Genomic DNA, 57,671 nt, shown 5'->3' on the forward strand with positions numbered 1-57,671 from the left:
CACATCGGTGCCTGCGGCCAGCGAATCGTTGATGGTGGCGGTCATGCTCAAGTCAAGCAGCACCCCACGCAGCATTTCGTCCTTGTCGTCCAGGCTAAGATCGCCACCTACCCCACCGATCAGGTCAGAGTTGTTTTCACTTTTTGCAAGCCAGCGCGCGGATTCCGACGTGGCACCGTGCTGAGACAGCGCAAACACAGAACTGCCCCGCGCCGAACTCGACCGCGCGGCGTCAGCGTGCAGTGACACGAAGAAATCGGCGTGCCGATCCCGTGCGATGCGGGTGCGGCCCCGCAATGGGATGAATATGTCACGGTCACGGGTCAGGTACGCCTTGAAGCCGGGGGCGGCATTGAATGTCGCCGCCAGCCGTTTGGCCATCTGAAGCACCACCGTCTTTTCATACACGCCATGCGGGCCGACCGCGCCGGGGTCCTTGCCGCCGTGACCGGCATCCACCACCACCACGATATCGCGGCGAGGATGAGCAACGGCGGGCTTCCTTGATGCGGGCTCTGCGCGAGTGGCCGTGGTCGACGACCGTTTGGCCAGCGCCTCGGTTGCGGCGTTTTCACGGCTTCGAATGATCGCCTCGATCGGGTCGCCTTCATCACTGTCGCCGCCCTCGAGCACGACCTCCAGTCGGTAACCGTCGCTTCCAATCTTGCGAATCGGCGCCACCTCGAACGTCACGGCATGCGATAGATCGATTACGACCCGGAGATCGTTTTGATTGCGCGGCCCCGAGCGCACGGCCTTGATCAGCGCGCTCTTCGAGGCCGCCGCCTCGATCGAGCCGACCTTGCGCGTGTCCGAGAAGTCGGCCACCAACCGGGCGGGGTTATCCAGCGCAAACACATTGGTATCGGGCTTGCCGGCAAGATCGAACTCGAGCGCCGTCGTGCCGCCGGCATGCTTCACATCAAGCGATGTGAGCGTGGCGGCGAAGGCGGACTGCGCCAGCGCGATACCAACAATGACACACAGGGCTCGAATCGAACGTAACGCACCTACTCGCATAAAAATCCTAACGTGGCTTGGAAAGCGCCTCGAGCACATCACGCCCGTAGTCGGACGACGCAGAAAGCGTAGCGCGTCGTCCCTCGGCCATGACATCAAGGGTTACGGTAATATCGGGCGAAGCAAGCCAGCCTTCACCCCGACTTGGCCATTCGACAAGTTTCAGGCACTCGCCGTCGCCGAGCACGTCCCGCGCACCGAGAAACTCGAGCTCTTCTGGATCACCCAACCGGTAAAGATCGAAATGATAGATACGCGCCGTATCGAGCTCGTAGGGCTCCATCAGCGTATAAGTAGGGCTCTTGACCGCACCGTCGTGGCCATAGGCCGACAGAATGCCGCGGGTCAGCGTCGTCTTGCCGGCGCCAAGCTCACCCTCCAGATAGACAAGGCCACGACCGGCCAATGTCTGCCCCAGCCAGCGGCCAAATGCGACCTGCGCGGCTTCATCGTTAAGTAAAATAGTCATGATCAGGCGTCTTATTGCGGATTGGCCAATCGACGAGCGTAGGATGCCAGATCGGTCGCCAGCACACCACGCTCCCCGTCGTCGCGTGCGGCCTCATCGGCGGCCAGCGCGTGCAGAAGCGAGCCGTTGAGCGCCGCCTCCAGCGGCGACAGCCCCTGCGCCAGAAGCGCGGTGATGAAGCCGGTCAGGGTGTCTCCCATGCCGCCGGTCGCCATGCCAGGGTTGCCAAAGGCATTGAGATAGACCACCTCGTCGCCGGTCATCGGGCAAGTGCCTGCAATGAGCGTACCTGCCCCTTTCAGCAGCACCGTGCCGCCAAAGCGCGCCTTGAGCGCTCGCACCGCCGCCAGCCGGTCGGCCTGAATATCGGCAATAGACCACCCAAGCAGCGCCGCTGCCTCGCCAGGGTGCGGTGTCAGTACGTGCGGCGCGGTCGGCATCAGGTTCAGCGCCTGCATGACATGAAGGCCATCGGCATCGATCACGGCCGGCCGATTCGAGGCGAGCGCCGCCGCCATCAGACCCTCGCCCCAGGCGCCTCGCCCAAGACCCGGGCCGATCGCGATGACATCACAGGCCTCGAGCAGATCATGGATGTCATGGGCATTGCGGGTTGGACGCACCATTAGTTCCGGGCGACGGGTCAACGCCGGCGCCACATGCACCTCATCGGTGGCAAGACTTACAAGCCCTGCCCCGAGACGAGCGGCCGCTTCGGCCACCATGATCGATGCGCCGCCGTAGCCCGGCTGACCGCCGATCACGAGCGCGTGACCACATTGCCCCTTGTGGGTGCTGGGCTTGCGCGCCGGCAGGCGCTGACTCAAGCGATCCCGGCTTAAAAGCGTTGCCTGATAGTCGACGCCGTTCAGGTACTGGCCGACCTCGAGGCCTGCAAATACGCACTCACCGACGTGATCGACCGCGTCGCCCGTATAAAGGCCGAGCTTTCGCCCGATGAACGTCACGGTCAGCGACGCCACGATCGCGACATCGACCACCTGCCCGGTATCGGCATTGACGCCGGAAGGCACATCAAGTGACAACACCGGCACACCGGCGCCGTTGATGCGCTCGATAGCCGCATCGAACGGCGTACGCAGGGTGCCTGCAATACCGGTGCCCAATAGCGCATCGACAATCAGGGCGCCATCGAGCGCCACATCCGGTGACCACGGCGTCATGACGACACCCGCGGCACTCGCCAGCTGCCAGGCCTCGAGCGCCTCCCCCGAAAGCGCTGACTCGGGCTTAAGTGCAACGCACTGCACTCGGAGCCCGGACTGCCGCGCAAGCGCCGCCACCACAAAGCCATCGCCGCCGTTGTTGCCGCCCCCGCACAGAATCGACAGCGACCCGGCCTCGGGCCAGCGCTTTCGGATCAGGTTGAACGCCGCGTGCCCGGCGCGCTGCATCAGATCGAACCCGCTCGGGCCATGCTCCATGGCCTTTTGGTCCAGCGCGCGTGACTGTTCCGCGCTGTAAAGACGAATCGCACGTTCCATGAACTGCCTTTGCTCCTTGCCTTGCTCGTCCCGGTCGAAGGCCGACCAGCAACGCGTTACACTGTGTGGTTGCATACACCTACCGATCGCACCCCATCCTCATGGCAGACACGTCGTCGCTCGACCCCACCGCCCTTTCAAGGCACATCAAAGAGCTTGCACGCGAGCTGGGCTTCAGTGCCTGCGGCATTACCGGTGTCGATCTGGGCCAGCACGAGGCCTACCTCGAGGCGTGGCTCAAGGCCGGCCATCATGGCGAGATGGACTACATGCAAAAGCATGGCACAAAACGCACTCGGCCGGCAGAGTTGGTGCCGGAGACCCTGCGCGTGATCAGTGTCCGCATGGATTACCTGCCGCCGGAGGTCGAAAGCGCCAAACTGCTCGGTCAGCCCGAAAAAGCCTATGTGTCACGCTACGCTCTCGGGCGCGACTATCACAAACTGATTCGAAAGCGCCTGGACCAACTGGCGAAGCGCATTCAACGCGCGATCGGTCCCTTCGGGTATCGTGCGTTCGTGGATTCTGCACCGGTTATGGAGCGCGCACTTGCCCAGCGCGCCGGTCACGGCTGGTTCGGCAAGAACGCCATGATCATCAACCCAAAGTCCGGCTCGCTGTTCTTTCTTGGCGAGCTGTATACCGACCTGCCGCTACCGGTGGATGAGCCGTTCGAGCGCGAGCACTGCGGCTCCTGCAACCAGTGCAAGATCGCCTGCCCGACCGGCGCCATCGTCGATGACAAGATCATCGACGCCAGACGCTGTATTTCGTATCTGACCATCGAGCTGCACGGCGCCATTCCGCACGAATTTCGAAAACCGATGGGCAACCGTGTGTTTGGCTGCGATGACTGCCAGCTGGTCTGCCCGTTCACACGCTTTACCAAGCGAAGCGCGGAAACGGATTTTTCCCCGCGCCACGCTCTCGACCGCGCCGATCTGGTGACGCTTTTCAACTGGAGCGAGGCAGAGTTTCTTGAAAATACTGCCGGAAGCCCGATTCGACGCATCGGCTATGCGCGCTGGCTGCGCAATCTGGCGGTGGGGCTTGGCAATGCACCGACGTCCAGCGCCGTACTCAGCGCACTGAATGCCCGCCGCGCCTACCCATCTGCCCTGGTGCGAGAGCACGTCGCGTGGGCGCTCGAGCAACACCAGGCGCCCGAGCCACACACCATCGCACGCCTGCCGATGGCCACGGCCCAGGCAACGATCGATTAGAAAGGCCGTGCCTCAACCTACACACTGACCCTCATACATCGAGAAAGTGCGTTCGGTAATACGCCATTTCCTCGATTGACTCGCGAATGTCGTCCAGCGCCTGATGGGTGCCCTTTTTCTGAAATCCGTCGACGATGCCCGGTTTCCAGCGCCGCGCCAGCTCCTTGAGTGTGGAGACATCAATGTTGCGGTAGTGGAAGAAACGCTCGAGCGTTGGCATCTCGTACTGCATGAAGCGCCGGTCCTGATGCACGCTATTGCCACACATTGGCGAGGCGCCCTCCTTGACGTGTTCGGCCAGAAACTCGAGAGTCAGGCGTTCGGCGTCCGCGGTCGAGATATCGCTTTGTCGAACGCGCTCGATCAGACCGCTGTCGCCATGGGTTTTCTGGTTCCAGTCGTCCATCTTGTCAAGCTGTGCATCGCTTTGATGTACGGCCAGTACCGGGCCTTCGGCCACTACATTGAGGTCACTGTCGGTCACGATGGTGGCGATCTCGATAATGCGGTCCTCGGCCGGGTCCAGCCCGGTCATTTCCAGATCGATCCAGATCAGGCGGTCTTTAGCGGGGGTGCTCATGGGTACTCCGGGCAACGGTTACGCGCTCAAGGCAACCATTTGGCCTTGAGCGCTTCATGAATTGCGATGTCATCTCGGTGGCGTAAAGCGTACAATCAAGCACGTAATCAGACCAGCGAAGGACGCATGAGTCGACGAAAACTGAGCCGCCAGCAACAGTGGCGCATCGATAAGATTCAGGCCGAAAAGGCCAAACGAGCCGCCCGCAAGGACGAAAAGGCAAGCGCGGAAGACGACGCCGGCCGACTCGGCCCCGAGCGCGAGGGCCGCATCATCGCCCACTTCGGCCGCACGCTCGAAGTCGCCGACAACGATCACGGCCTGCATCAGTGCCATCAGCGTGCCAACATCGCTCAGCTTGTGACCGGCGACCGGGTCATTTTTCGACCCGGCATCGAGGACAACGGCGTGATCGAGACGCGGCTCGAGCGTACATCCACTCTCGAGCGCCCCGATGCCCGCGGCCAGCTCAAGCCGGTGGCGGCCAACGTCGACCGTATCCTGATCGTCTTTGCCGCCGAACCCGAACCGTACCCCAATCTAATCGACCGTTACCTGGTCGCCTGCGAGGCCACCGGCATTCAACCTGTACTGGTGCTCAACAAGACCGACCTGCTGCCCGACGATGGCGGCGAACTGATGCGCTGGCTCACCCGCTATGAAGCGCTTGGCTACGAGATTCTGCCTGCCTCGGTCAAGCGCGAACACGGGCTCGACGCCCTGACCGAGACCCTTGATGGGCTGACCACCGTGTTCGTTGGCCAATCAGGCGTTGGCAAATCCTCACTGATCGACGCGCTGCTGCCCGATGAGCTTTTAAGAATCGGGGCGCTGTCGGAAGACACCCGCAAGGGCAAGCACACGACGACCACCGCTCGGCTCTACCGCTTTCAAGACGGCGGCGAACTGATCGACTCCCCCGGCATTCGCGAGTTCGGGCTGACGCACTTGAGCGCGCAGGACATCACCGACGGCTTCGTCGAGTTTCGCCCCTTCGCAAGCCAGTGCAAGTTTCGCGACTGCCATCACGAGGAAGAGCCCGGCTGCGCCCTAAAAGCCGCCGTCGAACGTGGCGATATTCATCCCGAGCGGTTCACAAGCTACCAACAGATCAAGGCAAGTCTCGACGGCCCCGCGTACTGAGGGCTCTGAAGACTGAGCGTTCGGTCAGACAGACGTAAAAAACGCGGCGCCAGGGCGCCGCGTTTTTTCGGGGTCTTGCAAGCACCTCTCGGTGCTCACCGGCACCCTAGCCCTCCATCAACATCAGAATCGACAGCGCGAACAGCACCCACATGGTGGGCTTCACCTCACGCGCCTTGCCAACCCCGACCTTGACGATCACAAAGCTCAAGAACCCGAACACGACCCCGTGGGTGATCGAGTACGTCAGCGGAATCAGAATCATCGCGATGAATGCCGGAATGGCATCGTCCATCTCATACCAGTTGATCATGCGGATCGGGTCGAGCATGAACACGCCGACCATGATCAGCGCCGGCGCCGTTGCGATTGCCGGAACCAACGACAACAGCGGTGACAGAAACAGAAACGGCAGGAAAAGCATGGCTGCCACTACGGCCACCAGCCCCGTACGGCCACCCTGACTGATGCCGGCAGCGGATTCGACGTAGGCGTTGGCCGGGCTGGTGCCAAGCGGCGCCGAAATCAGCGCGGAGATGGCATCGATCACCATCGATTGGCGAATGTTGCGCGGCTCGCCGTTTTTATCCAGGAGTTTCCCGGCCTGACACACCCCCATGAACGTCGACAGCGCATCGAAGAAGATCGTGAACAAGATCACGAAGGTGAACGGCAAATAGGCCACATCGAGCGCCCCAAGGATATCGACCTTGAGCAGGCCGCTGAAATCGGGCCAGGCAAAGATGCCGTTGTAGTTCACAAGGGTCGAGGCACCGAGATACGCGCTCCCATCGCCCCACCAGCGCCCGATCGGCCAGGCAATCAGCGTAGTGAAGATGATGCCGATGATCAGCGCGCCCTGCACGCCGCGCGCGACCAGAAGCGCGGTCGCCGCCATGCCGATCAGAAAGGTCACGATCGGTGCGCTCATCGGCGCCATGGACACAACGGTTGCCGGGCTTGTGACCAGAAACTGCGCGTTGACCAAACCGATGGTGGTAATGAACAGGCCAATACCGCAGGCAATGGCGTACCTGAGCTGGGCGGGAATGGCGTCGATCACGTAACGGCGCACATTGAATACCGCAAGCACCGCAAAGATCACCCCTGCCCAGAAAACGCACCCAAGGGCGGTCTGCCAGGGGATGCCGGCGCCGAGCACCATGGTGTAGGTAAAAAGCGCATTGATGCCCATGCCCGGGGCCACCAGGATAGGGTTTCGCGCATAAAGGCCCATCATCAGACTTCCAAAGAAACTGATGATCACGGTCGCGGTCAGTGCACTGCTGAAGGGGATGCCTGCGTCACTCAGGATCGAGGGGTTGACCACAATGATGTACATGGCGGCGAGGAAGGTCGCAACGCCTGCCAGGATTTCCTGTTTCGGTGAGCTGCCCTGCGCTCTTATTGTAAATAGTCGGTCTAGCACGTGGTTCTCCAACGATGGAAAAAAGCAGCCGGCAGTATACCGACCCAGCGCCTTATCGGCACGGGCAGTTGTCCCTGTGCCCGCTTATTGGCTAGCCTTGGGCCATGACTTCCACCGAAAGGGATCGCCCATGAGCACCGAAGACAACCTGCTGCCACTGATCGTTGAGCCGGACACTCTCAACGACGTCTTGAGCGCCCCCTCGCTTTTGATCATCGATGTGCCTGCCAAGGCAGAAAGCTACGCGCAAGGCCATGTGCCGGGCGCCATCTTTCTGGACCACACCCGGTTGTTTGCCGGTGTCGATTCAGGCAAGACGCCGAACGATGTCCCGGAGCCCGAGGCGCTTACGAACCTGTTTTCCTCGCTGGGCCTGACCCGCGACACGCACGTCATCGCCTACGACGACGAAGGCGGCGGCTGGGCCGGACGCCTGCTGTGGACGCTCGAGCTGATGGGCCACACCCGCTATTCCTATTTGAACGGCGGCATTCATGCCTGGCGCGCGGCAGGCCTTGCCATGGATACCGCCCCGCACACGCCAAAGCCAAGCGACTACACGGCCGAGTTCAAGCATCCCGAGGTCATGATGGACGTCGATGCCATCAAGGCCGAGCTCGATAACGGCTCGCTTGCGGTCTGGGACGCACGCTCACCGGATGAATACGACGGCCTCAAGGGCAAGAACCGCCACCTCGGCCACATTCCGGGAGCGATCAATCTGGAGTGGACCGACGCCATGGACCCTGAGCGCCACTACCGCCTTCGCGACTACGCCGAACTCATCACCCTGCTCGGCGCCAAGGGCCTTGATCCAGAGATCCCGGTGGTCACTCACTGCCAGAGCCACCACCGAAGCGGGTTTACCTGGCTGGTCGGTCGGGCGCTCGGGTTCACGCACATCAGCGCCTACCCAGGCTCCTGGGCCGAGTGGGGCAACCGCGACGACACGCCCATCGAAAAAACGCACGACGCGTGACACCGATGCACTCCGGGATGCGATAATGCATCCCCTTTTCTTGTGGGACCTTTTATTGTGAATCGCGATCAGCTCTTTGCCTGGCTGCAGTATCCGCTGCCTCACCACCTCATTTCCCGGCTGGCCGGCCACCTGGCCGATTGCCCGACCCCGTGGCTCAAGAACGCCATGATCACTCAGTTCATCAAGACGTTCGACGTCGACATGAACGACGCTGTCCACAAGACACCGGGTGACTACCGTACCTTCAACGAGTTTTTCACCCGGCCGCTGGTCGAGGGCGCCCGCCCGATTGGCGCAGGCGTCGTCTCCCCGGCCGATGGCCTGCTGTCCCAGTGTGGCACGATCGAGGATGGGCATCTGATTCAGGCCAAGGGACACACCTACAGCGTGCGTTCTCTGCTCGGGGGCAACAAGAACGAGGCCGCCGCCTATCAGGACGGTCAGTTCGCAACGATCTACCTCTCACCGCGCGACTATCACCGCGTCCATATGCCGGTATCAGGTCGATTGGTCAGCACCCGCTATGTGCCGGGGCGCATCTTCTCGGTCAACCAGGCGACTGCACGGGAAGTACCTGGGCTTTTCGCCCGTAACGAACGTCTGGTCTGCCACTTCGAAACCGAGTTCGGCCCGATGGCCGTGGTGTTGATCGGTGCGATGATCGTGGCCGGCATCGAGACCGTCTGGTCCGGCCAGGTCACGCCCGGCGCCAAGACCCCGCAGGACTGCCGCTTCGACCAGGAAATAACGCTTGAAACCGGCGAGGAACTGGGCCGCTTCAAACTGGGCTCGTCCGTGGTGATGTGTCTGCCAGAGGGCGTGCGCTTTCACCCGGACGTCGATGCCGGCGACACCGTACGCATGGGCCAGTCGCTCGCGACGGTCGACCCGGCCTGACGCTCAAAGCCTGCGTCACTGCCTACAAAAAAGCCCCGCAGTGCGGGGCTTTTTCGACGTCGAAAGGCTCAAGACTCACTCACCGCTGTCGCGAATGTCCTTGACCTCATCGGCCGTGATTTCGGCGTCAGGGTTGCCAAAGGTGTCGGTCACGAAGTTGACCAGGGTAGCCACTTCCTCATCCGACAGCTGCGTCTTGAACGCCGGCATCAACAGCTCGCCGTGATTGTTCTCACGGTGCACGCCGTTCAGGATGACCTGAGTCAGGTTATCGAGCCTGGTCGTCCCAACCACGCTGTTGTGATAGAGCGACGGGTAGTAGCCATCCGGCGAGCCTGACCCGTCAGCCCCGTGGCAGGTCGCGCAGTTGCCCATGTAAAGCGAGGCGCCCGGCGCCTGCTTCTTCGCGGTGTCGAGGTCCAGCCCGCGAACCTGCACGTCGACCGGCGTCGGCTCCCCTTGGGTAAAGCGAGAGGTCTCTTCGGAAACACCCTCGTTGACCGCGGGCACGCTTCGAAGGTACGTCGCAATCGCCTGAAGGTCGCTGTCGCTCATGAAACGGAAGCTGTGCTCCACGGCTTCACCCATCGGCCCGGCGGCCTGCGCCTTGCCCTGAACCGCCCCGGTTTTCAGGTACTGAACGATCTCGGCATCGCTCCAGTTGCCGAGTCCGTCGATCGGGTCATTGGTGATGTTGAACGCGTGCCAGCCGCCAAGATCAGCGCCGGCAAGGAAGCCTTCTTCCTGCTCACTCGAGGCCTTTTCCTGCATCGCAAGGCCACGCGGGGTGTGACAGGTACTGCAGTGGGTCGCGCCCTGAACCAGATAGGCGCCGCGGTTCCAGGCGTCGCTCTTGTCGGCCTGCGGCTCGTAGACACCCTTGTCCATGAACATCCAGTTCCAGGCCGCCAGCGGCCAGCGCATGCTGAGCGGCCAGGGAATATCGCTTTCCTTGTTGGCCCGCTCGACCGGCGCCACCTCGTTCATGAAGTAGTCATAGAGCGCCTTGATGTCGGCGTCCGTCATCTTGGTATAGGCGGTGTAGGGCATCGCCGGATACAGATGATCGCCCTGCTTGTTGACGCCTTCGCGCAGCACCCGCGTGAAATCCTCGAGCGAGTAGTTGCCGATGCCGGTCTTGGTGTCCGGAGTGATGTTGGTCGAGTAGATGTCGCCCATCGGGGTCGGCATCGCAAGCCCGCCGGCAAACGGCGTGTTGTCATTGGTGGTATGACAGGCCGTGCAGTCTGCGGTGCGGGCGATATAGGCGCCCCGGCTCATCGGCTCGGACGCCTTGTGGCCTGATGTATCAGCGGCAAAGGCGGCCGGGCTTGAAAGCGTGCCGAGCGCAAGCGCAGCGCCGAGTGCGTGAGAAATGCGCATCAGACTTCCCCCTTCAGCGTATCGGCGATGCGAAGCGACAGCGCCGCGATCGTCAGCGTACAGTTGACCGTACCGACGGTCGGCATGGTGCCGGAGCTTGCGATGAACAGGTTGTCGTGATCATGTGTTCGACACTGACCGTCCACCACGCTGTCCTTGGGATCATCGCCCATCAGTACCGTGCCGCAGATGTGCTGGTTGTTGGCGAAGTCGTTGTGGAACTCGACCTGAGTGCCGCCCATGAGCCTCGCGATTTCAGCGTATTTTTCCTGAGTATGCACCGCGCTTCGGCGCACGTAGTCGTCGATGGCGTAGTGAAATTCCGGCTTCGGAATGCCGAGCGCGTCGGTTTCGGTGGCGCTTGGCTTGATGAAGTTTTCCGGATGCGGCAACAGTTCATGGAAGCTGTCGAACTGCACATAGCGCGAGGCGCGATCCCGAATCTCGGCGTCGAGCGCCTTGCCAAAGATCAGGCGGTCTTCGCTCAGAATCTTCTGGGCCATTACGTCGGTGCGCGACAGGTTCGACAAATGCAGCTTCTTGCCAGCGTACTCGGAGCGAAACTCGCCGTCGCGCCATCCGATGATCGAGGTCATCTCCTGCGCGCCGCGGCCCGGCCACAGCGGTTGATCGGCAAAGAAGCTGACCCCGGTACCGGGGTGGTCCATCAGGTTGCGCCCGACCTGACTCGAACTGTTGCCGATGTCCGACATCAGCATCAGCTTCGGCGTCTCGATCCCATTGGCCGCCAGCACGAACGCCTTGCCCTCGACCCGCACCGACTCGCCGGTGGGTGTCTTGTAATGTACTGCCGCGATCCTGTCGTTTTCGCCGCGTTCGATCTTGTAGACCACGGCCTTGTCGATCACCCGGGCGCCGGCCTCTTCGGCCTTTTCGACGTGAAAGATGCCGTTGTACATCGCGCCAATCGGGCAGATCGGCATGCAGTTGTTATTGCCACAGCAGGTCGGGCGGCCATCGTAGGGGCGGCTGTTACGCGCGACCGGCTCGGTCACCATGTAAAACCCGTTGGCATTGAGCCGGGTCTTGATGGTGCGCTCGTTGTAGGAGATCGGCAGCGGCGACATGGGATAGGGCTGGCTTCTGGGCGAGCCGAGCTCTTCATCGCCCGGCCCCCACACGCCCAGCTCTTCCTCGGCGCGCTGGTAGTAGTGCTCCAGGTCGTCATAGCCGATCGGCCAGTCACGGCCGACACCGTACTGGGATTTCAGCCGGAAATCGCTTGGCAGAAATCGCCAGGACGACGCCGCCCAGTGCCAGGTCGTACCGCCGACGGCGCGGATGTACTGCGCGTCATAGGCGTGTTCGCCCTTTTGAATCAGATAACCGTTATCGGGCGAGAATTCAGGATGTGGCGCGTACTCGGTCGATGGATACGGCTTCATGAAATCCATCTTGTCAGTCTGGTTCCGAAAGCGCTCGACGATGTCACCCCGGGGATAGCGCGGGCCCGCCTCCAATACCAGAACCGATTTCCCGGCAAGAGCCAGCTGATGCGCGACCAGACCGCCGGCGACGCCGGAGCCGACGATAACGACGTCGGCGCTATGCGTTGTTGCCATGATTACACATTCTCCGTGTCTGGTTGTTCGGCCCAAAAGCCCGGCTCGTTGGGGCAGTACGTGCGGATGACCAATACGTCATCGACGGCCTGGAACTGAAGTGCATGGCGGTAGGTCACGACACGGGCGTGCTCCCCTTCACCGACGATGCCGGTATACCACGCGCTCAGGATGCGCTTGGCCGTCTGTGCGACGGGAGAATCCGCATTACCGGCCAGCGCATTGAGACCGTTTTGCTCGAGCGCCTTGGAAAGTGCGTTCAGGTGCTCGGCGAAGCCGTCATCGGTTCGGGAAAGCGCGGTCATCAAAGCCCGCCCGACGGCGGGGTTCAATGCGCTCTTTTCGCATACCGCCTGCGACACGGTCATGAAGGTGCCGAGTTGGGCGGGAGTATTGGGCGCAGCCAGGGCGCCAAGCGGTGACACAAGCGCAGCCGCACCGGCTGCGCCCGCCAGGCTGTACCCCAGAAGCTGACGTCGGGTCATCTGACCCGACGACGTTCCGGCATGTTTGGAAGTCATGAACGTATATCTCTTGAGTGATCCATCACCGAGCATGGCTCGATGATCGAAAGAAAGACGGCCCGTTTCGGGCTCATTTTTGCTGTCTGTCTACGGTCGGGCGACCCTTGAACTATCGACACGCCTCCTGGGGCATCGAGAGCCTGGCCACCTCTTATATTGAACTAAAGTTTAATTACTTTGGTGTCGTTTCGAAACAACACCTTTCTAATACACTCAAAAACAGAGTAGACCACCTTCAGCAACGCGGGGTATCGAACGCCATCACGTCACTGACACACGCTCGGCCCTCGGCCAGCATGATCAGTCGATCCAGCCCGAGCGCCACACCGCAGGCCGGGGGCAGACCATATTCGAGGGCAGCCACAAGGTGGTGATCGGCCTCGACCGATGGCGCGCCAAGCGCGCGCCGCTCACGCTGATCGGCCTCGAACCGCTGACGCTGCTCACACGCATCGATCAGCTCGTCGTAGCCGTTGGCAAGTTCGATGCCCCGGACATACACCTCGAAGCGGGAAGCGACCTGACAGCCATCGGGGTCACTATGGCATTTCGCAAGCGCGGCCTGGCTTGCCGGGTACTCGGTCACGATATCAATCACGCCCTGACCCAGGTGCGGCTCCACCTCGAAGCTCATCAAAAGATCCAGGCAACTGTCGCGCGACCAGTCGGGGCAGGATTCGCCGAGATGCGGGGCCACCCGATCTTGAAGCGCGTCAAGCGACGCCGTCATCGGATCGAGCCCGACATGGCGCTGAAACAATGCGCGATAGGCATGTCGGCACCGGGGCAGATCCGCCTGAAGCACGTGCTCGATCAGATCACAGGTTTCCCCGATCAGCGCATCGAACGCCATGCCCGGGCGGTACCATTCGAGCATGGTAAACTCGAGGTTGTGCCTGCGCCCGACTTCGCCGTCTCGAAATACGCGCGCCAGTTGAAAGATCGGCCCGCTTCCTGCCGCCAAAAGCCGCTTCATATGTCCTTCAGGCGAGGTCTGGAGCCAGAGCTGCTCTTGGCCTGCGGGCGTGGTGGCCTCAAGCGACAAGGACGCCAAGTGCGGATCGGTACTGCCGCCATGGCCCAGTACCGGTGTTTCGACTTCAAGCACGCCTCGCGCCTTAAAAAACGCCCGCACCGATGCCAAGTGTCGCGCGCGCGCGCGCAGGGTTTCGATGTCGGCGCTCGGGCGCCAGGTGGAATCCGGGTGATCCACGGCCTTGAATCTCCTTGATCGTGAAGGCGAGAGAGCCGCCTACGAAAACGCCGGGCACAAGGCCCGGCGTCGGTATGACATGCGGTACGCGTGCTCAGGCGCGACCGACGTACTCCGCAGAGCGGGTGTCGATCTTGAGCACTTCACCTTCATTGATGAACAGCGGCACACGAACGACCGCGCCGGTCGAAAGCGTGGCAGGCTTCGAGCCGCCGTTGGCGGTATCGCCCTTGAGGCCCGGATCGGTTTCGGTCACTGTAAGCTCGATGAAGTTCGGCGGCGCGACCGAGATCGGGTTGTCGTTCCAGAGCGTGATGGTGTAGCTCACCTGCTCCTTCAACCACTTCTCGCTCTCGCCCACGGCTTTCTTGTCCGCCGCGTACTGCTCGAACGAACCGTCGGTCTTCATGAAGTGCCACATTTCGCCGTCGTTATAGAGATACTCCATGTCCAGGTCGAGCACGTCCGCCCCTTCGATGGATTCGCCGGACTTGAACGTGCGCTCCCAGACACGACCGGTCATCAGGTTACGCAGTTTGACCCGGTTGAACGCCTGGCCCTTGCCGGGTTTGACGAATTCGTTGTCGACGATGCTGCAGGGATCGCCATCCAGCATGACTTTCAGACCGGACTTGAATTCGTTGGTAGAATAGTTCGCCATAATGCCTCGCTCGGGCCGATCATGGGATCGGCCATGACTCAGTGACTCGACGTCGATGCGTCGTTGAATGAATTCATGATGCTCAAAGTGTGCCGATGATAACCCGAACTGTCCCTCTCGTGCAGGTCCCTGCCGTCGATGACTGGCGAATTCAGCTCAAGCAGGCCTACCGCACTCCGGCTGCGCTGCTGGACGCGCTCGGCCTTCCGGCGACGTTAATGGCAGATGCAGGTCAAGGGCATGCCCTGTTCTCGACCCGCGTCCCGGAGGCTTACGCGCGCCGCATGCGACCGGGCGACCCGAACGACCCGCTGCTTAGACAGGTGCTGCCGACTGGCCGTGAAACGGAACAGGTCGCAGGCTTCACCCAGGACCCGCTAGAGGAGGCCGAGCATACGCCGGCGCCCGGCATCATCCACAAATACCACGGGCGAGTGCTTTTCATCGTGTCAGGCGCCTGCGCGGTCAACTGCAGATACTGTTTCCGGAGGCATTTCCCCTATGGGGAACACACCCTTTCCCAAGCGCAATGGGATGAATCACTCGAGTATTTAAGACGCGACGCCAGCCTCAGAGAGGTCATCCTTTCCGGCGGTGACCCTCTCATCGCGCCGGACAACTACCTCGACGCGCTGATCGATAAGCTCGAGCGCATTCCACACCTCACCCGCCTTCGCGTGCACACACGGCTGCCCGTGGTCATCCCCGACCGGGTCACCGAGCAGTTACTGAAGGTATTGACCTCAAGCCGACTCAAGCCGGTGATGGTGCTGCACATCAATCACGCCAACGAGATCGACGACGCCATGGCGCACGCGTGCCAGCGACTGCGTGCAGCGGGTGTGACACTCTTGAACCAGAGCGTTCTGCTCGAGGGCGTCAACGACACCGTAGATGCTCTCGAGGCGCTGTCCGAACGGCTATTCGAAGTGGATGTTCGCCCCTACTATCTGCATGTGCTCGACAAGGTCGACGGCGCAGCCCACTTTCACGTTTCAGACGCCAGGGCCCATGAGCTCATGGATGCCCTTCAGGCGAGACTGCCCGGTTTCCTAGTGCCGACACTCGCTCGTGAGGAACCCAACAGACCCAACAAGACCCGGCTATAGCGGCTCGATGCGCCCCTCTTCCCAAAGGGCTTTTACGCCCGCAGGGGCCGCGTCCTCGGGGACATTCAGCTCTTCATCCGGCGACGCCTCGCCGTCTCGGTCCTTATAGAGACAGATTCGAAAATAGCGCTGATCGCCCCGCCCAGGGGATGCCTGCCGGCCGATGCGCTCGCCTTCATTGAGCCAGTGGCACAGCGCGTTCTGCTCATCCAAGCTGCATTCGACCACATCAAAAGTACGTGGACGCATTAACCCGGGCGCGGCAACCAGCCCGCCCTCTCGAGTAATGCAAACGCGTGTAAAACGGGATAAATCTTCAAAGCGAGTCATGAGTCCTCCTCAAGGCCCGATACCGACCTGTCTCCAACCGTTCATGACCGCTTCCGCCACCCGCTGTCCAAAGCGCTGCGTCGCGTGGGCCATCGTAAGCCCGGCGAAATCGATGAACTGGGCATCGCTTGCCAGCCGCTCGTCGGTCAATGTGTCGTACCAGATCTGGCCGGCGGTCTCCCAGCTGTTGCCACCCAGCTCCATCGCAATCAGATAGAACGCGTGGTTGGGGATGCCTGAATTGATGTGTACGCCGCCGTTGTCACTGCGCGTATTCACGAACTGATCCATGTGCGCAGGCTGCGGGTCCTTGCCAAGCATCGGGTCGTCGTAGGCCGTCCCCGGTGCTGCCATCGAGCGCAGCGCCTTACCGTTGACGCCCTCTGCCAGAAGATCCGCCCCGATCAGCCAGTCGGCCTGGGTCACGTCCTCACCGCGAGCGTACTGATTGACCATGACGCCGAACACATCGGAAATCGACTCGTTCAGCGCCCCGGGCTGATCACGGTATTCAAGGCCCGCCGTCAGCTCCGTCACCCCGTGAGTCAGTTCGTGCGCCACGACATCGAGCGCGCGGGTAAAGGGCAGGAACACCTCACCATCGCCATCACCGAACACCATCTGTTCGCCGTTCCAGAACGCGTTCTGATACGCCTGGCCGTAATGAACGGTTCCCAACAGCGCCATGCCCTCGCCATCGATCGAGTGGCGCCCCATCACATCATGAAAAAAGCGGTAGGTAGCACCGAGGTCTTCATAGGCCTGCACCACCTGAGCATCCTCGGGCGGCTCGCCCCCTTCCTCGAGCACCAGCTCACCGGGCAGACGCGTCTGCTGGTTGGCATCGAAGATATAGCGCGCCGGTGCGCCGGGGGCGCTGTCGGGGTAATTCTGATGAATGATGCTGGCCTTGGCCCGCGCCGACATCGGCTGGCGAAACTGCTGGTCGATCGACAGCGTGTTTTGAGCGCGTGATTTGAGATGGCCTGCGCCGTGGCGCGCCAGCGCATCAAGCATATGGGGTGGAATAACCGGTGCGTGCCGTGACGTCATGGAGGCGCCCCCTGAGCGTTGAGTGATCGGTCGTCGCCAAAGCGTCGATGGCGATCAGTCTAGTCAACCCAGGGGGATAACGCCCGCCCTTGCCTAGGCGGCGTTCAGCGGGGAGTTAATGCGAAGGAATTAGGATCGGCCGCCCCGCTCAAATCACCCAGCTGGGGGAAATCGGCCTTCTTGATGATGTCATCCATACGCATCTTGCGGCGCACGTTATACGCCACCTTGACCTGGCAGGGCTGCCCCTCATCGTCGTGACGCATGATCCAGGCGAGAAACCCGTTGGAAAACCGCACCAGCGAGCCAATCGGATAGAACCCGAATCGCTTGATGTAACGGTTGACCCATTGGTTATCGAATTTCTCGGATTGGCTGAAAATGTAGCGGTAGGCATCGATCACCTGCCACGCCGGACGATCCGCGCGATTGCGGGTCATGGCGTCGATCACATCGACCACCGCCGCCATGCGCGCTTCATCGGAAAGCGACGCAGCGTCCACGCCCGCAGGATAACCATTACCATCCAGACGCTCATTGATGCGGCAGACAATGTCTCGATAGACCCCGTTTGGCCCTTCTTCATTACCGATCAGGCGCTGCTCGATCAGCGAGACATGGCGATGCAACTCACTGCGCTGCGCCTCGGTCAACTTGCCCTTGGCCATCAACACATCGTGAGGGAGCATGGCCTTGCCCATGTCATGAATCAGTGCCCCGGCGGCCATTTCGACCGCACGGGCCTTGGCAAGCCCACCGAACATGGCAAGATCGGCAAGCTTTACCGCGACCGTGATCGAGTGCATGACCAGGGGCGACTGCCCCCGAATGCAGGCCACTTTATAGAGCACGTCCTGCCGGTCGGTTTCAAGCAGCTCGACCAGCGTATTGGCGCAGGAGGCAAGCTGCTCGTAGTTGAAGGCACCGCCGTTCGAGAGATCGACCATCTGAATGTTCAGATAGTCCGAGACCTGCTTGAGCGCCATGCCCGTTGCACAGGTCACCGTGCTTTTTTTGGGACTCAACTCAGGCACCGCCTGAACCTCACCGTTACTGGTCTGAAACAGCGGTGAAGGCCAAAGCGTGGAGCTTGTCTCATCGTCCTGCAGGTCGCGTCGAGCGGCCTCCCGCTCGATTTCACGCACGTACTGCCAAAGATTGCGCTCGAATTCCTGATAGGAGGCGGTGTATTGCAAACCGACCAGCGCCGTCATGTTTTCGGTATCGCTTCGAAGGTGGCGCACCACACAAGGTGCGTCGAAAGCCTCTTCATTGGGAAAGATCGCCCGAACGACCGGAAGCGATTGCCCGACCTTCAGGAGCACTGCGTCTTTCAGCGCCATCTCGATCAGACACCCGCCAATCGAGAGGTTCTTGAGCACCGCCATCAAGGGCGGCAGATCCTCGCGAGTCTTTATCTTTACCTTGACGTACATGCCGGCGCTGAGCTGTGCCCGAAAGAAGCTGCGCTCTCTTACGATATTGAGCTGGGCCGGCATGTCGCAGACCACGCCGATATTGGCGCCCCGTGTAACCACTCGGCCGGCCTTGAGGTCGTGAATCGAAATGGTTTCACTGGCGCGCCGGGCAATCAGCGAAAAGCGGCGGTTGTCTTCGGTGAGCTGTTTGATCGCTGAGCCGAGCGCCGAGATATCGAGTGCGAACACCTGGCGTTTGGTGTCGATATGGACAACGTCAACGGGGTGTCGATGGGCGTCTCCCTCGAGCTCGATGGTGATGTCATAGGTCTTGCCGGTCAGGCCACTCAGGGTATCGGCAACGCGACCGGGAGAGACAATGTCGATGGAGCGCTGGTCGGTCGATGGGGTCATCCGTTATGCATCCTTTGAGGTAGACTGCCCGGAAACAGGGAATGACCTCATTATCGACGCGACCAGCGAAAGCTTAAGGTGACTCGAGGGTCTCCAGATCCTGCCGGCGGTACCCGATCAAATACAGTACGGCGTCGAGCCCCAGCGTCGAAATCGACTGACGGGCCTGTTCGCGCACCAGCGGCTTTGCACGAAATGCGATGCCAAGGCCGGCGGTCGCCAGCATCTTGAGATCGTTGGCGCCATCGCCGACGGCAATGGTCTGCTCGAGGCAGATGCCCTCACGCTCGGCAATCTCGGCAAGCAGTTGCGCCTTGCGGTCGGCATCGACGATCGGCTCGGCCACCTCGCCTGTTACCTTGCCCTCCCGGATGATCAGCTCGTTGGCGTGTACCTCGTCAAAGCCCAGCCGCTTTTGAAGGTAATGGGCAAAATAGGTAAAGCCCCCGGAGAGAATCGCGGTGCGATAGCCAAGGCGCTTGAGCTGACGCATCAGTTCCTCGACGCCATCCATCAGCGGCAGGTTCTCGGCGATGTCTTCGAGCACCGACTCATCCAGCCCCGCGAGCTTGCTCATCCGCGCGCGAAAGCTCTGCTTGAAATCGAGCTCACCGCGCATGGCCCGCTCGGTAATTTCCGCCACCTCGTCACCCACGCCATGGCGCCGAGCGAGCTCATCGATCACTTCGGTCTTGATCAGGGTCGAGTCCATGTCAAAGCAGATCACACGCCGGTGCCGTCGCCAGATGCTGTCTTCCTGGATGGCAATATCGACACCGTGAGTGCTGCCCACATCCAGCGCCACGCGGCGAAGACCATCGATATCCACCTCGCCACGCAACCAGATCTCGACGCAGGCGCCCTTCTCCGTAACCTCGCCATCGAGCGACTCTCGACCGGACAGGCGATGAATCAATTCGATGGTCAGATCATGGGCCGCCGTCATGCGGCCGACCTCGCTTAACACCTGCGCCGGAAGCGTCGGTGCCAGAAGCGTCATGATCAACCTCGGCCGACCGGCGTTGTCACTCCAGCCTGCATAATCCTCGGGAGAGACCTGCACCGCCTGAACCGCAAGGCCGGTGCGTTCGCTGGCATGGTCGATCATGCCGGTGAGCGCCTCGGGCTGGGCGTAGTCGTCCTCGAGCGCCACCAGCGCCTCGAGGGTGACGATATCAAACGTCACGCTTTGATTGATGTCCAAAAGCCGGGCACCGGCCAGTGCCAGCGCCTCACCCAAGGCGGCAAGTTGGCCGGGACGGGCGCTGCCCGTCGCTCTGAAAAGCAGTCGTTGTGTCATGGCAATTCCTGAGTGCATACCGTGAGCGTTCACGACTCGACATCGAGTCGGTCAACTTTCTGGAAGCCCTTGGGCAGCTTGCTGCCCCGGCGTCCGCGCTCGCCTTGATAATAATCGAGTTCACTGCCCTTGAGCGTCATGGTCCGCTTGCCGGCATGCACCTTGAGCACACCGCCCTCCGGCACGATGACCATGTCGCGGACAAGCTCTTCGCGATTGGTGGCTCGAGAGCCCGGAATGTCGATCATCTTGCTGCCCTTGCCCTTGGTCATCTCCGGCAGTTCACTTAGTGAGAACAACAGAAGCCGACCTTCATTCGACACAAGCGCCAGACGAGACCGTTCGGTTTCAAGTGCTCGACACGGCGGCAGTATCGCGCAGCCCCTGGGCAGCGTCACGACCGCCTTGCCTGCCTTGTTGCGCCCGGTCATGTCACCAAGCGTGGTAATAAAACCATACCCGGCGTCGGAGGCCAGCACGTAGCGGGTCTCTGGAGCATCCAGCAGCACGGCCTCCATCTGCGCGCCCGAGGGCGGGGTAACACGGCCGGTCACCGGCTCACCCTGCCCTCGCGCCGACGGTAGATCGTGGGCAGAAAGTGTGTAGGCGCGCCCATTGTCATCCAGCAATACCAACGGCTGATTGGTCTTGCCACGGGCGTAGCGATGGAAGCGGTCACCCGACTTGAACGAGAGACTCGCAGGGTCGATGTCGTGACCTTTCGCCGAGCGAATCCAGCCTTTTTCGGAAAGCACCACCGTAACCGGGTCGGCGCCCAGCAGTTCGACTTCGGACAACGCCTTGGCGTCATCACGCTCGACCAACAGTGACCGGCGCTCATCGCCGTAGGCCTTGCCGTCGGCCTTGAGTTCCTTCTCGATCAGATTGGTCAGTGCATCTTCACTGCCCAGCAATTGCTCGAGCCGGTCGCGCTCAGCCATCAGCTCGTCCTGCTCGGCGCGAAGCTTGATTTCCTCGAGCTTGGCCAGATGACGAAGCCGCAGCTCGAGAATGGCCTCGGCCTGGCGCTCGCTGAGGCCAAACGCGGCAATCAATGCAGGCTTTGGCGCATCTTCCTCACGGATGATGCGGATCACCTCGTCGATATTGAGGTGCGCGGTCAAGAGCCCTTCGAGCAGATGAAGGCGATCGTTGACCTTGCCAAGACGATGTTCGAGCCTTCGTGTCACGGTCTGGCGACGATAGCTCAGCCACTCATCGAGCAGATCCGGCAGCGCCATGACTCGAGGTCGACCGTCAAGGCCGATCATGTTCATGTTGACCCGCGCGTTCTTCTCAAGATCCGTGGTGGCGAACAGGTGCGCCATCAGCGCATCGACATCGACCCGGTTCGAGCGCGGCACGATCACCAGTCGCGTCGGCTCGGCGTGGTCGGACTCATCACGAAGGTCCGCGACCATCGGCAGCTTCTTGGCCTGCATCTGGGCTGCGATCTGCTCGAGCACCTTGGCCCCGGAGACCTGATAAGGCAGCGCCTTGATCACGATGTCGTTGTCTTCACGCTCGAACCGAGCCCGCATCTTGACCGAGCCACGACCGGTCGAATACATCTTCAGGAGATCGGCGCGCGGGGTGATGATTTCGGCACTGGTTGGAAAGTCCGGCGCCGGCAGGTGCTTGCAGAGCGATTCAAGCGTACAGCCCGGGTGACGCAGGCGATGAATAACCGCCTTGACCACTTCGCGTACGTTGTGCGGTGGAATGTCGGTCGCCATGCCAACCGCAATGCCGGAGCCACCATTGAGCAGCACATGCGGCAGGCGCGCGGGCAGCACTTCAGGCTCGTTCATGGTGCCGTCGAAGTTTGGCGTCCAATCGACCGTGCCCTGACCAAGCTCGTCGAGCAGCACTTCTGAAAAGCGCGACAGCCGCGCCTCGGTGTAGCGCATGGCGGCAAAAGATTTGGGGTCATCGGGGCTGCCCCAGTTGCCCTGCCCGTCCACCAGCGGGTAGCGGTAACTGAAGGACTGCGCCATCAGCACCATCGCTTCATAGCACGCGCTGTCGCCGTGCGGATGGAACTTGCCGAGCACATCGCCCACGGTACGCGCCGATTTCTTGTACTTCGCCGAAGCGCTGAGCGAGAGCTCCCGCATGGCGTACACGATGCGGCGCTGCACGGGTTTAAGCCCGTCGCCGATGTGGGGCAGCGCTCGATCAAGGATGACGTACATGGAGTAATCCAGGTACGCCTTTTCGGTATAACTTCCAAGAGAAAGACGTTCGACGTCGCCCTCCTGCACATGAATATCCATGCTCATTGAGTTCATGCCTTGTTGGTCAAGCCTCGATCACCGGACTCAGGGTCCGGCGCCGCAGGATGTCGAAACTGGGTTAGCGGTACCGAGCCGTCCCGGCCAGAGGAAGGCGGCCATGGCACCCGGTGTCCGAAAGATGCGCCGTTAAAGTTCGATGTCGGCCATATTGCCGTAGCTCTCGAGCCAGGCCCGACGATCCGCCGAGCGCTTCTTGGCCAGTAGCTTGTCCAGAATGGCGTCGGTCTGATCGCCCGCCTCGCGGGTAAGCTGAACAAGTCGTCGGGTGTCCGCGGCCATGGTGGTTTCTCGAAGCTGGAGCGGGCTCATCTCGCCAAGCCCCTTGAAACGCTGAACGTTGGGCGTGCCGCGCTTGCCTTCAAGCTTTGCAAGAATCGCGCTTTTTTCGCTTTCATCGAGGGCATAATGCACTTCCTTGCCCAGATCGATCCGATACAGCGGCGGCATGGCCACGAACACATGGCCGGCATCGACCAGCGCCGGGAAATGACGCACGAACAGCGCGCACAAGAGCGTTGCGATGTGAAGGCCGTCCGAATCGGCATCGGCCAGGATGCACACCTTGTGATAGCGCAGTTTCTCAAGGTCTGGACTGCCGGGGTCAAGGCCGAGCGCCACGGCGATGTCATGGATTTCCTGCGAGGCGAGCACGTCGTGGGAGTCAACCTCCCAGGTGTTCATGATCTTGCCCTTGAGCGGCAGAATCGCCTGAGTGTCGCGGTCGCGCGCCTGCTTGGCGCTGCCGCCGGCGCTGTCCCCCTCGACCAGAAACAGCTCGCTGCGCGCTGGGTCCTGACCGCTGCAATCGGCAAGCTTTCCGGGCAGCGCCGGCCCCTGCGTGACCTTTTTACGGGCGACTTTCTTGGAGGAGCGCATACGGCGCTGGGCGGCGCTGATCACAAGCTCGGCAATCGCCTCACCGTCGGCGGTATGCTCGTTGAGCCACAGGGAGAAGGCGTCCTTGACCACCGCGGACACGAACGCCGCCACACTTCGAGACGACAGCCGTTCCTTGGTCTGGCCGGCGAACTGCGGGTCGTGCATCTTGACCGACAGCACGAAGGCGCAGCGCTCCCAGATGTCGTCGCCGGTCAACTTCACGTTCTTGGGAAGAAGGCCGCGGTAGTCGCAGAAATCCCGTAGCGCGTCGACCAGCCCGCTTCGAAAGCCGTTGACGTGGGTGCCGCCAAGGGGGGTCGGAATCAGGTTAACGTAGGACTCGAGCAGCGCATCGCCGCCTTCGGGCAACCACTGAATGGCCCAGTCGACCGCGTGGGACTCATCCTCGAAACTGCCCATGAACGGCGCGCTCGGCACCACCTCATAGCCATCGGTGGCTTGAGTGAGGTAATCCCGCAGACCGGCCTCGAACTGCCAGACCGTTTCGCTGCCGTCGGTGTCGACCAGCGTGACCTTGAGGCCCGGGCACAGCACGGCCTTGGCTCTGAGCAGATGGGAAAGCCTGGGCACCGAGACCTTGGCCACATCGAAATAGCCTGCTTCCGGCCAGAAACGTACGGTCGTACCCGTGGTTTTCTTGGGGCAGGTGCCAATCTGGTGCAGTTCTTCGGCTTTCTCGCCCTTCTCGAAAGCAATCGACTGCCGGATGCCACCGCGAAAGACCTCGACTTCAAGCCGGGTCGACAGCGCGTTGACCACCGATACCCCGACGCCGTGCAGACCGCCCGAGAACCGGTAGTTGGAGGTCGAGAACTTACCGCCGGCGTGCAGGCGAGTAAGGATCAGCTCGATGCCGCTCACACCGTGCTCGGGGTGAATATCGGTCGGCATGCCGCGACCGTCGTCGCTGACCTCGATGCCCCCATCGTCCATCAGCCGAATGGTGATCTCGTGGGCATGCCCGGCCAGCGCCTCATCGACACTGTTGTCCACGACTTCCTGAACCAGATGGTTCGGACGAGAGGTTTCGGTGTACATCCCAGGGCGTTTTCTGACGGGCTCGAGCCCCGAAAGCACCTCGATGGCACTGGCACTGTATTCGCTCATGACTTCCAGATGATTAAGACAAACATTGATTGATGGCGTCCTGACTCACGCGCAAGCCGCCGTGGGCGAGCACCTCGGGCAGAAACTCCGCGTAGCGGTCAAGCCCGTGCGTATCGCCTTCGCTGATCAATACACGCGCGCCGTTCAAAAAAGCCTCGGCGTCACGGTAATCCAGCGTTTCATCAGCGGTACCGAAAAGGGTCAGGCAGCGCTCGATTGCCGCGGGCCGTTCGAGCTCCATCGCGGCAAGCGCCTGCTCGAAACGCTCGGTAACGACGCAGATATCGCCGGTGTAGGGGTTTTCGTGCTCGGTGCCGACCCAGGCCCTGGCCAGGCGAGACGGCCGTACCGCCGGGTTAATCAGGGCAAGTGCAGCCACATCGAAACGGCTTGCCAAATAGAGACCCAGGAACCCGCCCAACGAACTGCCAACGATCAGCGTGCGCCCATTCAAGGCCTTGAGTTCAGCCTCGGCAGTGGAGTAGGCCCTGTCCGGGTCCGGCACCAGGTACGGTGCGCGAAACTCGGGTCGGGGCGTTGCCTGCTCGCAGGCCCTGCGCGTCAACGTGCATTTATGGGCCGTTGGATGACTGTTGAAGCCATGCAGATAGAGCACATTATCGACAGCATGCATGATGTCCACCCTCACGCTCTTTGGTCGAATACTGTACATGCAAACAGCACTTTCATACAACAGACCGCTGTGTTGGCAGCGGTCTGAAGGTGCCTGACGGCACGTCTGGTTCGCCGTTCACCGGCCGGGCTCAGCCGCGGTCAGTGTGGGCCCAGACGGTGTCGATCAAATGACGGGTGGAGGCGTCCATCGCGTCACTGCCCTTGCGAGTGCGCAGGATTTCCTCGGTCTCGTTGGCAATCTGCTTGCCAAGCTCGACGCCCCACTGGTCGAAGGAATCGATGTTCCAGACGGTGCCCTGAACGAACACCTTGTGCTCGTAGAGTGCAACCAGTGCCCCGAGCGTTTCAGGCGTGAGCTGCTCGATCAGAAGCGTCGAGGACGGCTGGTTGCCCTGATACCGCTTGTAGGCCGGCGCGTCCTGATTCCCCCCGCTGACCGCATCGTCACCGAGCATCAGTACGCGAGACTGGGCAAAGCAGTTCGACAGCGACAGGCGGTGCTGGGCTTTCAGGTCCTGACGCAGCTCTTCGTCTTCGATGTAATCGTAGCGCTCGATCGGAACGATGAAATCACAGGCCACTGACTGCGTTCCCTGGTGCAGCAGCTGATAGAACGCGTGCTGACCGTTCGGGCCGATCTCGCCCCAGATGACCGGGCAGGTCGAGTAGTCCACCAGCTCAGTGTCGTTGGTGACGGACTTCCCGTTGGATTCCATCTCGAGCTGCTGAAAATAGCCCGGCAGCGACTTGAGTCGACCGTCGTAGGGCAGTACCGCCAGTGAGCGGATATTCAGGAAGTTGACGTTCCAGATGCCAGCCAGACCGAACAGCACCGGCAGGTTGTCCTCGAGCGGCGCGGTACGGAAGTGCTCGTCCATTGAATGCGCGCCCGCCAGCAGGCGCTCGAAGCCTTCCATGCCGATGTGCAGCGCGATCGGAAGCCCGATACCGCTCCAGAGCGAATAACGGCCGCCCACCCAGTCCCAGAACAAAAGCTGGTTGTTCTCGTGAATGCCCCACTCGCTCATTTTCTCCGGCTTGGTCGATACGCCGATGAAGTGCTGCTGCTTGATGAACGCTTCCTTGGAGCCTTTCAGCGACCACTTGAGCCACTCGAGCGCCGTTTCGGCGTTCGACAGGGTGTCAATGGTGCCAAAGGATTTCGAGGACAGAATGAACAGCGTGGTTTCCGGATCGACCTTCGGCAACAGCTCCGCAAGCTGAGAACCGTCGATGGTCGAGGCGAAATGCACGTTCACGTGATGAATGTCGCGCGGGGCAAACGCATCAAGGGCGTTGGAGACCATCAGCGGGCCGAGGTCGGAGCCGCCCACACCGAGGTTGATCACGTCGGTGACCGGCTTGCCGGTCGCACCGCGCCACTGGCCGGCGTGAACCTTGTCGACCAGCACGGCCATGCGCTCGAGCGTTTCATGCACGTCAGCGGCCACGTTCTGGCCTTCCACGCGCAGCTCGGCGTCCTTCGGCAGGCGAAGTGCGGTATGCAGCGCCGGGCGATCTTCGGTCTTGTTGACCCGCTCTCCGGAAAAGAGCCCCTTGATGGCCTCCTTCATGCCGCTTTCTTCTGCAAGCGCCAGCAGGTGCTCGAGGGTCTTGGGCTGCATGCGCTGCTTGGACATGTCCAGCATGATGCCGGCGGCGCGCTTGGAAAACGTCTCAAAGCGCGCGTCCTGTGCGATCAGGTCGCGCAGGTGAACGTCTTTCATATCCTGATGGTAATGGGTTTCAAGTGCCTGCCAGGCACGTGTTTCACGAATCGACATTAAAGGTGCTCTCCTTGGACGTGCAGCAGGGAAGCCGTCAGCGTAGACTAGGGTCATTGACCCCATGTGACGGACGCCATCAATGGCGTTTCCCGTAATTCATTCCATATCTTAGGTATCATTTAGTCCTATGCCTGAGCCATCTTACCGCGACGCGCTCTTTACGACACCCCTCGACGAGGTTGCGAGTTTCTCGTTCGACGAGCAGGTCGTCCAATGCTTTCCTGACATGATCCGGCGATCGGTGCCCGGTTACGGCCAGATCATCGGCATGATCGGCGTCGTTGCCAAACGGTTCGTGCCCGAAGGCGGCCATATTCACGATCTCGGCTGTTCGCTCGGAGCCTGCACACTGGCCATCTGCCAGCAGCTTCCGCCCGAGGCGTTCACGCTCGATGCCATCGATCTCTCACCGGCCATGATCGCCCGTGCCCGTGACACGCTCGCGTCACATCACCCGATGCATCGCGTTCAGCTACGCGAGGGTGACATACGCTACATCGACTACGCCCCAAGCGACATGATCGTTTTGAACTTCACGCTGCAATTTCTGCCGCCCGAGGAACGCGACGCCGTGATCGCTCGCCTGGCCGAGGCCTTGAAACCCGGTGGCGTGCTGGTGCTGTCCGAGAAGGTTCGATTCGACAACGAGGACGCCGAACGGCTGTTGTTCGACCTGCACCACGATTTCAAGCGCGCCAACGGCTACAGCGACATGGAAATCAGCCAGAAGCGCAGCGCCCTCGAGGACGTCATGATCACGGATTCGATTTCGACCCACATTGACCGGCTCGAGCGTGCCGGCCTGGTCAGCGTGACCCCCTGGTTTCAACACCTGAACTTCGCCTCGCTCCTCGCCTTCAAGCCGGAGGCCGCATGACGCTCTCCAACCGCGAGCAGGCGCTGTATCAGGCCGTGCTCGATCAGGAACTGCCAACCTGGCTTGCCCGCCTGCCCGACCAGCTCGCCCACGGCCTCGACACCCGTCGCCACGGCGACCTGCCCGGCTGGCTGCGTATTCTCGACAAGTTTCCGGCGCTCGACGGCGTGCACATCGATTTGAACGCGCCCCACGTCACCATCGACGCTGCCCTGCCGGACGGGCTTCAAACGCGCTGCCATAACCTGCTTCAGGCGCTGGCCCCCTGGCGCAAGGGGCCGTACCGCGTCGGCACCACGGTGATCGACACCGAATGGCGCTCGGACTGGAAATGGGACCGCCTTGCCCCGCATTTGAGCGACCTAACCCATCGACGGGTGCTCGATGTCGGCGGCGGTAACGGCTATCACGGGTTCCGTATAGCCGGCGCCGGCGCCGCCTTCGTGCTGGTCATCGACCCCTCGCCGCGCTTTTACTGTCAGTTCCACGCCATCAAACAGCTCATGGGCACCCAGGCGCCCAACGTGCACTTCATCCCTGTGGGCATCGAAGACGTGCCCACGGGCCTCGCAAGCTTTGACACCACCTTCTCGATGGGCGTGCTCTACCACCGCCGTTCGCCGCTCGATCACCTGCTCGAACTGCGGGATACGCTGCGCCCCGGGGGTGAACTGGTGCTTGAGACGCTGGTGGTCGAAGGCGATGAAAACACGGTTTTGGTGCCTGGCGAGCGCTACGCGCAGATGCCCAACGTCTACTTCCTGCCCTCCTCCAGGGCGCTCGCACACTGGCTCGAACGCTGCGGCTTCAGCAACGTACGGGTCGTCGATGAAGCACCGACCTCACTTGAGGAGCAGCGCGCCACCGACTGGATGACCTATCAATCGCTCGAGGATTTCCTCGACCCCGAGGACCCCACTCGCACGGTCGAAGGCCACCCTGCGCCACGGCGCGCGGTGGTGATCGCCGAGCGTGACTGAACAAGCCGCCTTCGAACATGACCTGAAACGCCCGCTCCTGTGCTGCGGGCGTCCGTTCTTGAGCACGCATATCGATCATGATGAGGCCTCACCCTCACAGCCATTCAGGCCACGTCAGGAGCGCCTCATGAACACTGCCCTATTGATCATCGATGCCCAGGTATCCTTCACATCTCGGCCTTTCTGGGATCAGCGCCTTGCCGACTGCTGGATAGACAAGCAGCAGACACTATTGGATGCCACGGCCCGCGCCGGACTCCCTATCGTTGCGATCTTTCACACCGCACCAGAAAGCGGCGGCCCCTTCGATCCCGTCAACGGCCAGATACGCCCACTTGGTGAGCTGTCATTCACACCGACCGTCAGCCTGACCAAAACGGCGCACAACGCCTTTACCGACACCGGCCTCGATCGCCTCTTGAGACAGCGCAACATCACCCGCCTGCTCATCAGCGGCATTCGAACGGAGCAGTGCTGCGAAACCACTGCACGAGTTGCAAGCGACTTGGGATATGACGTCGACTTCATCAGCGACGCCACGCTGACCTTCCCCATGACTCGGGATGGGCGCACGTACTCTGCCGAAGCCATTCGCGCTCATACCGAACTCGCACTCGAAGGCAGGTTTGCGCGCATCCTTACCGTATCGACCGTATGCAGCGCGCTGGAACGAGGCATTGACGAACTGGAGCGGGACCGTGTCGGCTGAGTCAGCGTCGCCTCGAATTTCGATTCTGATGCTGCCCGGCCAGGTGCCTCTGGATTTGGCCGGGCCACTGCAAGTCTTTCTAAGCGCGGCCTCCCACAATGAACTCACGCTTCGCTTTATCGGCCCACATGCCTCGATCGACTGGTTCGGTGGCCTGTCCCTTTCAGGCATAGCGCCGCTACCCGAAACACTCGAAGAAACAGATCTTCTGATCGTGCCCGGCCACGACCGCAAGTATCTCGACCCTGCAACGCACAACGCCTGCCTTCATTGGCTCAGACACAACGCTCAGAACGCGACCATTATCATGGCGGTGTGCTCGGGTGCCCTGCTTCTGGGGCAGGCCGGGCTTCTTGACGGCCACCGCTGCACCACACATCACCGGCTGCGCGAGACGTTGCGCACGCTTGCCCCGAAAGCACTCATTCAGGACGACTGTATTTTTGTCGAGGATCGCCGCGTACTGACCAGCGCCGGCATTTCAACCGGCATCGATACCGCCCTGTATTGGGTTCAGCGCACGCTCGGCGCCAGAATCGCAATGGCAGTGGCTCGAGATATGGTGCTCTACCTGCGCCGAAGCGGTCAGGAGCCCCAATTGAGCCCATGGCTTGAAGGACGAAATCACGTACATGAACGCTTGCACCGGCTTCAGGACGAGCTTTGCAGCACCCTCGCTCACTCTTGGACGCTCGAAGCCATGTCCGAAAACGCCTGTATGAGCCCGCGCCAACTTACCCGGCTATTCACTCAGCACACAGGTTTCTCACCTCATTCGTGGCTAACCCGGCTCAGGCTAGCGCAGGCGCGCCAGTTGCTTCTGGAAACAAAACGTCCTATCGAACGCATTGCCGACGACGTCGGCCTGACGCCACGTCAACTTCGCCGACAATGGCAGCAACACTTCAAGGCTTCGCCCAGCGCGCTTCGCTCGACGCCTGATTCGCATGCTGATCCTGCATGAAGCATCTTTTCATCGATTGGCCTTGACGCTAGGGCTTTAATTGATAAAAATTCTCATTTATAAATGACATCCATTCCAGAATGCACGCGTCACGCTGTGGCGGGAGGGCCTTGCATGAACGACACCATTGCACTGCGCGCGGCCTACCACGAGGCACGCCTTCGCGCACCTCACTGGGATAGCTACCGCCTGGCACAGGCGCTCGGCGTAGATGAAGGGCGCTTGATGGCAGCCCGACTCGATGACACCGAAACGCTGGGAGAAGAGGTTCATGGCCTTTCGCTTACCCCATGCGACCTGGCCCTTGCCCTGCCCCGCCTTGGCCATTTGAGCATCAGTACCCGCAGCCAGTTTGCCACCCTGACAAGCCACACCAAGCGGATGACGGTACGCGGCAACGACCAAAGTGCGGTGTTGTCCGCGCATAATGGCCTTGCCATGCGCTGGCTACTGCCTCACTGGCACTGGGCCTGTCTGCGCCGGCGCTTTCAGGGGCGCTTTACCGAGGGCTGGGTGCTTCAGGTGTTCGACCGCTTCGGTACAGCGCTGCACACCTTGCACGGGCTGGACGTTCAGGCAACCGGCTGGTCGTGGCTACTGGACAAGACGCTCGATCAGGCCCCGACCTTTGTTCAGCGCATTGACACACCGGCTCAACACCTCGATCGAGCCCAGGTACTCAAGACATGGCCCACGGTTCAGCATGACGATGATTACCGCGCTCTACTGGAGCGCAGCGGTCTGACCGCCCTCGAACTCGACCGCCTGTTGGAAGGCCAGTACAGCCGGCAGTGCAGCCCGGACGACGTCGCACGCCTTGTAGACCAGTCGGTATCAGACACGCGCTGCGCCGAGTTTCTGCTGCCGACCGCGGCCGGGGTGCACCGGCATACCGCCCGGCTGTCACACTCGAGCCGCACGAGCACCCATTGGGATCTGGGCAGTGATGATGTTCGTCTGACCCTTGATATGACGGCGCTTGCAAGTCTTTGGCAGATTCAAGGCGGCATGGCGGGCAACGACGCCCGTATCGATGCCTTCGACCATGAAGGTGCGTTGATGGCCTCGCTGCGCCTGAGTGCCTGAGCACTTGAATGACTGAGTGCCTGAGAAAAATGGCACCAGCCGCACAGGCCGGCAAAACGAAAGCCCAGCGCTAAAAAACGCCCGGCCAAGGCCGGGCGTTTTCATGATGCGTACACCGTATCGAACGTGTCGCCGGGTTACCCCTTGAACAGCTCGCGAACGTCCTTTGCTTCCCAGTGCGGGAAGTATTTACGCACCAGCGCATTGAGCTCGACTTCAAACCCGCGCCAGTCAACGTCCTCGGCACGCGCGGTGGAGGTCAACGCCTCGGTCACCATACCGGCGCCAACGGTGACGTTGGTCAACCGGTCAATCACGATGAAACTGCCGGTGCCCGGGCTCTTGCGGTAGTTGTCGACCGGCACCGGCGCCGTCAGCTCCACATTGCAGCGGCCAATGGCGTTGAGCGCCAGCTCGCCGGCGGAGTGGTGCTCCAGCGTGTTGATGTCGATCTGGTACGCGATGTCCGTGATCTGACCGCTGACTTCTCGAGTGCCGATCTTGATGTCGTACACGCGGCCGGGAACCATGGCCTGATCATGCATCCAGACGATGTCGGCGGTGAAGGCATTGGATTCCGGCACGTTGGCCGAAACCTCAACCAGCCAGTCGCCGCGGGAAATGTCGATTTCGTCCTCAAGCGTGACGGTCACGGCCTGACCCGGATAGGCCACCTCGAGGTCGCCGTCGAAGGTCACCACACGCTCGACCGTGGAGGTCTTGCCGGAAGGCAGTGCCTTCACCTGCTGACCCGGGCGCAGAACGCCGGCCGCAAGCGTACCGCAGTAGCCGCGAAAATCGAGGTTCGGGCGGTTGACGTACTGCACCGGAAGGCGCAGGTCATCCAGGTTACTGTCGTGCTTGATCTCGACGGTTTCGAGCAGTGACAAAAGCGGCTGCCCCTCGAACCAGCTCATGTGCTCGCTCGGGTTGACCACATTGTCGCCATCGAGTGCAGACATCGGCACGAAGTGCACGTTCGGCGCATTGAGCTTGCCGGCAAACTGGCGGTATTCCTCGACGATCTCGTGGAAACGGGCCTCGCTGTACTCGACCAGATCCATCTTGTTGACCGCGATCACCAGGTGCTGAATGCCCAGCAGATCGGCGATAAAGCTGTGTCGGCGGGTCTGGGTCTGCACGCCATAGCGCGCATCGATCAGGATGACCGCAAGGCTTGCGGTGGAAGCACCGGTTGCCATGTTGCGGGTGTACTGCTCGTGTCCCGGCGTGTCGGCGATGATGAACTTGCGCTTGTCGGTCGAGAAGAAACGGTAGGCGACATCGATGGTGATGCCCTGCTCCCGTTCGGACTGAAGCCCGTCGACCAAAAGCGCCAGGTCGACCTTGTCGCCGGTGGTGCCACTTTTCTTGGAGTCACGAGTGATCGCCGCCAGCTGATCTTCATAGATCATCTTGGAATCGTGCAGAAGCCGCCCGATCAGGGTGGACTTGCCGTCATCGACGCTGCCGCAGGTAATGAAGCGCAGCAGGTCCTTGTTCTCGTGCTCTTTCAGATACTGCTCGATGTTCTCGGCAATGAGAGAAGATTGGTGTGCCATGATGCGCCTCTTAGAAATACCCTTCGCGTTTCTTGCGTTCCATGCTGCCGGACTGGTCGTGGTCGATGGCGCGACCCGAGCGCTCGGAGGTGCGGGTCAAAAGCATCTCCTGAATGATCTCGGGCAGTGTGGCCGCGGTCGATTCGACGGCACCGGTCAGCGGGTAGCAGCCAAGCGTTCTGAATCGGACCCACTTCTCTTCGGGCACCTCGCCCTCCTCGAGCGGCAGACGGTCGTCATCGACCATGATCTGCATGCCGTCGCGCTCGACCACCGGGCGCGGCGCGGAGAAGTACAGCGGCACGATCGGTATCGATTCCAGATAGATGTACTGCCAGATGTCGAGCTCGGTCCAGTTCGACAGCGGGAAAACGCGGATCGACTCGCCCTTGTTGACCTTGCCGTTGTAGATGTTCCAGAGCTCCGGACGCTGATTCTTCGGATCCCAGCGGTGATACTTGTCGCGGAAGGAGTAAACGCGTTCCTTGGCACGGGACGCCTCTTCATCGCGGCGCGCACCGCCAAAGGCGGCATCGAACCCGTACTTGTCCAGCGCCTGCTTGAGCGACTGGGTCTTCATGACGTCGGTGTACTTGGCGCTGCCGTGCTCGAAGGGGTTGATACCGGCGGCGCGGCCCTCTTCGTTGATGTGCTCAATCAGCTCCATGCCCGCATCGGCCGCCATCCGGTCGCGAAACTCGATCATTTCGCGGAACTTCCAGGTGGTGTTGACGTGCATCAGCGGAAAGGGGGGCGTGCCAGGGTAAAACGCCTTGCGCGCCAGGTGAAGCATCACCGACGAATCCTTGCCAATGGAATAAAGCATGACCGGATTACCGAATTCGGCGGCCACCTCACGAATAATATGAATCGACTCGGCTTCGAGCTGCTTCAAGTGCGTCTGGCGCTCTGGTGAAAGCATCGCGTTCAACCACCTCTGTGAGTAGACATGACGCGACAGGGAGCCCGGGCGCGACTCGAACACCCTGTCGGAATTTACGATCGTGCTGGATAAGGCGAAACGCAGCGTCGCTGCACACCGGTATTACAGCAGTGAGAGCATGCCACCGTACCCAAGCGCCTTCATAACGTCAAAGAATTAAATTTCATCGCGTTAGACGATAAAGGAATAAACCTACCCGTAGAGCAACGCCTCCTTTCCCCGGAGACGAGGCTGTTTACATGGAGACGCGTTCGACCCAGCTTGTCCATTCCTCACCGTCAATATCGACGATGCGATAGCCGGGGCGAGATGCCCCGTCGAGCTGGAATCGGTCGCTTCCGGGCAGGAACTGATCCGACGTCGCCGGCGTGGTCAATACATCGATGCCCTGAACGCTGCCGTGAAAGGCGTGATGGACGTGACCGGCGAGCACCAGTCTAACCTGCGGATTGGTCGAAAGAATGTGCCAGAACGCAGCTTCGTCGCGCAGCCGGATCTGATCCATCCATTCGGAGTTCACCGAGATCGGCGGATGGTGCATCGCGATCAGGGTTGGCCGGTCATCGGCTTCAAGCTTTCGTTCCAGGGCATCGATCTGCGCCTCGCCCAGCTCGCCGGCCACTTCCCCGCTCACGTGCGTATCGAGCAGCAAGGCCCGCCAGGGGCCGAGGTCGACCTCCTCGATCAGCGAGCGCGCCTCGCGCATGACCTGAAGGTTGTCATGATTGCCCGGCAACCAGAACCAGGGGCAGGCAAACCGCGACAGGAGCGAGACCGCCTGCTGGTAGGAGGCCGGCGAGTCGTCGTTGCTGATATCGCCGGTGACCAGCACCACATCCGGTCGCGCTGCGCGGGCCTCTTCAATGACCCGCTCGAGCTGCGTGGTGGCGAACCCGAGCCGATACAGGGCACGTGGGTCGGCGCTCAAATGACAATCGGTCAGCTGTAGAAGTCGCATGGGCCATCTATACCATCTGGAGGGCGTGAAACATCAGGCAGACATGCCGCCTTATCCGGGAAGGTCTGCAGTATGGCCGTGGGCCATGGCGTGGTCCAGCCATTCGCCCAGGAAGCGATTGAGCTGAAGCTTTTCATCGGGCTGGTGCATCTGGGCATTGGGGTAGCGGTAGCGCCCCTCGAAATGACGCAGCCGCTGGAAGTCCGTCACTTCCGCCATGCGCACATCATGATAGAGGTGCACCATCATTCTGGGCGTATCGATCATGTGATCGAGCACCCCGCTTTGATGCACACGCAGCATGGTGGTGTACGGCGCCTGCTCCAGCACTTCGATACGCAGAGTACCAAAGCGCTGAGACTGACCGGACAGCGCAATATCGCGCACATCGCCGGCTTCGGCGTCGCTGATCAATTTAAGCAGACGAATGTAATTGGCCGAACATTCGCCCTGCAATGACCTTAAGTCGGTTACGTAGGCCGTTCGTGTCAACGATTCCTCCTCGCGCGCAAACTTGCGCGTTCCTTCGACAGCCACTGCATTCCGATAATGGCCATCGCATTGTTCATCCGTCCCGCCATCAACATCTCCCATGCAGTGGGAAACGCAATGACGTGAACCTGAATATCCTCGTTTTCCTCATCAAGCCCGTGTACGCCACCCAGTTGGGTGCTGTCGACCAACGCACAGAACAACGTCACTTTCTCGGTACAGGCGCCGGGGCTCGGGTAATAGCTGTACAGCGTGATCAGATCCTCGACCTGACACCCCGCCTCCTCCTCGGCTTCCCGGCGGGCGGTTGCTTCAAGGCTCTCTTCCGATTTATCGACCAATCCCGCCACGGGCTCGATCAACCACGGTGAAACCTCGTCATCGAGCGCGCCTGCCCGGCACTGCTCGACCATGACGATGCTGTCCTGCACCGGGTCATACAAGATGACGCCGACCGCGTCGTGGCGCACATGCACCTCACGGGTGACCTCCGGGCTCATGCCGCCATCGAAGCGCGCGTGCCGGAAGCGGCGACGCTCGAGGGAGAAAAAACCCTCCTGCATGACGTCGAAGTCGACCACGTCGACGTCACTCTGGTCAAAGCGGGGCATGTAGGTCGTGGATTCACTCATGGCAACGGGCCTTATTCTGACAGCACAATACAACATCAACGCGAATGCCTATTATCGACACATATCGAAGGCCTCGCCAATCGAGGATCGGCGCGCCCGCGCTTGCAATGATCGACACCGCCCCATACATCGAAAACGTACACGGGCTCTCAGACACATCCAAAACGGGAACGTTTCAATGAAGGGACGCAACATGACGCGCTGGCGCGACCCGGCCAAGGATCCGCGTCAGGAAAAGAAAACCGACCTCATCACCCCAGAAGGCTTTGCCCGCATCGAAGGCTTGCTTGACCACCTGACCCGCGTGCGCCGCCCGGAGCTTTCAAGAAAGACCGGCGAAGCCGCCGCCCAGGGCGATCGCAGTGAAAACGCCGATTACACCTACAACAAGCGTGAGCTTAACAAGACCATCTCCCGCATCGCCTACCTACAAAAGCGTCTTGACGCCCTGACGGTGGTCGACCGGCTCCCGGACGATCAATCGAAGGTCTTCTTTGGCGCCTGGGTCACGCTCGAGGACGACGACGGCGAGGAAATGACGGTGCGGCTGGTCGGCCCCGATGAGACCGACAACAAAAAGCGCTGGGTCAGTGTCGATGCCCCGCTGGCGCGGGCGCTGCTCGGCAAACCGCTGGACGCCGATGTGGAAGTTGCCGCCCCCGGCGGCACCACCCGCTACATCATCACCGACATCCGCTACGAGACGTCGAAGGCCTGACCTCGGGCGTACTCGCGCCGCCGCCCGATCAGCGGCGGCGTTTCGGATAACGGCAGGCGTAGACCTTGAAGCGGCGATTGTCGGCCAGCACCTCGACCTCGTTGAACACCTCTTCCAGGGCGCTTTGGTACGGCAGAAACGCGTTCGCCACCAGATACAAAACGCCCTTCATCTTCAGTGCGGCAGCGGTCTGTTGAATCATGCGCCGGGTCGGCTCGAGCGTGATTTCCCGCTCCTGATGAAACGGCGGATTGGTCAGAATCGCATGAAATCGGCCATCCACCTCGCCCAGCATGTCGCTTGCGATCACTCGACCCTCAAGGCCGTTGGCTGAAAGGGTCTGACGGGTGGATTCCAGCGCGAAGTGATTGACATCGCAGGCCGTCACATTCGCGCCCTGGCGCGCCGCGAACGCCGCGATGATGCCATCGCCGCAGCCCACATCCAGCACCTCGCCGGTCAGTTCCGGTACATGTTCGAGCATCAGCGTCGTGCCGTCATCGACCTTGCCGTGGCCGAACACCCCCGGGTGCGACTTGAGCGTCAACGCGTCGAACTCTACAGCGCTGAACGACTCGGCCGGCGTGACAGCGCGCGCCTCGGTCTTGAACAATGAACACCGGCGCGCGTTATCCAGCCGCTCGCTTTCAAGCCCGAGCCCTTCGAGCAGCTTCGGCAGCCGCTTGATGCCGCCCTGATGCTCGCCAACGATGTCGATCGACGCACCTTCACCAAGGCCATTACACAAAGTTTGCAGCCACCAGAGGCCCAGCGCCTGCGCCTTGGGCCAGAACAGCAGCGCCTGATCAAACGGTGCGTCCGGCAGCTCGATGCCCTCGAACACCATGATGCCGCGTGCCCGGTAATGGTTGGCGATGGCGTGATCCGCCGTCCAGACCGCCGCACCGGGCGCGACATCACCGCCTTCAGGCGGCGCGATCCACAGCGCCGCGGCGTAATGGCCGGTCTCTTGACGAGCCAGCAGTTGAAAGACAGGTCGGTCTTCGCTCATGACGCCTCCGGGCGCTGTAAACAGTAATGAAGGTAGCGGCCAAGCCGCCAGTAGGGTTCCTGAGCGCCGAAGCGCGTCTCGAGTTCCAGAAGCTCCTCGAGCGTCTTGTCATCGGGGGCGCGCTCGCGCAGGTAATCATGAAAGACCCGAATGCCCGCAACTGCCCGACACTCGAATCCGGCCGCGGTGATCCACTGACTGACCTGATCGTGGGTCATCGGTGAAATGGGGGTAAGCCGCTTGTGACGCCCCTTGCCGGCCAGATTGCGGTCTTCCACCACCCGGGTGGTATTGCCCTTGACGATGTTCGAGAACCTCAGCGCATCGAGGTTAAACACCATCAGTGACAGCCAGCCGCCGGGTTTGACCTGTGAGTACAGAAGTGGCAGCGCCTCTTCCGGATGCGCCATCCACTCGAGCATCGCGTGGCACAGCACCAGATCGAACGGCTCGGCCGCACTTCGGGCAAAGGTTTGAAGGTCGGACTGAACGCAGGGGATGTCGTCACCGAGCGCGGCCCTTGCAAAAGTGAGCATATCCATGGACGGCTCAACCAGCACCGGCGAAAGCCCTTGTGCCCTGGCCCACGCGCTCATCTGCCCAAGCCCGCCGCCGATATCCAACACGCGCTGGCCCGGCTCGAGCGGAATATGTTCCTGAATGTGCGCCTGCACCCGCGCCAGTCGCAGTTTCCCGCGGGACGCACCGTACATCGTCTCGGCGAATTTTTCGGCCAGCCCGTCGAAATACCGATCGGTTCCCGGCTGATAGCCGCGCTCATCGCCCATCGCACTCATCCTTTAGGAAAACGCGCGCATTGTAGGCCCGCCCGCCCGTGAACACCAGACGCCGCCTTTTACATGCAAACAGCTTCTGCCTATAATGCGCACCCCGTGCCCCCATAGCTCAGCTGGATAGAGCGTCCCCCTCCTAAGGGGAAGGTCTCAGGTTCGAATCCTGATGGGGGCGCCAATTAAATCAAACACTTAACCTCCCGCTTCACATCTTAAAGCTTTTAAAACGCTTTTCGCCCCCAACAGCGCCCCCAACACAATTGCTTGCTAGACCGAATAGAATTTTGATTCGTTCACATCTCTAAAAACTCTAATTAAAAAGCGCCAACCAACCTGATCGCCGAGCTGCGACTTCAAAAATGCGCCTAAAAAGCGTGCTTATCAGAACTTCAGCATGCAACGTGCTACTTACAATACCGGCTATACAAACAAGTCGCGCAGCTGCCCAATGAATCCGATAAACGACAACGATACTCAAAATCTGGTTGCTCAGCGCATCGAGCAGCTTCGTCCATTAATTCTCGATACCACTCTCCGCAACGCTCTACTAAATACGGTGTTCAGTGACAAGTCGCATAGCCATATTCGATTCATTGACATTACGCCCCAGTCACTCTACCTGCGTTTAGCACAGGGCAGCCGGCTGATGCTGGAGCCGCTACCCGATCCGGAAGATGAGCTCCCTGACGAGCATACTGCTGAATTTCAAAGACACCTTGCCGAGCAGCAAAATAGCGACGAACGCTATTTGACGCAGTTACAACATAATGAGAAGGCTGATCTAAAGGACAGCGAGCGCGATAGTCAAAACGAAAAGGCCTTACGTGAACTCAAGGATCGTATTCGTCATCAATTAAAACTACCGGCCCGCGTCAATACACAAGGCACGTTGGAACCGGCCACTCTTGCACGGTTACATGGTTTCAATCCCTCATATGACCTTCCCGAACCCGATCTGATAAATCCTAGCTCTGGCAAAAACAGCCAGAAACGAGTACAGACGCTAATGTTTCCAAAACGTTTGGAGCTAAGAGCGACACGTATTCGGGAGCGGGGCCGGTCCAGCATGCAGGAAACTGGAATGCAGGTACTTCAATGTGCCATTGGCTTTCTGGAAATGCAGGACAATGTCTCTAGCAAGGTTACCTTTGCCCCACTGGTGCTAATGCCTATCACGATCAGTGAATGCAAAACTCCTCACGGACTTGAACACCATATTGAATGCGATGAGTCTCAGCCCACTGGAAACGCCGTTCTCAGCTACAAGCTGCATAATGAGTTCGGACTGCGACTGCCTCCTCCCCAGCTCAACGAGGAAGGTTTATTCGATATCGAGGATTATTATCGTCAGATTGAATCGCTCAAACCAAAAACATTCGTAAAATGGCAAGTTCGTCGTCAGGCCGCCGCCGGGGTCTGGGCGGTACAAAGCTTGATCATGTATGAAGATGCAGGTGCGCAGGAGTGGCAAACAACAGAGGACACTCTAATCTCGCGGCTACTGGGTAACTACCAGGTCGCGGGAGAACCTCGTCAGTTTCTACTGGAGCATGCAGTCGACGAGCCTGAAATTGAGCAATGCGTGCCATTACTAGTATCAGATGCCGATTCAAGCCAATACAGCGCTATTGTTGATGTCATGCAAGGGACTGACTTGGCGTTGGAAGGGCCTCCAGGAACCGGTAAGTCTCAGACAATCGTCAATGCCATTGCGGCAGCACTTTCTTCAGGGCGGAAAATACTATTTATAGCCGAAAAACAGGCCGCTTTAGAAGTCGTTAACTCTCGACTTGATGCCATGGGGCTAGGCAGCTTCATTCTCAACTTGCAAGCCAACAAAACGCGTGAGCAGATAAAAACCTCACTATGCGAACGCCTAGAGATGCAAGCCTCACCACACTCTTCAGCAGGTCTAGAGGAGATAGTCGCGGAATACCGTGAAGTGCGTTCGGCATTGGCTGATTATATTAATCTTTTAACCAGCCCCTACCGCCAAACTGGACTAACAATACACGATGTTCTTGGCCGCGGCATAACCGCCCAAGCGGTACTGGCACTCTTGCCTAGAGAGCTACGTAGTTACCGAGTAGAAGGTGTATCTCAATGGAGCGATCAACAACTTGATCAGCTGGCCAGCCATGCTGAAAACTATGCTGACCTACTGGAAACTCTATCAGACACCTCCCAGCATTGGCACTTTGTCCAGACAGGGACACTAGATCGTTTTTCGATAGATTCTTTACTTGAACTAGCAGGTACGGCTCGCGACACACACGAAGCCTTACAAGTACAAAGTAAAAATCTACTTGATACGGGACTATCCCAGCTCCCAGCTTTAGAAAGTGCTCAGGGAATCCTTTCATTACTGAGTACGGCGCGTGAGGCATTTGCCAAATGTGATCCTGGCTTGCTGCGTACTCTACTGAACGATCCTAAGGCTTCTAAACGTATCAATAACTTCCTGGAAATGCTCCACAGCTATGATCAGCTGACCAATGAGCTAGGCGAAATCGCAATACCCGTGCCAAGCGGACTTGATGCCACTTTAAACAGCATCATCGAGCAAGCCGAAAAGTTAAATTTAACGAAGATTACCGACGCTCATATTGATGAACACCGTAGTGCTTGTCAGGCAAAACTCGAGCATGCTCGCCAAATCTGTCAAACGTTTGACAACCTTAACGCCCTAGTAGATTTGAACGGCATGAATGTCGCCACAATTTTGGCCATGGGTTCTTTGCTTATTAGCCAGCCCCCCGAGGCTATCGAACGACTCGGTGAACTCGACAAATCAGATCGCGAAGCACGAGCAGTGAGCGAAGTCAGTCATCATATAGCTAGTCTTGAGACTCAGAACCAGAAACTATCCAACAGCTTCGACTTCTCTCAGCCCATGACTGCAGCTCAATTTAGTAACGCACTGGCAGAGCTTCGAAACAAGGGCGCACTATCGTTCATATTTCCAAAACTGCGCCAAACACGTCGTATGCTGAAAAGCACGCTGCTCGATCCTACAGGCTATAGCGATAAGCGCATGCTGGCGGAACTACCGGAATTAACCTCCTATTTAGCCGACCTCGAAACATTTGAGGCCGACGAACAATACACCCGGTATAGCTGGTTTCGCGGAATGCGTACCGACATCAATATACTGGTCAATTTGCACACATATCGGCAGGAAGCACAAAAGCTCGCACTGGAGCACCGCTCACCACGCTTAGAGACCCTCTTGTTGGATACGCCTGCTCAGCGTTTGAGCATAATGGCCAAACTTTTTTCAGAAATTGATAGTCAGGTACCTGAGGAGATTTTATCTCTTCCCTCACTAGCCGAGCTGCCAACTTTTATTAAGACCCTTAACCAAACTCTCGAAGACATCGACTCCTTGGACGAGCAGATTACCGAAGGACTTATATCTCTGGGACAAAATCACGAAGCACGCAATAGCGTGCCGAGCTTACGTAGCCTCTATAATCAACTGCAAAAACGCGAAGCTCTAGCCGAGACTATTGAGCGTCATGATGCTGCGCTGTTACTGGAAACCAATTTTGACGGTATATCCACAGATCGTCAGGTTGCCAACAATGAGAGAGTTGTAGCCGAATCTCTTCAAGCTTTTCCGACACTGGCTCCGGTTGTGCTTGAGCACATGACTTCCAGCGAGCACCTTGCAAGTTTTGAAGCCTCAATTGCGAGCTGGACTGAAACGCATGAAGCATATGATGAACAGCTGGCGCGCCTAGAGCGGGATACGCATGCTACACGCAGCGAGTGGGGCTTCGATCCTCTTGACCCAGCTTCTGGTGCTCTACTAGCTGGCATGTCTAATGATAACGTGGCATTAGATGCCCATGCCCGACGCAACGATGAGCGCGGCCGAATGACCGGATGGGGAATCGACCCTCTAATCAAGGCCTGTGATGACGGCATCATAGCGTCAGATGCATTTGTCGAAGTGATTAAAGCCACCGTATCGCTATCGATGGCCCGGGACATACACGAGCAATACCGTGAAAAGCTAACCCGTTTCCGAGGCAAACGGCTCGACGATCTGCGCGATAGATTAGCGAAGCTCGACCGACGCATTCTGGAACTGAGCCGTGATCGTCTAGTTAGTCAACTCATAGAACAAGCCGATCCACCCTCTGGCTACAGCGGCGGGCGTGTTTCAGAGCGCACAGAACTAAGCTTGATTCAGCATGTCACTCGGCTTAAGCGCAACACCATTTCTCCGCGAGCCTTAACCGATCGAGCAGGTGAGGCGCTGCGTGAACTCAAGCCCTGTTGGCTAATGTCACCGCTGGCGGTAGCCGCTTACCTGCCTCGAATTCAGGGTCTTTTTGACTTGGTAGTAATAGACGAGGGCTCCCAGATGCGCCCCGAGAACGCATTAGGCGGGCTATTGCGAGCCAAGCAGGCATTAGTCGTCGGAGATACTGAGCAGTTGCCGCCAACCAATAACTTCCGAAAACTCGGTAACGTGGTTGTGGACGATGAGGAAGAAAATGATGACACCCTCACCTCGGAATCAATTCTGGACGTTGCAAACCTTACTCTCCCCTCACGTCGACGGCTGCGCTGGCACTATCGCAGTCGCCATGAGAGCTTGATCGCGTTCTGTAACCGTCATATCTACAAAGATGATCTAGTTATCTTCCCTTCGCCCACACCTTTTGCGGTCGGGCTCGGGGTCAGTCAAGTATTCGTCGAAGATGGACTTTACAAAAGCAGTCTCAATCAGCGCGAAGCCCAGGTAATGGTCAGCCACATCTTACGCTTTATGTCTGATCATCCCGAACGGTCGCTAGGCGTTGTGGTACTCAACAACAAGCAGCAGACCCTCCTGCAAGACGAATACGATGCTATGCGTCAGCATTCCACTATCGCTCAGCGATATGAGGATCATTGGCAGAGCGAGCGAGGCGGACTGGAGCCATTCTTTATCAAGAACCTGGAAAATGTCCAAGGCGATGAGCGTGACGTTATATTCATTGGCACCGTATTCGGTCCCGAGGAAATAGGCGGTAAGGTCATGAATCGCTTCGGCAACCTAAGCGGTGCTGTCGGTCGCCGGCGCTTGAATGTGCTGTTCACCCGAGCCAAGAGTCAAATTGTGACCTTCACCTCAATGAAGCCTAACGACATTAAAGGCACTCGAGATAGCGCGCCTGGTAGCTGGATGCTACGAAAGTGGCTGGAGTATTCAGCTACTGGTGAGCTTGAAGCAGGTGAGGCAAATGGCGCAGAACCGGATTCCGACTTTGAGCGTCATGTCATTCAAGTAATTCGTGCCCTGGGTTACGAGGCCATACCCCAAGTCGGAGCAAAAGGTTTTTTCATCGACATAGGTGTACGACACCCTGATTACCCCTATGGCTATTTGTTGGGTGTGGAATGTGATGGGGCAAGTTATCACTCTTCTCGTTCTGCTCGCGATCGAGACCGTCTGCGACAAGAAATCCTAGAAGCCAAGGGATGGCAGTTGCATCGGATATGGTCAACCGACTGGTTCACTGATCCACTCAGCGAACGTGATCGACTTAAAACCGTGCTTGACGCCAGGCTGGCGGAACTAAAACACCGCATCACAACCGCCAGTGATAATGGGCCTAGTAATTTTATGCTTGAGCAGACAGCTAACAACGAAGAATTCGAAAACTTACAGCACATTGTTCCGGATTAAGAACAGGCTTGTCGGCAATACTTTATCGAAGGCATACACTGTTAACGTTTGGAAAACAATTAGAGCGGGCGAGTATTCGTCCGCTCTAACCTCTTGTCGAAAATCGACAATCAGAAAAGAGAACCATCGTCTTCCATGGATTGCACCATTCGCTCAAGAAAATCGCGGAGAATCTGCGGGATACCAATGAGCATCTGTAGGTCATTGTGACGAAGGCGTCCCATTGTCTGTGATGAAAAAATAATCTTTTTGATCATCTGCCCCCGTTGATCGGAAAATTCGTAACAGCATGCCGTGGCTCACTCCTGCTCGACTATCAAGAACCGAGAAGTAAGCATTACCTTTTCTAAAGAACCTAACCCTCCTCGAACGTATCAATTTTAAACAACGACTTAAGTCTAATTATAAAATCAGTAGAAACTCTAGATTCATCGATTCTATTAAGGCACTATTAATTCCAGTTGCATGCAAATGAATCGAACCGGCTACTTAATAAAAGTTTAGGTTCGAATCAATTTGGTCCTTTCGACAAGGTCGTATGCAAAAAGCAATTAAGGCATGACATGCCTTAATGAGCGCAAGATGTGCTCTTGATCAGTCAATACATCATGGTCGTATATCAATCATCTCTTGATAAATCAGAGATTTTGTAATACGGAAACAGCGTGCACTTCGTCCTGTTTTAACTCCATGATAAATCGAAGAGTACTTATCATGAGTCAACATATTGCTGTCGTAACGCAAGATTCTTACATCGCCTATCCTGCTACCCTCAAATTCCTTTCAGAGCATTTCGGAGTTACCTCTGAAGAGCTTGCGGCTTGGCTTTGGCTAGGCCAAGAAGATGGAGGGATAACGGCTTACCGCAACGCTAACGAGCTATACCACCCGACCGAAGTCCTTTTTTTGAAGGATGAGCCTCAGGATTTACTTTCATTACTGGGGTCCTGCTGGTTTAAACAAAGTGACCTTGAAAGGTTTAAACCTTCTCACAGATTTATTTCAGGAAAAGCCTTAAAGAAAAGGTGGGAAAGTAAGTTAGAAATCCCTGTCGAATGTTTTATTCAGGCAAAAATCGAAGAAAGCAGGTTATTGGATTTTCCTATCCTGACTAACTCTTCATCGAAACTTGCTTTAGGTGATTTTGATAACACTCTTTTCTTGGTCGATCACATTGAAGCTATCGAACTTGAAGATATGAGTATAAATGACTTCTTATCGTCGGTAATTGAAGACTCGAGCCAAAAAGCCATAGACCGTCATAATTCAGAGCGAGCCCAAAAGGCCAGTATTGCCAGGCATAGTCAACCCGGAGGAAACCGGGATAAACAACAAAAAGTTCGAAAAGCATGGGCTTCAGGTAAGTATCGTGCTCGCGACCAATGCGCAGAAGAAATATCTTTTGCGATAGGTTGTTCCTTTTCAACCGCACGTAAGGCGCTTCGAGGAACTCCCAACCCTGAAAATTGGGTTAAAATAAATTAAAATAAAATACTACCAAGAAAAAGACATAACGCATCGGAAGAGATACCCTAACTCAAATGGGTATCTCTTTTTGTATTTATAAATACAATTATTCCTCTATGCGCGCCTCGCATTTTAAATGCTTCATTAGGCTCTTTCTGGAACTCGGATCTTACACAGATTTTGTCAATATAGACTAAACCCACTGTGTGTCTTTAAACGACGGGACCGCTTGTAATAACAAACATATAACCGATACTTACTTGAACCAACCTGCCTACGTAAGCCACAACCGAGCGGCTGATCTTTTACGCTGGCTTTATCAATGTCTCATTTACTCTCTCCATTAGCTCCTAAGGCCGTTTTTTTGACGTTGAATCAATCATCTCGGTCAAGTTCGATCGTGCTATTCACGCAGCAAAGAGGCTGCACCTAAAAGCCTCAACCCCAAAGCACTATCAATATGTCACTAATAAAAAGCTGGTAGACGGTCTTCCTGAGCCGTAAATGTCCAGCAAGTCGCTCTTCATAGCATCAAAACAAAGGACGCCATCTAGCATCCGCCATCCTGTTCTGAACCGAAAACGAACAGTGACCTACTGTAATGCCCACCTATCTAGTGAATACAAACAGCGTAATAAAAGGTTATTTACATAAAGGTTCTAGCCGCTGCTAAGCAGAGGCTAACCGATGCTTTGTAGAGACCGTTCTCAAGATAAAAGAAAACCGCAAAAATCCCTGTGTCTTCCAACAAGACCCAAGGAGATCATCGTATGACCAACAAGATACTTCGACTTCCGGATGTCATGAACTATACCGGCTTGGCTCGAAGCACTATTTACCTTCGCATTGCGGAAAATAACTTTCCCAAACCTATTCCACTGGGTGGAAAGGCCGTTGGCTGGCTTGAAAAAGAGATCGACGAATGGATCGAATGGCAAATGGATGACCGATAAACCCAGCCAACCTCAAAAAATACAGTTCATTCATTAAGGAAGTAGAAAATGAACGAGCAAAAAAAATTGCCCGACTCAAAAGAGAGCCGGGCAAAAATAGAAGTGTGTTCAGAACCAAATTATACATCTGAGTACCTCATTAAAAAAGGTATCTCATTCGATGACTTAAACGCTCATACGAGCACTTGCATTCAAATGAAAGGACAAGTGCTATACCGCGAAATAATCGACGCATCAGGTAGACCTAAAGGCTTTGAAAGGATCTGGCCAGATGGCACCAAGAAAGTCACATACGGTGCAACTGTAAAAGGCTCTTTCACCCCGTTCGGATTTAGCTGGCAAGACTGGCCGACTCTACGAGGAGAACTGATTGTCTGTGCAGGTCTTGCAGATGGCTATCGAATTCATACCGCGACCAATATCCCTGTTGCATGTGGGGTGGGTGAAAACAATCTGAAATCGATTGCTGACTCTCTCTTCACCTGCTTTTCCCATGCTCAAATCATCGTGGCCGCAGACAACGATGAAGCCGGCATCAGGGCAGCCAAAAGAACTGGTCGTAAATGGATTATTCCAAAGGAGATGCCTGATGCCACCTAAAGATTGGTCTGATATGTATCAAGCTCAAGGTAACGAAGCGATCCGAGAGCATTTTCGTGGCAAATACCATGAGCCCGATAACCCGTGCGGAACCTACGGAACTGACGGAACGACCAGTGATGATCAGGCTCCTCCTGGTTCTGTATGCCATCAGGAGGACGGAACCAGCGGAACCCCTGAGCGGCCATACTTCAGTGTTCATGAAGAGCCGTTTCAATGTGACGGCAAAGCCCTGGGCGCAGGCGTATGGTTTCACGATATAAAAAGGGGGCAGCCCGTTGACCAATGGGTTTGCTCACCCTTATACGTCGAAGCCATAACTTCTTGCGAAGGCGCGGATTTTGGAAGGCTGGTTTACTTCCGTAATAGTCTTGGCCAATGGCAACAATGGTCCATGCCCATGAGCCTGATGGCTGGATCAGGGGAGATCTTACGAGCCGAACTGCTCAGCCTTGGGCTCGAAATCAGCCCGGTTTCCCATGGTTTACTGAATCAATATCTGCAAAAGCATAAACCGAAACGTAAGGTGGTAGCGGCCACCTCTACTGGCTGGAACTCACCTAGCCTGTTTGTAATGCCGCGCCGCAACATCGGATCAGGAGACGTTATTTATCAAAGCGAAACCGCGAACGCTGACGATTATTGCAAGTCAGGAACGCTCAAAAAATGGAAAGCCGAGATCGGCAATTTTTGCTTGGGCAACCCAATCCTTATGCTTTCAATCGGTGCGGCGTTGGCAGGACCGTTACTGCATCACTTGAATCGCCAAGGGGGTGGATTTCATTTAAAAGGCGATAGCTCAACCGGAAAAACCACAGGTTTGATCGCCGCTGCGTCAGTGTGGGGTAAGCCGGAACGGTTCGTTCGAACCTGGTGTGCTACTGCTAACGGTCTGGAAGGTGTAGCCAGCCAACGCAATGACACACTGCTTGCGCTGGATGAAATAGGCGAGGCCTTACCGAAAGAGCTCGGCAATATCGTCTACTCCCTGGCTAATGGTGTAGGCAAGGCAAGAGCCACTAAAGCGGGCATGGCCAGAGCAACAAGGCAATGGCGCATCATGATTTTGTCTTCAGGTGAAACAAGCCTGAACAGCCAAATGCAGGCTTTCGGGAGGCAGACAAGGGCTGGGCAGGAAATAAGGCTGCTCGATACTTCTGCACACCGTACCTTCGGCGCTTGGGATGACCTGCATGGAAGAGAAGACGGTAAGTCATTTTCAAACGCCATACAGAAGTCAGCTTCAAACCACTACGGTCATGCCGGGCCGAGATTCGTTGAGCAGCTTATCGATTCGGGCAAGATTGATCAGTTGCCCGAAATGCTGGCGAACCTGACAAATCAGTTTCAAGCGTTTTCAGGGCAGGAAGAGCGCGCTGCTGAACGGTTTGCGATAGTAGCTCTGGCCGGTGAGCTGGCCGCCAGCTTTGGCATTTTCGACATGCCAGAAGGTGAGCCAACCAAAAACATGGTGCAGTTGTTTAATCGATGGCGTCAGGAGCGGGGAAAGGGCCAGTCTGAAGGCAATCGCATTCTCCAGAGTCTGAGCGATTTCTTGACTAGACATGGCGACAGCCTGTTTTCAGACATCGCTGATAGCAACACACATGTACGAGATCGAGCCGGCTGGTGGAAGGAAACCGCTCTGGGAAGAATATGGCTCTTTACTTCCGAGGGATTAAGGCGCGCTGTTCCCGGCTATGAGATAGGTCGAATTACTCAAGCTTTAGAACAGGCTGGTTGGCTGGCGGAGCGCGGCGGCCGCGAACGTGCCAAAAGGGTGAAAGTGAATAACCGCCCTTTATGGCTTTACCATGTTCGTGAACCGGACTCATAACCGATAACCCAAGGGTTCCGCACGTTCCGTGCAATCAGTGCGCTGCGGAACCCTATAAAGCCCGTTGTTACTAAGCGTTCCGCTGGTTCTGTCGGTTCCGTTCAATTCTTCACCTCTTATATTGAACGGCAATCCCGGCGCCCATCTACGTTGACCTTCTATCCTGGCTTACTCGCCCCACCAACTCTGCATAGCTCATCATCAGGGTGATTATTAATATATTGAGATTAACAACAAATACCCCGTACCGCTCTCTTCAAGTACATTCATCTCAAGGCAGTAGATCAGCTGATTACTGTGAGACCCACTCGCGGTCTTTCTCAGTAATAATCGGGCGGATGTTGCCAGACTCATCTTCATAGAGCGTGGTCACAACACAGAGCGGATCGTTTGGGATCTTCTGTTGAACGGCTATGGGCTCGGGGCCAGAGAAGTCAGGGAGTAATGGCAACTCATCTTCAACGCTTTTGAAGACTTCCTCGAAGAGCTGAGCATTCGGATCATTCAGTGTGTTGAGAGAAGTGAACCCGGCTTTTTCCTCATCTCCGACATAGATCTTGAACCGGTCTGGCACGTTAAGTCTTTCGGCTGTCAGGTAGTCAGTGCGTGAGGCTGTTTTCAGAAAGTCGAGCTTTTCCTGATCCGTTCCTTCGATGTTGTACGCTCTGCCTGACAAGGCATAGATGGCTTCAGTTCCAGAGTCACAAAACGCCCACAGGTTGAATACCAGTTCCGCTTGCATGTACCTCATTCCTTGATAACAAATGACTTTGATGGCTTATGTGGCAACAGGATCATCGCATGGATGCTGATGCGTAGACGCTTTGGCCGCCCCCGAAGTAGCTCATCATGATGTGCTGGAAGGCCGTCTCACATTTCTCCTCGTAGATATTCTCATCAAAGCTTTCGGGCAGCCCACGGTCGAAAACGATCTCTAGTGTGCGCCGTACATCACCTTTTGCCTTCGCCTTCTTGCGCCAGTCCAGTACGAGTTTTTCCCTGTTGAGGGTCTCTAGTAGCTCCCGACACATGACCTTCACCTGAGCCACTTCCTTATCGGTCATCTCTGGCGCGGACTTGGTGATGATGTCGAACAACGCCAGCTCTTCTTCAGACAGTCCTTCACGTATAGCCCGCTGATCTTCGTACTGAAGGTCATCCGTGATTGTCATGAGCTGATTGAATAGAACCTCGACGTTGATGCTCCCCTCGTTGTAACGGTCGATCAGCTTCTGGAGCTTCTCCATGAGATCGGTACGAGTGGGATTCTGGGCAATCATGGTCTCCAGCTTCCGATTCAGCAGCGCTTTGAGCTTCTCTGCCTCTGTCCGCTTTTTGCCCTTGTCGAACTTCTCCCTGAGCTTCTCAAAGTCGATCTGGCTGAGATCATAGAGAGGCTTGTCGTCTTCATCTTCGATGATATACGGCACTGGCGCGACTGACCTGTCCAGCAGATCATCTACATCCTTCATGACTTGCGATATGTCGACTTCAGGCACCCGCGACTTGATCTTCTGAGCCAGCACCGACATTAGCACTGCATCAGGAGCCAGATTGTTGGCTTCGGGGTCGGGAAGAATCGCTCGATAGACTCTGGAGATGGTACGAGCAAGGTTCATGAATGCCTTCTTAGTCTCATCGCTCTCCAGCAGCTTCTCTACGCCATCATCCAGCAAAGCCACTTTCTGGAAGCCCTCGGCGGCCTTGATTGCTTCCGGATTAATATGGCGTTCGCTGAGGAAGGCCACGGCTCGGGCCAATAGATGCTTGAGGTGCTCCCGTAGCTCTGACTTGTCCTTGATAGGCTCGTCATCACCACCTGATCCAGCGTTATCACCTCCGTAGATCGACAACGCTTCCTGGAGCTTTCTAAACACGCCAACGTAGTCGACGATCAGCCCTGCCTCTTTGTTCGAATACTTGCGATTCGCCCTGGCGATAGTCTGCATCAGGGTGTGGTTCTTCATTGGCTTGTCGAGGTAGATCGTCGAGCATGACGGCACATCAAAACCCGTGATCCACATGGCGCAGACAAAGACCATTCTCAGCGGGTCAGCTGAATCCTTGAACTTTTCATCGAGGTCTTCATTCGCCATCCGCTTGCGATGGGGCATGATGTCTAGCCCTTTATCGCTCAGCTCCTTGACCTCGTTCTGCGACTGAGAGACCACCACTGCCATGTCAGTCTCTGTCATGACCTGAATGCGGTGTTCAAGCAACTCCTGGCGATCTTCAGGGGCTGTAGGTAGTTCGGCCTTGAGTTGGGCCCAGTGAGCGTTCCATTGCTCCTGAACCTTGTCGTACATCCGAACGGCGGTAGCCTTGTCGATGCACACCATCATCGCCTTGCCCTGATGGCCGCGCCCAACGAAGTGCTGAACTAGATCCTTGGCGATAGCATCCAAGCGATCACCGCGTGTGATCAGGTGATACTCACGGCCAAAGACCCGCTCAACTTTTCTCTCCTGCTCTTCGTCCAGCTCCGCCTCTTCAAGCAGCTTTGTCAGGTCTTCGTTGAGGTTCTCATTGATCAGCTGAAGCTCGGGGATACGGTTTTCATAGTAAAGAGGCACCGTTGCCCCATCCGCGATGGACTGGCCGAAGTCATAGACCGAGATGTAGTCACCGAAGACCTCTTTGGTCTTTTCCTCACCAGCCATGAGCGGCGTACCCGTGAAACCCAGAAACGCAGCATGAGGCAGCGCTGTCCTCATATTCATGGCCAGTGTGTCGTACTGAGAGCGGTGCGCCTCATCGGTGATAACGATGATGTCCTGACGGTCGGACAGCTTCGGATAGGGCTCGCCCTTCTTGGTGCCAAACTTCTGAATCAGTGTGAAGACATAGCGATGGTCTTCGATGAGGAGTTGCTTTAGATGCGCGCCACTTTCGGCATGAGCTTCTACTTCCTTGACTACTCCTGTCGCGGCGAAGGTCTTGTAGATTTGCTCATCCAGCTCATTGCGATCAGTGATGATCACGAACGTCCAGTTGCCGGTGATCTTGCGATGGATCTTCTGGGTGAAGAACACCATCGACAGCGATTTACCTGATCCCTGCGTATGCCAGAACACACCGAGCCGCCCTGCCTCGTCCTTAGGACGGTTTTTGACGCGCTGAAGCTCTGAGATGGCCTTGTTGACCCCAAGATACTGGTGATTCTTGGCGATCTTCTTGATGGTGCCACCTGCCGCCTCTTCGAAAACCGTGAAGTTTTCGACGATATCCATCAACCTTTCCGGCTCAGCGATACCACGGATGGCCGTCTCAAGAGACACCACGCCTTTCTCGCCCTCGTCGTTGATTCGCTTCCACTTGAACAGATGCTCCCAGCCCGAGAAGGTGCTGCCCACTACAGTCTCGGAGCCGTTGGATAGCATCAGCGCAGCGTTATAAGTGAACAGCTGAGGAATCACCGAGCGGTAGTCGGTCAGGTTGTTATCGTAGGCTGCCTTGAGGGTCTTGTGGCTGGCTTTCAGCTCGATGAACAGTAGAGGAAGCCCGTTCACGAAGCCGATCAGATCAGTACGCCGGGTATGGTAATCACCCCTGATCCAGAATTGTGAGACAAGCAGAAAGTCATTGCTTAGAGATTCCTTCCAATCGATGACATCGACCGTCTCGTTGACGGTATCGCCATGCTCGTCCGTAGTCTCAACCTTTACGCCGTGCTTCAGAAGCTGGTAGACCTCCAGATTGGCATTCAGTGGGAGCAGCTTGGAGCGGTCTCGTGTCAGCTCTTCGATAGCCTTTTCGAAAGCATCACTGGACAAAGATGGGTTGAGTCTTTCCAGCGCAGTCCGTAGCCGCGATACCAGTACCACATCCTGCTGCGTCTGCCGTCCCTCGCTTGATACTGTTCCAGACCACTCGTTGTAGAGGTTGAGGGTATCCCAGCCCAATTCAGCAAAAAGCTCGATAGCGGGCTGCTCAATCAGGGCATCTTCAGAGTATGCATAAGCGGGAGACGGCGGGGGTGTCATGCGGCTTCGACCTCCTTGCGGTCAGGCATGGTTATATCAGAGACATCCGTCTCGCCAGAGACCAGCTTGGGAAGCAGCAGATCACGTTGAGCGCGGAGATTGGTATTCTTCTTTGAAAGCTTGCGAATCTGCTTGAAGCATGGTGCAACGAAGTTTTGAAAGGCATTCAACGTAGCGTCATCAGGCTGGACTACAGGTAGCTCTATAAGACTTTCTACACGTACTCTCTGTCTGCCAGTAGCGCCAGACATGCTCTTGATAGCAACGTCACGAAATCGATCACTTCTAGCTAGCAAGTAAGTCATCTCAGGGCACAATCGGACAGAGCGCATCACAATAAATTCGGTGGAGCCACAAGCAGTTGCTTGTTCTTCGGGTAAGAAGTCCACAAACCCAGTTTTACCGTTTTCAAGGCAAGGCGTTATCCGAGCGACCAGAGTGTCACCGTTCTGAAACTTTGCTCCACTGTTGCCTGTCTTTTTTTCCAAGGGACCAACAGCCATGCCCGATTCTGATAAGGCTCCCATAGGGACAAACCACTTCTCACCTTCTTTCAGAACCTTGGTTTTTGGATTTAAGGTTACAACTTCATCAAGTCGACGAACCTCCCACCCTTCCGGAATCTTTCCAAGCTCACTCTCCTTAAAGCTCATCCCTTCATGACCCGGAAACCGAAAGTAGATGAACCATTCCTCGTATAACCGTCGGGCCATCTCTTCTAGGATCTCAATGCGACGCGTGTTGTTTTCTATGAGGTCATCGTAGGCTGAGAGGATGGATGCGATCTGACGCTGCGTACTCAATGTTGGGAGTGAGATCCTGAGCTTTTTAGCATCTGGAACTCTCATGTGCTCTACGGTCGAGCCTGACCCTAATGCTTTTATTTGTGTTTGAAGATGATATCCCTGAAAAGCGTACAGTAAGAACCTATTGTCCAGCTTCTCAGGATTTGCTCTGTAAGATACAAGGCGCTGCCCCAAGAAAACTCTTTCATCGCTTCTTAACATTCCCACTTCGCCAAGTGGAGCCTCTCGGGTAAGAATCACATCGCCTTTCTGTGGTTTTTGTCTTCTGATCCACTTGTCGTATGTTTCTTTATCAACAAATTTGACTTGATCTAGAGAAACCCATCCGTCACGGACATTAGTCGTCCGTATCATCTTATAAGGCGTAGCGTAGTCAACACTTGGAGCTGTTTTATTTACACAGTCCATTATCGATTCGCAAACATCATACAGAGGTACTTCATGCCAGTTAGGGTCGCAGCTCATGAAGGGGTCTCCATGATCCGGGCAATGTTTTGGGAGATGATCGATTGTAGTTCTTGAGACTCGGAGTTTAGAACCTCAAGCTCTTCAGATAGCTCTTCAAACCTTTCCAAAAAATCTACGTCATCACCCTCTCTTGCTGATGCTCCAACATAACGTCCCGGATTCAATGACCACCCTTGCGCCTCGATATCCTTCCGAGTAGCCAGCTTGCATAGACCTGGAATGTCCTTATAGCCATTGTCTAGCCCCTTCTCAGACAACAGCGCATCACTCCCCTGATCCAACTCCAGGGCTTCCCCACGGTAAAGGCGTACGATGTTGGCTAGAAACTCGATCTGTTCCGGTAGCCAGTCACGATGTGCTCGGTCGACTTGGCGATAGATATGACGAGCATCGATAAACAGAACTTTGTCAGCTCGATCTGTTTCGACTTTGGCTCGGTCGAAAAACCACAGAGTGCAAGGCAACGTCACCGTATAGAAAAAGTTCGGTCCTACCGAAACGATGACGTCTACCGCTTTGCTTTCGATCAACTGCTGGCGGATTGTCTGTTCACTGGCACGGGCATCACCTGCCGAGTTCGCCATGACGAAGCCAGCACGGCCAGTCGGTGTTAGAGAGGCATAGAAAAGCTGAATCCAGAGATAGTTGGCATTGCCGGTCTTGGGTATCCCGAATGGAAAGCGTGGGTCTCCTTCCAGACGCTCTCGATCCACTCCGGAGACGTTGAACGGTGGGTTGGCCATGACGAAGTCAAAGCGTCCCCCCAGCTTATCGGCTGCATGGAAGGGATCTTCGTAGTAGGTATTGGCTATTCGCACATCGCCTGAGAGGCCATGCACTGCCAAGTTCATCTTGTTCAAGTTGACGGTAGTCTGATCTTTCTCGGTACCGAAAATCGAGATCTCACTCATCGCTGTCTTGTGGTGACGCTTTACGAAATCAGCAGAGTGAACAAACATACCGCCGGAACCACAGGCAGGGTCGTATATCCGCCCCTCGAAAGGCTCCAGCACCTCCACAATCAGTTTAACGATGGACTCAGGGGTATAGAATACACCGCCCTTCTGGCCTTCCTTGAGTGCAAACTCGCCAAGAAAATACTCATAAATCTTGCCGAAGGCGTCACCTGATAGGTCCACCGGGCCAAGCTGTTTGAGCAGCTCCATCAATACCCAGTTTTCAAGGCGTATGTAGGTGCGGGGTAAGGCTCCCTTGAGATCGGGGTTCTCTTCCTCTATGGCCTTCATGGCCTCGTTGATGGCCTTGCCGATATTGTCGCCTTCGGTGAGCGACTGCAGGTAGGAGAACCGAGCAATCTCCGGCAAGAAAACCACGCCTTCAGCTTGATAATCAGCCTTGCTCACCTTGCGTCGGCCACCTGAGCCAATCGGCCCAAGTTTTTCCTCAGCGGCAGCGTAGGTCTTCTCAGCAAAACGCAGGAAAATCAAACCCAGTACAGGAGCTGAAAACTCAGCGGGCTTGAGCCCTGTGTTGGCCCACAGTTGGTCAGCCGCAGCCCACAGGCGCTTACCGGTATCTCCGTTAACCAATGAAACCTCCGATGCAATGTTTATTCGTTACGACGAGCCAGCATGTAGCGCTTTAATGAAGACCATCATCGCAATAATGCATAAAACTACTGGCTATATCTTTATGGTAAGTGAATTAAGTAATTACGTAGAAGATACCAAGCAACATGAGGCTCCAGCCATCTTTAGGCTTTCGGTAAATTTCTGCCAATCAAACACTAGCCTTATATGGAACTGGGCAATCGATTGGACTAAAAGACAAAGAGTTATCTTACACGCGCAAAGCGTTCGACGCAGTGCGGTCCAGACCCAGTGACGCCATCTGTGCCGAACAGGCTCCAGGCAGCACTTTGAATTGAAAGGCTATTATCGGCTCGTTAGAGTAACGCCTAAATCAAAATAACTTAATAAAGCCGCCCTCCCACCGCTGGACGATAACTACATGGCCAAAATCATCCCCGCGCTTTCCACCATTTCGAGAATGACCTCCGGAGAGCGGCGGCTGGGTAGGCGCCTTGAGAGCTTTCTGGAAGACGATTATCTGATCTGGTACGACATCCCGATCGGTCGAAAAAGCCGCTACCCGGATTTCATCATTTTGCACCCGAGCCGAGGTTTGCTTTTTCTGGAGGTAAAGGACTGGAAGCTCGATACCATTCAAACGATCGACAAGGAAAGCGCGCTCCTCAATACGCAAAAAGGGCAAGTCCGAGACAGCAATCCGCTCGCGCAAGCTAGACAGCGTACCCACGAGACTCTGGATCAGATGAAAGGGGATCCGCAGCTAAGCCAGACCGCTGCTCGATACCAAGGAAAACTGTGCTTTCCGTACACGTATGGCGCCGTGTTCACCAACATCACTCGCAAGCAGTGGAACGGCATTATGAGTGAGGGGGCACAGGAGCGGATTCTTCCCGCACACCGCGTGATCTTTCAGGATGAGATGCTTGAAAAGACGGACAGCGAAGTGTTCCAGCAGCAGCTTTGGAACATGTTCGAGCACAATTTCGGGTCAACCCTGAGCGTGCCACAAATTGATAGAATCCGATGGCACCTTTTTCCCGAAGTTCGCATTGGTGGGCCAAGCCTCGACCTATTCGATAATGAAAGTGATGAGACCGCGGCTGAAACGCTGGTTCCGGATATCGTGCGCATCATGGATATTCAGCAGGAACAGCTGGCCAGAAGCCTCGGCAGCGGTCACCGCGTCATTCATGGCGTGGCCGGGTCCGGAAAGACACTGATACTGGGATACCGCTGTTTGTATCTGGCGCAGACAGTGCAAAAACCGATCCTGGTGCTGTGTTTTAACGTGACGTTGGCGGCCCGGCTGCGGCACTTTCTTGCTGAAAAAGGCGTCGGCGACAAGGTACACATCCACCATTTTCACGAATGGTGCGCTCTGCAGCTCAAGACCTATCACGTTTCTGTGGTGAAAAACGGCAAGAAGTTTTTCGAGTGCCAGGTTGAAAGCGTGATTCAGGGAGTGGAGCAGTCATGGATTCCCAGAGCACAGTACAGCGCCCTACTCATCGATGAAGGTCACGACTTCGAGCAGGAATGGCTCAAGCTGGTGGTGCAGATGATTGACCCTGAGCTTGATTCCTTGTTGCTTCTTTACGATGACGCTCAATCCATCTACCGGAAAAACTCGT

46 protein-coding genes and 1 tRNA gene (2 of these 47 running past the window's edge) are annotated in these 57,671 nt (G+C 57.5%); 18 read left to right on the plus strand and 29 right to left on the minus strand.

Features of this window, described 5'->3' with window-relative positions; genetic code table 11:
- The 3 genes in view from NAT49_RS10100 to NAT49_RS10110 are tightly spaced (at most 11 nt apart) and all read right to left on the minus strand, a layout consistent with a single transcriptional unit that may run on beyond the window.
- Positions 1–1,020 carry the 5' portion of an N-acetylmuramoyl-L-alanine amidase gene (locus NAT49_RS10100; RefSeq protein ID WP_251593794.1) on the minus strand. It extends 408 nt beyond the left edge of the window, so 1,020 of the gene's 1,428 nt are visible here — the first part of the coding sequence; it begins with the start codon at positions 1,018–1,020; the stop codon falls past the left edge of the window.
- A gap of 7 nt (positions 1,021–1,027) precedes the next feature.
- A complete protein-coding gene (gene tsaE / locus NAT49_RS10105; RefSeq protein ID WP_251593804.1) occupies positions 1,028–1,489 on the minus strand; it encodes a tRNA (adenosine(37)-N6)-threonylcarbamoyltransferase complex ATPase subunit type 1 TsaE in 462 nt (153 codons plus the stop codon).
- A gap of 11 nt (positions 1,490–1,500) precedes the next feature.
- On the minus strand, positions 1,501–2,994 hold the full coding sequence (locus tag NAT49_RS10110) for an NAD(P)H-hydrate dehydratase (RefSeq protein WP_251593806.1): 1,494 nt from the start codon (positions 2,992–2,994) through the stop codon (positions 1,501–1,503).
- 101 nt (positions 2,995–3,095) lie between these two features.
- Here NAT49_RS10110 and queG point away from each other — a divergent pair, with 101 nt between their 5' ends.
- Positions 3,096–4,217 carry a tRNA epoxyqueuosine(34) reductase QueG gene (gene queG, locus NAT49_RS10115; RefSeq protein ID WP_251593808.1) on the plus strand — a complete coding sequence of 374 codons (1,122 nt, stop codon included), beginning with the start codon at positions 3,096–3,098 and terminating at the stop codon, positions 4,215–4,217.
- Positions 4,218–4,248: 31 nt separating this feature from the next.
- On the opposite strand, the gene orn is transcribed toward queG, so the two are convergent.
- Positions 4,249–4,797, minus strand: coding sequence for an oligoribonuclease (gene orn, locus NAT49_RS10120; RefSeq protein WP_251593810.1), 549 nt, complete (start codon positions 4,795–4,797; stop codon positions 4,249–4,251).
- Between the two features lie 126 nt (positions 4,798–4,923).
- Between orn and rsgA the strand changes: the two genes are divergently transcribed.
- Complete coding sequence (rsgA, locus tag NAT49_RS10125; RefSeq protein ID WP_251593812.1) at positions 4,924–5,940, plus strand: small ribosomal subunit biogenesis GTPase RsgA; 1,017 nt, start codon at positions 4,924–4,926, stop codon at positions 5,938–5,940.
- Positions 5,941–6,046: 106 nt separating this feature from the next.
- Here rsgA and NAT49_RS10130 read toward each other — a convergent pair whose 3' ends face one another.
- On the minus strand, positions 6,047–7,369 hold the full coding sequence (locus NAT49_RS10130; protein WP_251593813.1) for an NCS2 family permease: 1,323 nt from the start codon (positions 7,367–7,369) through the stop codon (positions 6,047–6,049).
- A 130-nt stretch (positions 7,370–7,499) separates the two neighbouring features.
- Here NAT49_RS10130 and NAT49_RS10135 point away from each other — a divergent pair, with 130 nt between their 5' ends.
- Both NAT49_RS10135 and asd read left to right on the plus strand, forming a co-directional pair.
- A complete protein-coding gene (locus NAT49_RS10135) occupies positions 7,500–8,348 on the plus strand; it encodes a sulfurtransferase (RefSeq protein ID WP_251593814.1) in 849 nt (282 codons plus the stop codon).
- Positions 8,349–8,405: 57 nt separating this feature from the next.
- A complete protein-coding gene (asd, locus tag NAT49_RS10140) occupies positions 8,406–9,248 on the plus strand; it encodes an archaetidylserine decarboxylase (RefSeq protein WP_251593815.1) in 843 nt (280 codons plus the stop codon).
- 75 nt (positions 9,249–9,323) lie between these two features.
- On the opposite strand, the gene NAT49_RS10145 is transcribed toward asd, so the two are convergent.
- From NAT49_RS10145 to efp, 5 genes are all read right to left on the minus strand, one after another.
- Complete coding sequence (locus NAT49_RS10145; RefSeq protein WP_251593816.1) at positions 9,324–10,631, minus strand: cytochrome c; 1,308 nt, start codon at positions 10,629–10,631, stop codon at positions 9,324–9,326.
- Entirely contained in the window at positions 10,631–12,214 is a 1,584-nt protein-coding gene (locus NAT49_RS10150) for a GMC family oxidoreductase (protein ID WP_251593817.1), read from the minus strand. The genes NAT49_RS10145 and NAT49_RS10150 overlap by 1 nt, the downstream gene beginning before the upstream one ends.
- A gap of 2 nt (positions 12,215–12,216) precedes the next feature.
- The gene (locus NAT49_RS10155) at positions 12,217–12,735 is read right to left on the minus strand and encodes a sorbitol dehydrogenase family protein (RefSeq protein WP_251593818.1); all 519 of its coding nucleotides are present in this window, start codon (positions 12,733–12,735) and stop codon (positions 12,217–12,219) included.
- Between the two features lie 238 nt (positions 12,736–12,973).
- A complete protein-coding gene (gene epmA, locus NAT49_RS10160; protein WP_251593825.1) occupies positions 12,974–13,951 on the minus strand; it encodes an EF-P lysine aminoacylase EpmA in 978 nt (325 codons plus the stop codon).
- A 94-nt stretch (positions 13,952–14,045) separates the two neighbouring features.
- Positions 14,046–14,612 (minus strand): elongation factor P, encoded by a 567-nt coding sequence (gene efp, locus NAT49_RS10165; RefSeq protein ID WP_251593826.1) that lies wholly within the window; start codon positions 14,610–14,612, stop codon positions 14,046–14,048.
- Positions 14,613–14,707: 95 nt separating this feature from the next.
- Here efp and epmB point away from each other — a divergent pair, with 95 nt between their 5' ends.
- Positions 14,708–15,721, plus strand: a complete 1,014-nt coding sequence (gene epmB / locus NAT49_RS10170) for an EF-P beta-lysylation protein EpmB (RefSeq protein WP_251593827.1) — start codon at positions 14,708–14,710, stop codon at positions 15,719–15,721.
- On the opposite strand, the gene NAT49_RS10175 is transcribed toward epmB, so the two are convergent.
- The 8 genes from NAT49_RS10175 to pgi form a co-directional block, all read right to left on the minus strand.
- A complete protein-coding gene (locus NAT49_RS10175; protein ID WP_251593828.1) occupies positions 15,716–16,051 on the minus strand; it encodes a protealysin inhibitor emfourin in 336 nt (111 codons plus the stop codon). The two genes, epmB and NAT49_RS10175, sit on opposite strands and share 6 nt — an antisense overlap.
- A gap of 9 nt (positions 16,052–16,060) precedes the next feature.
- Positions 16,061–17,104 carry a M4 family metallopeptidase gene (locus tag NAT49_RS10180; protein WP_251593829.1) on the minus strand — a complete coding sequence of 348 codons (1,044 nt, stop codon included), beginning with the start codon at positions 17,102–17,104 and terminating at the stop codon, positions 16,061–16,063.
- Between the two features lie 104 nt (positions 17,105–17,208).
- The gene (locus tag NAT49_RS10185) at positions 17,209–18,936 is read right to left on the minus strand and encodes an HD domain-containing phosphohydrolase (protein WP_251593830.1); all 1,728 of its coding nucleotides are present in this window, start codon (positions 18,934–18,936) and stop codon (positions 17,209–17,211) included.
- A gap of 73 nt (positions 18,937–19,009) precedes the next feature.
- Positions 19,010–20,236, minus strand: coding sequence for a phosphoserine phosphatase SerB (serB, locus tag NAT49_RS10190; RefSeq protein WP_251593832.1), 1,227 nt, complete (start codon positions 20,234–20,236; stop codon positions 19,010–19,012).
- Between the two features lie 29 nt (positions 20,237–20,265).
- The gene (gene parC, locus NAT49_RS10195; RefSeq protein WP_251593833.1) at positions 20,266–22,518 is read right to left on the minus strand and encodes a DNA topoisomerase IV subunit A; all 2,253 of its coding nucleotides are present in this window, start codon (positions 22,516–22,518) and stop codon (positions 20,266–20,268) included.
- Between the two features lie 141 nt (positions 22,519–22,659).
- Positions 22,660–24,540: a DNA topoisomerase IV subunit B gene (gene parE, locus NAT49_RS10200; protein WP_251593836.1), complete on the minus strand. Its 1,881-nt coding sequence runs from the start codon at positions 24,538–24,540 to the stop codon at positions 22,660–22,662.
- Between the two features lie 13 nt (positions 24,541–24,553).
- Entirely contained in the window at positions 24,554–25,174 is a 621-nt protein-coding gene (locus NAT49_RS10205) for a YqiA/YcfP family alpha/beta fold hydrolase (protein WP_251593838.1), read from the minus strand.
- Positions 25,175–25,304: 130 nt separating this feature from the next.
- Positions 25,305–26,960, minus strand: a complete 1,656-nt coding sequence (gene pgi, locus NAT49_RS10210; protein ID WP_251593840.1) for a glucose-6-phosphate isomerase — start codon at positions 26,958–26,960, stop codon at positions 25,305–25,307.
- A gap of 130 nt (positions 26,961–27,090) precedes the next feature.
- Between pgi and cmoA the strand changes: the two genes are divergently transcribed.
- From cmoA to NAT49_RS10235, 5 genes are all read left to right on the plus strand, one after another.
- Positions 27,091–27,840, plus strand: a complete 750-nt coding sequence (cmoA, locus tag NAT49_RS10215) for a carboxy-S-adenosyl-L-methionine synthase CmoA (protein ID WP_251593842.1) — start codon at positions 27,091–27,093, stop codon at positions 27,838–27,840.
- Entirely contained in the window at positions 27,837–28,820 is a 984-nt protein-coding gene (gene cmoB / locus NAT49_RS10220) for a tRNA 5-methoxyuridine(34)/uridine 5-oxyacetic acid(34) synthase CmoB (RefSeq protein ID WP_251593844.1), read from the plus strand. Before cmoA ends, cmoB begins: the two co-directional genes overlap by 4 nt.
- 127 nt (positions 28,821–28,947) lie before the next feature.
- Entirely contained in the window at positions 28,948–29,529 is a 582-nt protein-coding gene (locus NAT49_RS10225) for an isochorismatase family protein (protein WP_251593846.1), read from the plus strand.
- Entirely contained in the window at positions 29,519–30,493 is a 975-nt protein-coding gene (locus NAT49_RS10230; RefSeq protein WP_251593849.1) for a GlxA family transcriptional regulator, read from the plus strand. Before NAT49_RS10225 ends, NAT49_RS10230 begins: the two co-directional genes overlap by 11 nt.
- Before the next feature lie 114 nt (positions 30,494–30,607).
- Positions 30,608–31,579 (plus strand): ChuX/HutX family heme-like substrate-binding protein, encoded by a 972-nt coding sequence (locus NAT49_RS10235; RefSeq protein WP_251593851.1) that lies wholly within the window; start codon positions 30,608–30,610, stop codon positions 31,577–31,579.
- Positions 31,580–31,716: 137 nt separating this feature from the next.
- Here NAT49_RS10235 and cysN read toward each other — a convergent pair whose 3' ends face one another.
- The 5 genes from cysN to NAT49_RS10260 all read right to left on the minus strand — a co-directional run bounded on the left by cysN (position 31,717) and on the right by NAT49_RS10260 (position 36,166).
- Complete coding sequence (gene cysN / locus NAT49_RS10240; RefSeq protein ID WP_251593853.1) at positions 31,717–33,141, minus strand: sulfate adenylyltransferase subunit CysN; 1,425 nt, start codon at positions 33,139–33,141, stop codon at positions 31,717–31,719.
- 10 nt (positions 33,142–33,151) lie between these two features.
- Positions 33,152–34,063, minus strand: coding sequence for a sulfate adenylyltransferase subunit CysD (gene cysD / locus NAT49_RS10245; RefSeq protein ID WP_251593861.1), 912 nt, complete (start codon positions 34,061–34,063; stop codon positions 33,152–33,154).
- A gap of 256 nt (positions 34,064–34,319) precedes the next feature.
- The gene (locus NAT49_RS10250; protein WP_251593862.1) at positions 34,320–35,042 is read right to left on the minus strand and encodes a phosphodiesterase; all 723 of its coding nucleotides are present in this window, start codon (positions 35,040–35,042) and stop codon (positions 34,320–34,322) included.
- Between the two features lie 51 nt (positions 35,043–35,093).
- Complete coding sequence (locus NAT49_RS10255; protein WP_251593864.1) at positions 35,094–35,534, minus strand: DUF1249 domain-containing protein; 441 nt, start codon at positions 35,532–35,534, stop codon at positions 35,094–35,096.
- A complete protein-coding gene (locus tag NAT49_RS10260) occupies positions 35,531–36,166 on the minus strand; it encodes an NUDIX domain-containing protein (RefSeq protein ID WP_251593865.1) in 636 nt (211 codons plus the stop codon). The genes NAT49_RS10255 and NAT49_RS10260 overlap by 4 nt, the downstream gene beginning before the upstream one ends.
- Positions 36,167–36,344: 178 nt before the next feature.
- On the opposite strand from NAT49_RS10260, the gene greB reads away from it, so the two are divergent.
- Entirely contained in the window at positions 36,345–36,884 is a 540-nt protein-coding gene (gene greB, locus NAT49_RS10265; RefSeq protein WP_251593866.1) for a transcription elongation factor GreB, read from the plus strand.
- Positions 36,885–36,912: 28 nt separating this feature from the next.
- On the opposite strand, the gene NAT49_RS10270 is transcribed toward greB, so the two are convergent.
- Together NAT49_RS10270 and NAT49_RS10275 are read right to left on the minus strand one after the other, a co-directional pair.
- The gene (locus NAT49_RS10270) at positions 36,913–37,896 is read right to left on the minus strand and encodes a class I SAM-dependent methyltransferase (protein ID WP_251593867.1); all 984 of its coding nucleotides are present in this window, start codon (positions 37,894–37,896) and stop codon (positions 36,913–36,915) included.
- Complete coding sequence (locus tag NAT49_RS10275; RefSeq protein ID WP_251593868.1) at positions 37,893–38,684, minus strand: methyltransferase domain-containing protein; 792 nt, start codon at positions 38,682–38,684, stop codon at positions 37,893–37,895. The genes NAT49_RS10270 and NAT49_RS10275 overlap by 4 nt, the downstream gene beginning before the upstream one ends.
- Before the next feature lie 107 nt (positions 38,685–38,791).
- Here NAT49_RS10275 and NAT49_RS10280 point away from each other — a divergent pair.
- From NAT49_RS10280 to NAT49_RS10305, 6 genes are all read left to right on the plus strand, one after another.
- Positions 38,792–38,868 (plus strand) — tRNA-Arg (locus NAT49_RS10280).
- A gap of 216 nt (positions 38,869–39,084) precedes the next feature.
- A complete protein-coding gene (locus NAT49_RS10285) occupies positions 39,085–44,373 on the plus strand; it encodes a DUF4011 domain-containing protein (RefSeq protein ID WP_251593869.1) in 5,289 nt (1,762 codons plus the stop codon).
- Positions 44,374–45,087: 714 nt separating this feature from the next.
- The gene (locus tag NAT49_RS10290; protein ID WP_251593870.1) at positions 45,088–45,858 is read left to right on the plus strand and encodes a hypothetical protein; all 771 of its coding nucleotides are present in this window, start codon (positions 45,088–45,090) and stop codon (positions 45,856–45,858) included.
- 752 nt (positions 45,859–46,610) lie between these two features.
- Positions 46,611–46,793: an AlpA family transcriptional regulator gene (locus tag NAT49_RS10295; RefSeq protein ID WP_251593871.1), complete on the plus strand. Its 183-nt coding sequence runs from the start codon at positions 46,611–46,613 to the stop codon at positions 46,791–46,793.
- 48 nt (positions 46,794–46,841) lie between these two features.
- On the plus strand, positions 46,842–47,393 hold the full coding sequence (locus NAT49_RS10300; RefSeq protein WP_251593873.1) for a toprim domain-containing protein: 552 nt from the start codon (positions 46,842–46,844) through the stop codon (positions 47,391–47,393).
- On the plus strand, positions 47,383–49,230 hold the full coding sequence (locus tag NAT49_RS10305; protein WP_251593874.1) for a DUF927 domain-containing protein: 1,848 nt from the start codon (positions 47,383–47,385) through the stop codon (positions 49,228–49,230). The genes NAT49_RS10300 and NAT49_RS10305 overlap by 11 nt, the downstream gene beginning before the upstream one ends.
- Positions 49,231–49,522: 292 nt before the next feature.
- On the opposite strand, the gene NAT49_RS10310 is transcribed toward NAT49_RS10305, so the two are convergent.
- The 4 genes from NAT49_RS10310 to NAT49_RS10325 are packed head-to-tail and all read right to left on the minus strand — an operon-like array spanning position 49,523 to position 56,037.
- Positions 49,523–49,972 carry a hypothetical protein gene (locus NAT49_RS10310; RefSeq protein WP_251593875.1) on the minus strand — a complete coding sequence of 150 codons (450 nt, stop codon included), beginning with the start codon at positions 49,970–49,972 and terminating at the stop codon, positions 49,523–49,525.
- 52 nt (positions 49,973–50,024) lie between these two features.
- Positions 50,025–53,213, minus strand: a complete 3,189-nt coding sequence (locus tag NAT49_RS10315; RefSeq protein ID WP_251593876.1) for a type I restriction endonuclease subunit R — start codon at positions 53,211–53,213, stop codon at positions 50,025–50,027.
- Positions 53,210–54,484 (minus strand): restriction endonuclease subunit S, encoded by a 1,275-nt coding sequence (locus NAT49_RS10320; protein ID WP_251593877.1) that lies wholly within the window; start codon positions 54,482–54,484, stop codon positions 53,210–53,212. The genes NAT49_RS10315 and NAT49_RS10320 overlap by 4 nt, the downstream gene beginning before the upstream one ends.
- Positions 54,481–56,037, minus strand: a complete 1,557-nt coding sequence (locus tag NAT49_RS10325; RefSeq protein ID WP_251593878.1) for a type I restriction-modification system subunit M — start codon at positions 56,035–56,037, stop codon at positions 54,481–54,483. Before NAT49_RS10325 ends, NAT49_RS10320 begins: the two co-directional genes overlap by 4 nt.
- Positions 56,038–56,458: 421 nt before the next feature.
- Here NAT49_RS10325 and NAT49_RS10330 point away from each other — a divergent pair, with 421 nt between their 5' ends.
- Positions 56,459–57,671, plus strand: partial view of a 3'-5' exonuclease gene (locus tag NAT49_RS10330; RefSeq protein WP_251593879.1) — the 5' portion only. The gene runs 671 nt beyond the window's last position; only the first 1,213 of its 1,884 coding nucleotides appear in the window; its start codon is at positions 56,459–56,461; the stop codon falls past the right edge of the window.

It is taken from the genome of Larsenimonas suaedae, from assembly GCF_023712105.1.
Classification (GTDB): Bacteria; Pseudomonadota; Gammaproteobacteria; order Pseudomonadales; family Halomonadaceae; genus Larsenimonas; species Larsenimonas suaedae.

Bases quoted from the DNA above. Each gene is read 5' to 3' on its own strand.
- tsaE (WP_251593804.1), bottom strand. From the start codon at position 1,489: ATGACTATTTTACTTAACGATGAAGCCGCGCAGGTCGCATTTGGCCGC.
- NAT49_RS10110 (WP_251593806.1), bottom strand. From the start codon at position 2,994: ATGGAACGTGCGATTCGTCTTTACAGCGCGGAACAGTCACGCGCGCTG.
- queG (WP_251593808.1), top strand. From the start codon at position 3,096: ATGGCAGACACGTCGTCGCTCGACCCCACCGCCCTTTCAAGGCACATC.
- orn (WP_251593810.1), bottom strand. From the start codon at position 4,797: ATGAGCACCCCCGCTAAAGACCGCCTGATCTGGATCGATCTGGAAATG.
- rsgA (WP_251593812.1), top strand. From the start codon at position 4,924: ATGAGTCGACGAAAACTGAGCCGCCAGCAACAGTGGCGCATCGATAAG.
- NAT49_RS10135 (WP_251593814.1), top strand. From the start codon at position 7,500: ATGAGCACCGAAGACAACCTGCTGCCACTGATCGTTGAGCCGGACACT.
- NAT49_RS10145 (WP_251593816.1), bottom strand. From the start codon at position 10,631: ATGCGCATTTCTCACGCACTCGGCGCTGCGCTTGCGCTCGGCACGCTT.
- NAT49_RS10150 (WP_251593817.1), bottom strand. From the start codon at position 12,214: ATGGCAACAACGCATAGCGCCGACGTCGTTATCGTCGGCTCCGGCGTC.
- NAT49_RS10155 (WP_251593818.1), bottom strand. From the start codon at position 12,735: ATGACTTCCAAACATGCCGGAACGTCGTCGGGTCAGATGACCCGACGT.
- efp (WP_251593826.1), bottom strand. From the start codon at position 14,612: ATGGCGAACTATTCTACCAACGAATTCAAGTCCGGTCTGAAAGTCATG.
- epmB (WP_251593827.1), top strand. From the start codon at position 14,708: ATGATAACCCGAACTGTCCCTCTCGTGCAGGTCCCTGCCGTCGATGAC.
- NAT49_RS10175 (WP_251593828.1), bottom strand. From the start codon at position 16,051: ATGACTCGCTTTGAAGATTTATCCCGTTTTACACGCGTTTGCATTACT.
- NAT49_RS10180 (WP_251593829.1), bottom strand. From the start codon at position 17,104: ATGACGTCACGGCACGCACCGGTTATTCCACCCCATATGCTTGATGCG.
- NAT49_RS10185 (WP_251593830.1), bottom strand. From the start codon at position 18,936: ATGACCCCATCGACCGACCAGCGCTCCATCGACATTGTCTCTCCCGGT.
- serB (WP_251593832.1), bottom strand. From the start codon at position 20,236: ATGACACAACGACTGCTTTTCAGAGCGACGGGCAGCGCCCGTCCCGGC.
- parC (WP_251593833.1), bottom strand. From the start codon at position 22,518: ATGAGCATGGATATTCATGTGCAGGAGGGCGACGTCGAACGTCTTTCT.
- parE (WP_251593836.1), bottom strand. From the start codon at position 24,540: ATGAGCGAATACAGTGCCAGTGCCATCGAGGTGCTTTCGGGGCTCGAG.
- NAT49_RS10205 (WP_251593838.1), bottom strand. From the start codon at position 25,174: ATGCATGCTGTCGATAATGTGCTCTATCTGCATGGCTTCAACAGTCAT.
- pgi (WP_251593840.1), bottom strand. From the start codon at position 26,960: ATGTCGATTCGTGAAACACGTGCCTGGCAGGCACTTGAAACCCATTAC.
- cmoA (WP_251593842.1), top strand. From the start codon at position 27,091: ATGCCTGAGCCATCTTACCGCGACGCGCTCTTTACGACACCCCTCGAC.
- cmoB (WP_251593844.1), top strand. From the start codon at position 27,837: ATGACGCTCTCCAACCGCGAGCAGGCGCTGTATCAGGCCGTGCTCGAT.
- NAT49_RS10225 (WP_251593846.1), top strand. From the start codon at position 28,948: ATGAACACTGCCCTATTGATCATCGATGCCCAGGTATCCTTCACATCT.
- NAT49_RS10235 (WP_251593851.1), top strand. From the start codon at position 30,608: ATGAACGACACCATTGCACTGCGCGCGGCCTACCACGAGGCACGCCTT.
- cysN (WP_251593853.1), bottom strand. From the start codon at position 33,141: ATGGCACACCAATCTTCTCTCATTGCCGAGAACATCGAGCAGTATCTG.
- cysD (WP_251593861.1), bottom strand. From the start codon at position 34,063: ATGCTTTCACCAGAGCGCCAGACGCACTTGAAGCAGCTCGAAGCCGAG.
- NAT49_RS10250 (WP_251593862.1), bottom strand. From the start codon at position 35,042: ATGCGACTTCTACAGCTGACCGATTGTCATTTGAGCGCCGACCCACGT.
- NAT49_RS10260 (WP_251593865.1), bottom strand. From the start codon at position 36,166: ATGAGTGAATCCACGACCTACATGCCCCGCTTTGACCAGAGTGACGTC.
- greB (WP_251593866.1), top strand. From the start codon at position 36,345: ATGAAGGGACGCAACATGACGCGCTGGCGCGACCCGGCCAAGGATCCG.
- NAT49_RS10270 (WP_251593867.1), bottom strand. From the start codon at position 37,896: ATGAGCGAAGACCGACCTGTCTTTCAACTGCTGGCTCGTCAAGAGACC.
- NAT49_RS10275 (WP_251593868.1), bottom strand. From the start codon at position 38,684: ATGGGCGATGAGCGCGGCTATCAGCCGGGAACCGATCGGTATTTCGAC.
- NAT49_RS10285 (WP_251593869.1), top strand. From the start codon at position 39,085: ATGCAACGTGCTACTTACAATACCGGCTATACAAACAAGTCGCGCAGC.
- NAT49_RS10290 (WP_251593870.1), top strand. From the start codon at position 45,088: ATGAGTCAACATATTGCTGTCGTAACGCAAGATTCTTACATCGCCTAT.
- NAT49_RS10295 (WP_251593871.1), top strand. From the start codon at position 46,611: ATGACCAACAAGATACTTCGACTTCCGGATGTCATGAACTATACCGGC.
- NAT49_RS10300 (WP_251593873.1), top strand. From the start codon at position 46,842: ATGAACGAGCAAAAAAAATTGCCCGACTCAAAAGAGAGCCGGGCAAAA.
- NAT49_RS10305 (WP_251593874.1), top strand. From the start codon at position 47,383: ATGCCACCTAAAGATTGGTCTGATATGTATCAAGCTCAAGGTAACGAA.
- NAT49_RS10310 (WP_251593875.1), bottom strand. From the start codon at position 49,972: ATGCAAGCGGAACTGGTATTCAACCTGTGGGCGTTTTGTGACTCTGGA.
- NAT49_RS10315 (WP_251593876.1), bottom strand. From the start codon at position 53,213: ATGACACCCCCGCCGTCTCCCGCTTATGCATACTCTGAAGATGCCCTG.
- NAT49_RS10320 (WP_251593877.1), bottom strand. From the start codon at position 54,484: ATGAGCTGCGACCCTAACTGGCATGAAGTACCTCTGTATGATGTTTGC.